At 43.4% G+C, this 56,645-nt stretch carries 65 protein-coding genes (2 of these 65 running past the window's edge); 52 read left to right on the top strand and 13 right to left on the bottom strand.

All coding sequences use genetic code 11. The features are described from left to right. The 21 genes from AC4JOV_RS03135 to AC4JOV_RS03235 form a co-directional block, all read left to right on the top strand. Positions 1-550: the 3' portion of a HesA/MoeB/ThiF family protein gene (locus tag AC4JOV_RS03135; protein ID WP_229936601.1), read on the top strand. 140 nt of this gene lie to the left of the window's left edge; 550 of the gene's 690 nt are visible here — the last part of the coding sequence; its start codon lies off the left edge, out of view; its stop codon occupies positions 548-550. 35 nt (positions 551-585) lie between these two features. Further along, positions 586-927, top strand: coding sequence for a hypothetical protein (locus AC4JOV_RS03140; RefSeq protein WP_229936600.1), 342 nt, complete (start codon positions 586-588; stop codon positions 925-927). 41 nt (positions 928-968) lie between these two features. Beyond that, positions 969-1,358: a RidA family protein gene (locus AC4JOV_RS03145; protein ID WP_229936599.1), complete on the top strand. Its 390-nt coding sequence runs from the start codon at positions 969-971 to the stop codon at positions 1,356-1,358. A gap of 86 nt (positions 1,359-1,444) precedes the next feature. Then, positions 1,445-1,750 carry a 50S ribosomal protein L21 gene (gene rplU / locus AC4JOV_RS03150; RefSeq protein WP_229936598.1) on the top strand — a complete coding sequence of 102 codons (306 nt, stop codon included), beginning with the start codon at positions 1,445-1,447 and terminating at the stop codon, positions 1,748-1,750. Between the two features lie 18 nt (positions 1,751-1,768). Then, positions 1,769-2,023: a 50S ribosomal protein L27 gene (gene rpmA, locus AC4JOV_RS03155; protein WP_229936597.1), complete on the top strand. Its 255-nt coding sequence runs from the start codon at positions 1,769-1,771 to the stop codon at positions 2,021-2,023. A gap of 237 nt (positions 2,024-2,260) precedes the next feature. After that, a complete protein-coding gene (gene obgE, locus AC4JOV_RS03160) occupies positions 2,261-3,379 on the top strand; it encodes a GTPase ObgE (RefSeq protein WP_229936596.1) in 1,119 nt (372 codons plus the stop codon). Then, positions 3,379-4,146 (top strand): glutamate 5-kinase, encoded by a 768-nt coding sequence (proB, locus tag AC4JOV_RS03165; protein WP_229936595.1) that lies wholly within the window; start codon positions 3,379-3,381, stop codon positions 4,144-4,146. The genes obgE and proB overlap by 1 nt, the downstream gene beginning before the upstream one ends. Before the next feature lie 8 nt (positions 4,147-4,154). Beyond that, entirely contained in the window at positions 4,155-5,069 is a 915-nt protein-coding gene (fmt, locus tag AC4JOV_RS03170) for a methionyl-tRNA formyltransferase (protein ID WP_229936594.1), read from the top strand. Beyond that, the gene (locus AC4JOV_RS03175; protein ID WP_229936593.1) at positions 5,050-5,685 is read left to right on the top strand and encodes a biotin--[acetyl-CoA-carboxylase] ligase; all 636 of its coding nucleotides are present in this window, start codon (positions 5,050-5,052) and stop codon (positions 5,683-5,685) included. The genes fmt and AC4JOV_RS03175 overlap by 20 nt, the downstream gene beginning before the upstream one ends. After that, positions 5,682-6,467: a ParA family protein gene (locus AC4JOV_RS03180; RefSeq protein WP_229936592.1), complete on the top strand. Its 786-nt coding sequence runs from the start codon at positions 5,682-5,684 to the stop codon at positions 6,465-6,467. Before AC4JOV_RS03175 ends, AC4JOV_RS03180 begins: the two co-directional genes overlap by 4 nt. A 2-nt stretch (positions 6,468-6,469) precedes the next feature. Then, a complete protein-coding gene (locus AC4JOV_RS03185; RefSeq protein WP_229936591.1) occupies positions 6,470-7,339 on the top strand; it encodes a ParB/RepB/Spo0J family partition protein in 870 nt (289 codons plus the stop codon). A 62-nt stretch (positions 7,340-7,401) separates the two neighbouring features. After that, on the top strand, positions 7,402-7,824 hold the full coding sequence (locus tag AC4JOV_RS03190; protein ID WP_229936590.1) for a FoF1 ATP synthase subunit B': 423 nt from the start codon (positions 7,402-7,404) through the stop codon (positions 7,822-7,824). Positions 7,825-7,838: 14 nt separating this feature from the next. Continuing rightward, positions 7,839-8,384, top strand: coding sequence for a F0F1 ATP synthase subunit B family protein (locus tag AC4JOV_RS03195; protein WP_229936589.1), 546 nt, complete (start codon positions 7,839-7,841; stop codon positions 8,382-8,384). Further along, complete coding sequence (locus tag AC4JOV_RS03200; RefSeq protein ID WP_229936588.1) at positions 8,384-8,911, top strand: F0F1 ATP synthase subunit delta; 528 nt, start codon at positions 8,384-8,386, stop codon at positions 8,909-8,911. Before AC4JOV_RS03195 ends, AC4JOV_RS03200 begins: the two co-directional genes overlap by 1 nt. 23 nt (positions 8,912-8,934) lie before the next feature. After that, positions 8,935-10,449 (top strand): F0F1 ATP synthase subunit alpha, encoded by a 1,515-nt coding sequence (gene atpA / locus AC4JOV_RS03205; protein ID WP_229936587.1) that lies wholly within the window; start codon positions 8,935-8,937, stop codon positions 10,447-10,449. 12 nt (positions 10,450-10,461) lie between these two features. After that, the gene (gene atpG / locus AC4JOV_RS03210; RefSeq protein ID WP_229936586.1) at positions 10,462-11,349 is read left to right on the top strand and encodes an ATP synthase F1 subunit gamma; all 888 of its coding nucleotides are present in this window, start codon (positions 10,462-10,464) and stop codon (positions 11,347-11,349) included. Between the two features lie 18 nt (positions 11,350-11,367). Continuing rightward, a complete protein-coding gene (atpD, locus tag AC4JOV_RS03215) occupies positions 11,368-12,768 on the top strand; it encodes a F0F1 ATP synthase subunit beta (protein WP_229936585.1) in 1,401 nt (466 codons plus the stop codon). Between the two features lie 30 nt (positions 12,769-12,798). After that, entirely contained in the window at positions 12,799-13,185 is a 387-nt protein-coding gene (atpC, locus tag AC4JOV_RS03220; RefSeq protein WP_229936584.1) for an ATP synthase F1 subunit epsilon, read from the top strand. Between the two features lie 116 nt (positions 13,186-13,301). Continuing rightward, positions 13,302-13,763: a MotA/TolQ/ExbB proton channel family protein gene (locus tag AC4JOV_RS03225; RefSeq protein ID WP_318532946.1), complete on the top strand. Its 462-nt coding sequence runs from the start codon at positions 13,302-13,304 to the stop codon at positions 13,761-13,763. A gap of 3 nt (positions 13,764-13,766) precedes the next feature. Beyond that, entirely contained in the window at positions 13,767-14,153 is a 387-nt protein-coding gene (locus tag AC4JOV_RS03230) for a biopolymer transporter ExbD (RefSeq protein WP_229936582.1), read from the top strand. Beyond that, entirely contained in the window at positions 14,150-14,980 is an 831-nt protein-coding gene (locus AC4JOV_RS03235) for a TonB C-terminal domain-containing protein (RefSeq protein ID WP_229936581.1), read from the top strand. The genes AC4JOV_RS03230 and AC4JOV_RS03235 overlap by 4 nt, the downstream gene beginning before the upstream one ends. Positions 14,981-15,007: 27 nt before the next feature. Here AC4JOV_RS03235 and ald read toward each other — a convergent pair whose 3' ends face one another. Genes ald through AC4JOV_RS03250 form a run of 3 tightly spaced genes read right to left on the bottom strand, consistent with a single transcriptional unit; the run spans position 15,008 to position 16,766 of the window. Further along, complete coding sequence (gene ald, locus AC4JOV_RS03240; RefSeq protein WP_229936580.1) at positions 15,008-16,147, bottom strand: alanine dehydrogenase; 1,140 nt, start codon at positions 16,145-16,147, stop codon at positions 15,008-15,010. 1 nt (position 16,148) lies between these two features. Next, positions 16,149-16,493 carry a TraR/DksA family transcriptional regulator gene (locus AC4JOV_RS03245; protein ID WP_229936579.1) on the bottom strand — a complete coding sequence of 115 codons (345 nt, stop codon included), beginning with the start codon at positions 16,491-16,493 and terminating at the stop codon, positions 16,149-16,151. 24 nt (positions 16,494-16,517) lie between these two features. Then, positions 16,518-16,766 carry a hypothetical protein gene (locus AC4JOV_RS03250; RefSeq protein WP_229936578.1) on the bottom strand — a complete coding sequence of 83 codons (249 nt, stop codon included), beginning with the start codon at positions 16,764-16,766 and terminating at the stop codon, positions 16,518-16,520. A gap of 182 nt (positions 16,767-16,948) precedes the next feature. Between AC4JOV_RS03250 and AC4JOV_RS03255 the strand changes: the two genes are divergently transcribed. The 6 genes from AC4JOV_RS03255 (at position 16,949) to AC4JOV_RS03280 (ending at position 21,837) form a co-directional block, all read left to right on the top strand. Next, positions 16,949-17,794: a prephenate dehydratase gene (locus AC4JOV_RS03255; protein WP_229936577.1), complete on the top strand. Its 846-nt coding sequence runs from the start codon at positions 16,949-16,951 to the stop codon at positions 17,792-17,794. 166 nt (positions 17,795-17,960) lie between these two features. Further along, positions 17,961-19,208, top strand: coding sequence for a Tol-Pal system protein TolB (tolB, locus tag AC4JOV_RS03260; RefSeq protein WP_229936576.1), 1,248 nt, complete (start codon positions 17,961-17,963; stop codon positions 19,206-19,208). A gap of 12 nt (positions 19,209-19,220) precedes the next feature. After that, the gene (locus tag AC4JOV_RS03265) at positions 19,221-19,733 is read left to right on the top strand and encodes an OmpA family protein (protein WP_229936575.1); all 513 of its coding nucleotides are present in this window, start codon (positions 19,221-19,223) and stop codon (positions 19,731-19,733) included. A gap of 3 nt (positions 19,734-19,736) precedes the next feature. After that, the gene (locus tag AC4JOV_RS03270; protein WP_229936574.1) at positions 19,737-20,603 is read left to right on the top strand and encodes a tetratricopeptide repeat protein; all 867 of its coding nucleotides are present in this window, start codon (positions 19,737-19,739) and stop codon (positions 20,601-20,603) included. A gap of 9 nt (positions 20,604-20,612) precedes the next feature. Beyond that, positions 20,613-21,218 (top strand): L,D-transpeptidase, encoded by a 606-nt coding sequence (locus tag AC4JOV_RS03275; protein ID WP_229936573.1) that lies wholly within the window; start codon positions 20,613-20,615, stop codon positions 21,216-21,218. Between the two features lie 103 nt (positions 21,219-21,321). Further along, positions 21,322-21,837 carry an FKBP-type peptidyl-prolyl cis-trans isomerase gene (locus AC4JOV_RS03280; protein ID WP_229936572.1) on the top strand — a complete coding sequence of 172 codons (516 nt, stop codon included), beginning with the start codon at positions 21,322-21,324 and terminating at the stop codon, positions 21,835-21,837. Positions 21,838-22,010: 173 nt separating this feature from the next. Here the strand turns inward: AC4JOV_RS03280 and AC4JOV_RS03285 are convergent, their stop codons facing one another. After that, positions 22,011-22,847 carry a hypothetical protein gene (locus AC4JOV_RS03285; RefSeq protein ID WP_229936571.1) on the bottom strand — a complete coding sequence of 279 codons (837 nt, stop codon included), beginning with the start codon at positions 22,845-22,847 and terminating at the stop codon, positions 22,011-22,013. A gap of 39 nt (positions 22,848-22,886) precedes the next feature. After that, positions 22,887-23,219: a hypothetical protein gene (locus AC4JOV_RS03290; protein ID WP_491522179.1), complete on the bottom strand. Its 333-nt coding sequence runs from the start codon at positions 23,217-23,219 to the stop codon at positions 22,887-22,889. Positions 23,220-23,290: 71 nt separating this feature from the next. Here AC4JOV_RS03290 and AC4JOV_RS03295 point away from each other — a divergent pair, with 71 nt between their 5' ends. Further along, positions 23,291-24,118, top strand: coding sequence for a damage-control phosphatase ARMT1 family protein (locus AC4JOV_RS03295; protein WP_229936569.1), 828 nt, complete (start codon positions 23,291-23,293; stop codon positions 24,116-24,118). 51 nt (positions 24,119-24,169) lie between these two features. On the opposite strand, the gene AC4JOV_RS03300 is transcribed toward AC4JOV_RS03295, so the two are convergent. Then, entirely contained in the window at positions 24,170-24,637 is a 468-nt protein-coding gene (locus tag AC4JOV_RS03300) for a rhodanese-like domain-containing protein (RefSeq protein ID WP_229936568.1), read from the bottom strand. A 169-nt stretch (positions 24,638-24,806) separates the two neighbouring features. Here AC4JOV_RS03300 and fabD point away from each other — a divergent pair, with 169 nt between their 5' ends. From fabD to AC4JOV_RS03380, 16 genes are all read left to right on the top strand, one after another. After that, a complete protein-coding gene (fabD, locus tag AC4JOV_RS03305) occupies positions 24,807-25,754 on the top strand; it encodes an ACP S-malonyltransferase (protein WP_229936567.1) in 948 nt (315 codons plus the stop codon). A 12-nt stretch (positions 25,755-25,766) separates the two neighbouring features. Next, the gene (locus tag AC4JOV_RS03310; RefSeq protein WP_229936566.1) at positions 25,767-26,504 is read left to right on the top strand and encodes a 5'-methylthioadenosine/adenosylhomocysteine nucleosidase; all 738 of its coding nucleotides are present in this window, start codon (positions 25,767-25,769) and stop codon (positions 26,502-26,504) included. A gap of 50 nt (positions 26,505-26,554) precedes the next feature. Next, positions 26,555-27,313 carry a tRNA 2-thiocytidine biosynthesis TtcA family protein gene (locus AC4JOV_RS03315; protein WP_229938377.1) on the top strand — a complete coding sequence of 253 codons (759 nt, stop codon included), beginning with the start codon at positions 26,555-26,557 and terminating at the stop codon, positions 27,311-27,313. A gap of 973 nt (positions 27,314-28,286) precedes the next feature. Beyond that, positions 28,287-29,240 carry an RluA family pseudouridine synthase gene (locus tag AC4JOV_RS03320; RefSeq protein ID WP_229936565.1) on the top strand — a complete coding sequence of 318 codons (954 nt, stop codon included), beginning with the start codon at positions 28,287-28,289 and terminating at the stop codon, positions 29,238-29,240. Next, complete coding sequence (locus AC4JOV_RS03325; RefSeq protein ID WP_229936564.1) at positions 29,191-29,847, top strand: fibronectin type III domain-containing protein; 657 nt, start codon at positions 29,191-29,193, stop codon at positions 29,845-29,847. Before AC4JOV_RS03320 ends, AC4JOV_RS03325 begins: the two co-directional genes overlap by 50 nt. A 12-nt stretch (positions 29,848-29,859) precedes the next feature. Then, a complete protein-coding gene (gene trmB, locus AC4JOV_RS03330) occupies positions 29,860-31,056 on the top strand; it encodes a tRNA (guanosine(46)-N7)-methyltransferase TrmB (protein ID WP_229936563.1) in 1,197 nt (398 codons plus the stop codon). Next, positions 31,049-31,723: a cell division ATP-binding protein FtsE gene (locus AC4JOV_RS03335; protein ID WP_229936562.1), complete on the top strand. Its 675-nt coding sequence runs from the start codon at positions 31,049-31,051 to the stop codon at positions 31,721-31,723. Before trmB ends, AC4JOV_RS03335 begins: the two co-directional genes overlap by 8 nt. Further along, positions 31,710-32,525 carry a cell division protein FtsX gene (locus tag AC4JOV_RS03340; protein WP_229936561.1) on the top strand — a complete coding sequence of 272 codons (816 nt, stop codon included), beginning with the start codon at positions 31,710-31,712 and terminating at the stop codon, positions 32,523-32,525. Before AC4JOV_RS03335 ends, AC4JOV_RS03340 begins: the two co-directional genes overlap by 14 nt. Beyond that, on the top strand, positions 32,522-33,877 hold the full coding sequence (locus tag AC4JOV_RS03345) for a murein hydrolase activator EnvC family protein (RefSeq protein WP_229936560.1): 1,356 nt from the start codon (positions 32,522-32,524) through the stop codon (positions 33,875-33,877). The genes AC4JOV_RS03340 and AC4JOV_RS03345 overlap by 4 nt, the downstream gene beginning before the upstream one ends. Positions 33,878-33,973: 96 nt before the next feature. Continuing rightward, positions 33,974-34,681 (top strand): UMP kinase, encoded by a 708-nt coding sequence (pyrH, locus tag AC4JOV_RS03350; RefSeq protein ID WP_229936559.1) that lies wholly within the window; start codon positions 33,974-33,976, stop codon positions 34,679-34,681. Positions 34,682-34,757: 76 nt separating this feature from the next. Further along, positions 34,758-34,964: a DNA-directed RNA polymerase subunit omega gene (locus tag AC4JOV_RS03355; RefSeq protein WP_229936558.1), complete on the top strand. Its 207-nt coding sequence runs from the start codon at positions 34,758-34,760 to the stop codon at positions 34,962-34,964. A gap of 5 nt (positions 34,965-34,969) precedes the next feature. After that, a complete protein-coding gene (locus tag AC4JOV_RS03360) occupies positions 34,970-37,123 on the top strand; it encodes a RelA/SpoT family protein (RefSeq protein ID WP_229936557.1) in 2,154 nt (717 codons plus the stop codon). 12 nt (positions 37,124-37,135) lie between these two features. Then, on the top strand, positions 37,136-38,335 hold the full coding sequence (tyrS, locus tag AC4JOV_RS03365) for a tyrosine--tRNA ligase (protein WP_229936556.1): 1,200 nt from the start codon (positions 37,136-37,138) through the stop codon (positions 38,333-38,335). Then, positions 38,336-39,445 carry a nitronate monooxygenase gene (locus AC4JOV_RS03370; RefSeq protein WP_256444088.1) on the top strand — a complete coding sequence of 370 codons (1,110 nt, stop codon included), beginning with the start codon at positions 38,336-38,338 and terminating at the stop codon, positions 39,443-39,445. Between the two features lie 87 nt (positions 39,446-39,532). Next, positions 39,533-40,597 carry an N-acetylmuramoyl-L-alanine amidase gene (locus AC4JOV_RS03375; protein WP_229936555.1) on the top strand — a complete coding sequence of 355 codons (1,065 nt, stop codon included), beginning with the start codon at positions 39,533-39,535 and terminating at the stop codon, positions 40,595-40,597. A gap of 38 nt (positions 40,598-40,635) precedes the next feature. Beyond that, positions 40,636-41,400 carry an N-acetylmuramoyl-L-alanine amidase family protein gene (locus tag AC4JOV_RS03380; RefSeq protein WP_229936554.1) on the top strand — a complete coding sequence of 255 codons (765 nt, stop codon included), beginning with the start codon at positions 40,636-40,638 and terminating at the stop codon, positions 41,398-41,400. A 5-nt stretch (positions 41,401-41,405) separates the two neighbouring features. On the opposite strand, the gene AC4JOV_RS03385 is transcribed toward AC4JOV_RS03380, so the two are convergent. The 6 genes from AC4JOV_RS03385 to AC4JOV_RS03410 form a co-directional block, all read right to left on the bottom strand. Then, a complete protein-coding gene (locus AC4JOV_RS03385; RefSeq protein ID WP_229936553.1) occupies positions 41,406-41,555 on the bottom strand; it encodes a hypothetical protein in 150 nt (49 codons plus the stop codon). Positions 41,556-41,800: 245 nt separating this feature from the next. Beyond that, the gene (locus AC4JOV_RS03390) at positions 41,801-44,935 is read right to left on the bottom strand and encodes a choice-of-anchor O protein (protein ID WP_229936552.1); all 3,135 of its coding nucleotides are present in this window, start codon (positions 44,933-44,935) and stop codon (positions 41,801-41,803) included. 80 nt (positions 44,936-45,015) lie between these two features. After that, the gene (locus tag AC4JOV_RS03395) at positions 45,016-45,705 is read right to left on the bottom strand and encodes a porin family protein (protein WP_229936551.1); all 690 of its coding nucleotides are present in this window, start codon (positions 45,703-45,705) and stop codon (positions 45,016-45,018) included. 136 nt (positions 45,706-45,841) lie between these two features. Then, a complete protein-coding gene (gene ppa / locus AC4JOV_RS03400) occupies positions 45,842-46,360 on the bottom strand; it encodes an inorganic diphosphatase (RefSeq protein WP_197549336.1) in 519 nt (172 codons plus the stop codon). A gap of 147 nt (positions 46,361-46,507) precedes the next feature. After that, positions 46,508-47,695 (bottom strand): MFS transporter, encoded by a 1,188-nt coding sequence (locus AC4JOV_RS03405; RefSeq protein ID WP_229936550.1) that lies wholly within the window; start codon positions 47,693-47,695, stop codon positions 46,508-46,510. Next, the gene (locus tag AC4JOV_RS03410; protein WP_229936549.1) at positions 47,696-48,451 is read right to left on the bottom strand and encodes a competence/damage-inducible protein A; all 756 of its coding nucleotides are present in this window, start codon (positions 48,449-48,451) and stop codon (positions 47,696-47,698) included. It lies immediately after the preceding gene. Between the two features lie 380 nt (positions 48,452-48,831). Between AC4JOV_RS03410 and AC4JOV_RS03415 the strand changes: the two genes are divergently transcribed. Beyond that, positions 48,832-49,047 (top strand): YMGG-like glycine zipper-containing protein, encoded by a 216-nt coding sequence (locus tag AC4JOV_RS03415; protein WP_229936548.1) that lies wholly within the window; start codon positions 48,832-48,834, stop codon positions 49,045-49,047. Positions 49,048-49,094: 47 nt separating this feature from the next. Here AC4JOV_RS03415 and rpoD read toward each other — a convergent pair whose 3' ends face one another. Further along, a complete protein-coding gene (gene rpoD, locus AC4JOV_RS03420) occupies positions 49,095-51,074 on the bottom strand; it encodes an RNA polymerase sigma factor RpoD (protein ID WP_256444124.1) in 1,980 nt (659 codons plus the stop codon). Positions 51,075-51,089: 15 nt separating this feature from the next. Between rpoD and AC4JOV_RS03425 the strand changes: the two genes are divergently transcribed. From AC4JOV_RS03425 to glyS, 7 genes are all read left to right on the top strand, one after another. Beyond that, on the top strand, positions 51,090-51,584 hold the full coding sequence (locus AC4JOV_RS03425; protein WP_229936546.1) for a 3-isopropylmalate dehydratase small subunit: 495 nt from the start codon (positions 51,090-51,092) through the stop codon (positions 51,582-51,584). A 15-nt stretch (positions 51,585-51,599) separates the two neighbouring features. Beyond that, positions 51,600-52,670: a 3-isopropylmalate dehydrogenase gene (gene leuB / locus AC4JOV_RS03430; RefSeq protein ID WP_229936545.1), complete on the top strand. Its 1,071-nt coding sequence runs from the start codon at positions 51,600-51,602 to the stop codon at positions 52,668-52,670. A gap of 139 nt (positions 52,671-52,809) precedes the next feature. Beyond that, on the top strand, positions 52,810-53,643 hold the full coding sequence (purU, locus tag AC4JOV_RS03435) for a formyltetrahydrofolate deformylase (RefSeq protein WP_229936544.1): 834 nt from the start codon (positions 52,810-52,812) through the stop codon (positions 53,641-53,643). Between the two features lie 2 nt (positions 53,644-53,645). Beyond that, the gene (locus AC4JOV_RS03440) at positions 53,646-54,140 is read left to right on the top strand and encodes a tRNA (cytidine(34)-2'-O)-methyltransferase (RefSeq protein WP_229936543.1); all 495 of its coding nucleotides are present in this window, start codon (positions 53,646-53,648) and stop codon (positions 54,138-54,140) included. A 112-nt stretch (positions 54,141-54,252) separates the two neighbouring features. Beyond that, positions 54,253-54,405: a hypothetical protein gene (locus tag AC4JOV_RS03445; RefSeq protein WP_229936542.1), complete on the top strand. Its 153-nt coding sequence runs from the start codon at positions 54,253-54,255 to the stop codon at positions 54,403-54,405. 28 nt (positions 54,406-54,433) lie between these two features. After that, positions 54,434-54,658 carry a DUF2798 domain-containing protein gene (locus AC4JOV_RS03450; RefSeq protein WP_229936541.1) on the top strand — a complete coding sequence of 75 codons (225 nt, stop codon included), beginning with the start codon at positions 54,434-54,436 and terminating at the stop codon, positions 54,656-54,658. 148 nt (positions 54,659-54,806) lie between these two features. Further along, on the top strand, positions 54,807-56,645 hold the 5' portion of the coding sequence (gene glyS, locus AC4JOV_RS03455) for a glycine--tRNA ligase subunit beta (RefSeq protein WP_229936540.1). It continues 210 nt past the right edge of the window; only the first 1,839 of its 2,049 coding nucleotides appear in the window; the start codon lies at positions 54,807-54,809; its stop codon lies beyond the right edge, outside the window.

Consider the following 56,645-nt stretch of genomic DNA (forward strand, 5'->3'; position numbering starts at 1 on the left):
ACTGGGAACTTCTGGGATCGGTGAGATCCATATGGTGGATTTCGATACGGTATCGGATCACAATATCCATCGTCAGATCGCCTTTACGCTTGAAGATGAAGGAAAGAACAAGGCTAAAACCGTAGCAGCGCTGATAGAGAAGAAAAATCCTTTTGTCAAAGCAGTCGCTTTTGACATGGACTTTGAAGCGTTTACAGCTATGGGAAACAGCTATGATCTGATCCTCGATGCGACGGATAATCTTCCTGCAAGGGGCCAAATAGATAACTTTGCCAAAAAGAATGAAATCCCCTGGATCTATGCCAGTGTAGAAGAGTTCAACGGTCAGGTCTGTTTCTTTGAAAACTCAAGCTTTCAGGTCTTTAACCTCTCTGATCATAAACCGGGAGGTATCGCAGCACCGATCGTGATGCATATCGCTTCCCTCCAGGCCAACCTGGCACTCAGATATCTGGCCGGCTTACCTGTAGTCAAAGATAAACTCTACTATCTTTACTTCAACGGTGAAGGGGAGTTGATCACACAGAAGTTTGGAATGCCAACAGCCTAAAGATGATAAAATAACGAAAAAAAGGAGCCAAGATAATGAAACTGAAGTTACTCTTTTTTACGATACTTTCACTCTTTTTTGTCAGTTGTACGCAGGAGACACAAAACTCTTTGAACCGTTCATTGCAGAACTGGACAGGAACGAACGGTGTACTGGATGTCTATGCGGGAGAAAAGCTGGTGCATCGTTTTATCAAAATTGATAAACTCTCTACAGCGTACGGTACAAATGACAGTGATATGAGACCATACCGTTATGGATACGGCATCGATGATCTTAATTTTAACTATAAAAAAGATGAAGGGGAAAAGAAAGTCTATTTCGAGTTTTCCGATTACTCGACCTCTTACATCTTTTATGAAAGAAATACAAAGTAGAAGATCATAACCAATCAAACACATTGAAAAGGATAGACAGAATGAAAGAAATAGCAACAAAAGAAGCACCGCAGGCAATAGGACCATACTCTCAAGCAATAGAAGCAAATGGTTTTATCTTTACCTCAGGACAGATCGCATTGACACCTGAAGGTACTCTTGTAGAAGGTGATGTGGTAACACAAGCGCATCAAGTGATGAAAAACCTCTACTATGTACTGGAAGCTGCAGGGGCACACTTTAATGATGTGGTGAAGACAACGATCTTTTTGGCAGATATGAATGATTTTGAAAAAGTGAATGAAGTCTATGCACACTATTTCGGTCTGCATAAACCTGCCAGAAGTACGGTTGCTGTAAAAACTTTGCCTAAGAATGTACTTGTAGAGATTGAGTGTATCGCGCTTGGCGGAGCGAATTATACCTTCTAACCGGAAAATAAGTTTAGTTTAAAATTAAATTAAAACTTGTTTGGGTATAATCACGAACTTTTAAAATTCGTAGTAAAGGGTTTGCAATGTACGCAATCATTAAAGCAAGTGGCCAACAGTTCAAAGTACAAGAGGGTGATATCATCGCTTTCGACAACATGAACCTTGAGCCAAAAGCAGCAGTAGAATTCAAAGAAGTTCTAGCAATCGACAATGGCGAACTAACTGTAGGAACTCCTTTTGTAGAGGGTGCTGTAGTTAAAGGTGAAGTGATCAACGAAGGTAGAGATAAAAAAGTGATCATTTACAAAAAAAGAAGAAGAAAAGATTCTAAGCTAAAAAGAGGTTTCAGAAGAGACTTCACTAGAGTAAGAATTACTTCAATCGCATAATTTAAAGAAGGAGAAGAGATGGCACATAAGAAAGGTCAAGGATCAACTCAGAATAACCGTGATTCGGCAGGACGTCGTTTAGGTGTTAAAAAAGCTGGTGGTGAAGCGGTAGTACCGGGAAATATCATCATTAGACAAAGAGGTACAAAAGTAAGACCAGGTAATGGTGTTGGTATGGGTAAAGACCACACAATCTTCGCAATGGTAGAAGGTGTAGTTAAATTTGAAAACCACACTGCAAAACAGAAAAAAGTTTCTGTAGTACCTGCATAATTCTTTATACTTCGGTCCGGCATTTTGCCGGACCTTCTTTTCATACATATTCAATTTTCAACTCAATTTTTCATTTTCATATAGTTCGCGGATAGTGCTATACAGTAATAGATAGCAGTTTATATGTTTTGATAGAGACTTCATTATAACTATTTTTTGATTTTCGATATAATTCTACAATTTATTGATCATCGTGATAGTGCGAGAGATTTTTCATATATTTAAAGGTTTTTATAGATGTTTGTAGATAGTGTAGAACTTACCGTAAGCTCGGGTAAGGGTGGTGCAGGGTGTGTTTCATTCTGGACAGAGAAGTTTGTTGTCAAAGGGGGACCTGACGGCGGTGATGGCGGCCGTGGAGGTTCCGTCTATTTTAAAGTAGATAACAACACTGATACGCTCTCCGCACTTCGTGGACGTAACCATATCAAAGCGGAGAACGGAAGACCCGGAGAGGGTCGTAAGAAGTACGGACGTAAAGGAAAAGATACGACGATTATCGTACCTCCCGGAACCACCGTGGTTGATGCAGAGACAGGAGAAGAGCTCTTTGACCTGCTGGAAGAGGGTGAAAAAGTACTCTTTTTGGAAGGTGGAAAAGGCGGTCTTGGAAATATGCACTTCAAAAATGCCAGCAATCAAAGACCGACCTACGCGCAGCCTGGTCTTCCCGGGATCACTAAAGAGATCCGACTTGAGATGAAAATGATCGCAGATGTAGGTCTGGTCGGCTATCCGAATGTAGGTAAGTCAACACTGATCTCTACACTTTCAAATGCCAAACCTCAAGTAGCCAACTATGAGTTTACGACATTGACACCGAAACTTGGTGTTGTCAATGTCGGTGACTTTGATTCATTTATGATGGCCGATATCCCGGGTATCATCGAGGGAGCAAGTGACGGTAGAGGATTGGGATTGGAGTTCTTACGTCATATCGAACGTACGAAAACACTGCTTTTGCTGATCGATGCGGCAAACTATAGAGAGATGCAATACCAATATGAATCACTCCTGGTGGAACTGGAACGCTACTCCGATAAATTGGCAAAACGAAAATATGCCATAGCGATCACGAAGACCGATGCCTTCAGCGTCGAAGAGGTGAATACGTTGACAGATAAGTTCCTGAATGATATCGGGCTCACTGCAAATGAGACACTTCATCAGTTCAAAGCAGACAAGAACTACACCTCTTACGGGTTTGAAAAAGACTTTGGGGTGAAGCTGCCTCAAGATAAACCTCTCTTTGTAATGCCGATCTCATCGGTCACACACTTTAATACAGAGGCGTTACGTTATGCGTTGAATGATATTGTCAAAGCAGTGAAAGAAGAGGAACAAGAGGAGGCTTGATGAGTCGCGTCGTTATCAAAGTAGGTTCTCATGTACTGACGGAGGATGGGATGATCGCTAAGCGCCGTATGCTGGCACTTGTGGAGATGATCTCACTTTTGAAAGCAGAGGGATATGAGGTGATATTGGTCAGTTCCGGTGCCGTAGCTGCAGGATATACAAAACTGCCGCTTGAGCGTAACAACGTAGCTAACAGACAGGCACTGGCTGCCATCGGTCAGCCTCTGTTACTGAAGATGTATCAAGAACAGTTTGAGATCTTTGAAGTGTTTTGTTCTCAGGTACTGCTGAGTGCAGATGTATTTGACTCGGAAAAGCCTATAGCTCATGCAAAAGTTGCGATTGATACACTCTTGGCAAATGGCGTAGTGCCAATCATCAATGAAAATGACACAGTAAGTATCGACGAGTTGGTCTTCGGAGACAACGATAGACTCTCTGCTCATGTTGCTCACTATTTTGATGCAGCGTTGCTGGTGATCCTTTCGGATATCGATGCATTCTATGATAAAGATCCAAATAGATATGATGATGCACAAAGAAGAATGGTGGTAAACCAGTTAAGTGAAGCAGAGCTTCAAGCAGAACATACACCGAATAACGAGTTTGCCACAGGCGGAATCGTCACGAAACTGCAGGCAGCAGATTTTCTGATGAAGCAGAACAGAGAGATGTACCTTGCCAGCGGATTTGATCTTAGCGATGTCAAGTCATTTCTGATAGACAAAGTTCACAACGGTGGAACACTTTTCACCACAACAAGATAAGAGAGGCTATGCGTTACAAAATAGTATATATGGGTACCCCACACTATGCCAAAGAGATATTGGCGACATTGATTGAAGCCGAGGATATGGATGTAAGTCTCGTACTTACACAGCCGGACAGACCGGTAGGTCGTAAGAAGGTATTGACCCCTCCGCCTGTGAAAGTGCTGGCAGAGGAACATAGTATAGAGGTACTACAACCAAACAGACTGAGTGAGGAAGGGATCGTTGAGGCTATCACGGCACATAAGCCTGACTTTATCGTCGTTGCGGCATTCGGACAGCTCTTGCCAAAATCTGTTCTGGATATTGCTCCGTGTATCAATCTGCATGCTTCACTCCTGCCACGATACAGAGGTGCAAGTCCGGTTCAACAGTCACTGCTTAACGGGGATAAGGTAACGGGTGTCACCTCCATGCTTATGGAAGAGGGATTGGATACCGGACCGATGCTCGAGAAGATAGAGTTTGAGATCCCTGAGGATATGAGACTGCATGCTCTGATGCAGCAGCTGACTGATGATGCCTGCGAACTGACACTCTCAACGATCAGAAAATTTAATGAAATTACGCCTGAAGAACAAAATGAGTCTGAAGCAACACTATGCAAGAAGATCAGGAAAGCCGATGGTGAAGTAGATTTCACAGATGCTGAACTCCTCTATAACAAATACCGTGCTTTTGAAGGATGGCCGGGGATATTTGCAGGTAACGGAACGAAGTTTGATGATCTGACATTGGTTGAGTGTGATAAAGAACATCAGGCCTTTGAACTCTTGGCTCTTGAAGAGGAGAGTGTCATTGTAGGATGCGGCAGAGGGTCAGTGAAGATCGGTACGATACAGCCGGCATCCAAAAAGGCAGTATCAGCAAAAGCATACTGTGTAGGAAGGGGGATCAAAGTTGGAGATCCTATCCTTTGATCTGCTTCCTTCAACGCAGACGTATCTTGTCGACGCGCTTCATTCCGGGAGAGTAAAACCTCCTTGTGCAGTGATCGCAGGCGAGCAGAGTGCCGGTATCGGCAGCCGCGACAATGAATGGCGTGGCGGAAAAGGCAATTTCTTTGCCTCTATCGCTATCTCTATGGATCAGCTTCCTTCTGATCTGCCTTTAAGTTCAGCCTCTATCTACTTTTCCTATATCATGAAACAGGTACTCTTGGAATATCATGAAAATATATGGTTGAAATGGCCCAATGATTTCTATCTAAATGATGAAAAAGTGGGTGGTACTATCACAAAAAAAGTAGATCAAACCTTAGTCTGCGGAATTGGAATAAATTTAAAAAATGAACAAAATGGTTACAAGGCCCTTGGTATCGATATCGAGCCAGAATTATTACTGGAAAAGTACATTTCTGCACTGAAAAAATTTCCCGAATGGAAGCAGATATTTAGAGAGTATCAGGTAGAATTTGAATTAAGTAGGAAGTTTTCTGTCCATATAGAAAACCTTAAGAAGAGCCTCTCAGACGCTACGTTGGAGGAAGACGGCTCACTATTAATTCATGGAATGAAGGTGTATAGTTTACGATGAGTGAAGTAATAAGTATTGCCAATCAAAAAGGTGGTGTTGGAAAAACTACCACTGCTGTAAATCTAGCAGCTTCGTTGGCAAAAAAAGGTAAAAAAGTCCTTCTTATCGATATTGATCCGCAGTCGAATGCAACAACCAGTTTGGGGTTTTCCAGAGGAGATTACGAATTCAATGTCTATCATGTATTGATCGGAAGTAAAAAGTTCTCAGAGGTGATCCTGAAAACTGAAATAAAAAAACTCCATATCGTACCTTCAAATATCGGTTTGGTCGGTATCGAAAAAGAGTTTTACTCTCCAAAGAAGAAGAACAGGGAATTGATCCTGAAAGAGAAGATCAAGGAGATCGCGGATAGATATGATTATATCATTATCGATTCACCGCCTGCACTTGGTCCTATCACGATCAATGCGCTCTCTGCATCAGATTCAGTGATCATTCCAATACAATGTGAATTTTTTGCACTGGAAGGGCTTGCTCAGTTGCTGAATACTGTGAGTCTATTGAAAAAAACGATCAATCCCAAGCTTAAGATCAAGGGATTCCTGCCAACGATGTTCTCCAGTCAGAATAATCTTTCAAAGCAGGTGCTGGCAGATCTATCGCATCATTTTAAAGACAAACTCTTCCATATCAAGAAGAGTAAAGAGTGTATCGTGATCCCTCGTAATGTCAAAGTGGCCGAATCACCGAGTTTTGGTCAACCGGTAACAGAATATGCTTCTAGTTCAAAGGGTTCAGTCGCTTATAGTGAATTGGCAAACGTTATTATCAGGAATTAATCATGGCATTAGGAAGAGGATTGGGGGATATACTCTCGGAAGTAGAGGAGGCATATGCCAAGGACTTGAGTTCAATTGACAGTTCAGAGCTTGAAGCGCAAGGTGCAAGAGTTGCAGAGATTGATGTCTCTTCTATCTCTCCAAACCCGTTTCAGCCCCGTAAACACTTCGATGAAAAAGCACTTCAGGAGTTAAGTGATTCTATCAGAGAACACGGATTGCTTCAGCCGATTGTTGTCATTGAAAAGGGTGATGACTATATGCTTATCGCCGGTGAACGGCGTCTACGTGCACATAAACTTGCTAATCTCTCTTCGGTTAAAGCAATTATCGCTGATGTGGATATCGATGAGATCAGGTTACGTGAACTTGCACTGATAGAAAATATTCAAAGAGAAAACCTCAATCCGATAGAACTGGCAAACTCTTATGCCGAGTTGATCGAAGTCCATGGTATCAGACATGAAGATTTGAGTGATATCGTACACAAAAGCCGTTCTCAGATCACCAATACAATGCGTCTTTTGACACTGAGCGAGTATGCAAAAGATCAGCTGGCAGAAGGCAATATCTCTCAAGGGCATGCTAAAGTACTGGTAGGTCTGGATGCACCAAAGCAAAAAGTCATTATAGACAGTATTGTCGGTCAGAAACTCTCAGTCAGAGAGGCTGAAAATATAGTAAAAAACTATAAAAATGATAATAGTTCCCAATCAAAAAAAGTACCCAAAATATCACTTTTGGACGAGTACAAAGAGGCGCTAAATGCCGTCCTGCCTTTTAAACACAAGGTCAAATCAAAAAGTGTAGAGATTAGTTTCACTTCAGCTGAAGAAATAGAAAACTTTTTATCAATCCTCAAAAAAGCATAATATTTAACCCTCTTCTCATGTGCTAAATGGTAAAATAGCGCGAAATTACATGAGGAGTTTGAATGCTTGACCTACATTTACCGTTAATGTTGTTTGTCCTGGTACTGTTCATCACCCTTCTTGTTCTTTTAAATAATATGCTATTTCAACCGCTGATTAAGTTCATGGATGATAGAGATGACTCGATAGCAAAAGATTTGGAAGCAGCAAAAGGTTTGAGCGGCAATACCGATGAACTTAACGCTAAAGCAAATGAGATTCTTAGCAATGCTAAAGCGGAAGCAGCGGCGATAAGACAGAAAGCAATCGATGATGAAAAGGCATTGGCTGCAAGTAAAGTTGAAACTAAACAGAGTGAGCTTGAACAAGAGTATGCAAGTTTTGTTGAAAAACTGGCTAGCAATAGAGAAGAGCTTAAGAACTCACTTCTATCACAGATGCCTCTTTTCAAAGAGAGCCTAAAAGCTAAGTTTAGCAAACTATAGGAGGAATGACAGAGATGAAAAAATTGGCACTATACGCTTTGTTTTTGGTTCCGGCTGTTGTTCTTGCATCAAGTGGGAATGCCGGTGAGAGTCATTATTTCCAGATCACTGGTAGAGAGACAGACTTTGTACCAAGATTGGTAAACTTTATTATTTTTGTAGGGTTGCTTTACTATCTATTGGCAAACCCTATCAAGAATTTCTTTAAGGGCAGACAAGCGGGGATCGAGTCTCAACTTAAAGAGATCGAAGAGAAGCTACAAGCAGCAAAAGATGAGAAAAAAGAGGCTGAAGAGCGTGTTGATGAAGCTGAAGCCAGAGCTCTTCAGATCATCGAAGATGCAAAAAAAGAAGCTGTGGTTCTTGCGGAAGGGATTGCTCGTGCCAACGAGACAGAACTTGCGGCAATAGAAAAGCAGTTTGAAGAGAAACTTACTTTAGAAGAGAAAAAATCTGCTAGAGAAGTGATCGATGAAGTTCTTGGTGAAAGCATCACAAACGACGAGATCATGATTGGTGAGTCCAAAGTGGTTGAAATCGTGAAGAAGAAGGTGGCATAATGGAAGAACTAATTGCTAGAAGATATGCACAGGCACTTACAGCAGTAAGTAAAGATGTAGCAGCAGATGCAGCTCTACTTAGTACTTTATCAGAAGCAATCAACAATAAAGAAGTGATGACAGCATTGACATCACCGATTATTACTTCTGAGAAGAAGACAGATATGGTGTTAAATGCAGTAGGCGAGAATGCGAATACAGCGATGAAAAACTTCATCAAGATTCTTGGCGAGAACAAAAGACTGGATCTGATTCCTGTAGTATCTAAAGTATTGAACAAAGAGCTTCAAAAAGAATCTAATCAGTATGAAGGTGTAGTAAAAAGTGCAAATCCTCTGGATGCTGCTGCTTTGGCTGACCTTGAAGAGACACTACAAAAGTATACAGGTGCTACAGTCAAATTGGCTCAAGAAAAGTCTGATTTGGACGGTATCCGTGTTGCAGTAGATGATTTGGGTATTGAGGTAAACTTCTCTAAGCAGAGAGTTAAAGAACAACTGATTGATTTCATCAAGAAATCATTGTAGTTATCAAATAGAAAGGAGTAGCAGTGGCAAACAAATTGCAAGCAGATGAGATTAGTTCGATCATCAAAGAGAGAATTGAGAACTTTGAGATTGATGTTGATATCAACGAAGTAGGTAAAGTAGTAGGTATCGCTGACGGTATCGCGACAGTATATGGTCTTAACAACTGTATGTCTGGTGAAGTAGTTGAATTTGAAAACGGTGCAAGAGGTCTTGTACTAAACCTTGAAGAGTCAAGTGTTGGTGTTGTTGTACTTGGTAAAAGTGCAGGGATCAAAGAGGGTATGAGCGTAAAAAGAGAAGGTCAACTTCTTAAAACTCCGGTAGGTGATGCACTTCTTGGTAGAGTAGTGAACCCACTTGGTGAAGCTATGGACGGTAAAGGTGCGATTGAAGCAGCTGAAGAGAGATTTATCGAAGAAAAAGCACCGGGGATCATGGCTAGAAAATCTGTACATGAGCCACTTCAAACTGGTATCAAATCAATCGATGCACTTGTACCGGTAGGTAGAGGACAGAGAGAGCTTATCATCGGTGACAGACAGACTGGTAAAACGACACTTGCGATCGATACAATCATCAATCAAAAAGGTCAAGATGTAGTATGTATCTATGTTGCGATCGGTCAAAAACAATCAACTGTTGCAGCAACTGTGAAAAAACTTGAAGAGCATGGTGCAATGGATTATACTATTGTAGTGAATGCTGGTGCAGCTGACTCTTCTGCATCTCAGTTCCTTGCACCTTACGCCGGTGTAACAATGGCTGAGTACTTCAGAGATAACGGTAGACATGCGGTAATTTTCTATGATGACCTTTCTAAGCATGCAGTTGCATACAGAGAGATGTCTTTGATCCTTAGAAGACCTCCGGGCCGTGAAGCATATCCAGGGGATGTTTTCTATCTACACTCAAGACTTCTTGAAAGAGCTGCAAAATTGAATGATGATCTTGGTGCGGGTTCAATCACTGCATTCCCAATCATTGAAACACAAGCGGGTGACGTTGCGGCATATATCCCAACAAACGTTATCTCTATCACAGATGGTCAGATCTTCCTTGAAACAGACCTCTTTAACTCTGGTATCAGACCGGCGATCAACGTAGGTCTTTCTGTATCAAGAGTTGGTGGTGCTGCACAGATCAAAGCGACTAAGCAGGTTTCAGGAACACTTAGACTTGACCTTGCTTCATTTAGAGAGCTTCAAGCATTTGCTCAGTTCGCTTCTGACCTTGATGACCACACAAGAGCACAGCTTGAGCGTGGACAAAGAATGGTAGAAGTTCTTAAGCAAGGGCCATATGCTCCAGTAGCGATCGAAAAACAAGTCGTAATCATCTTCGCAGGTGCTAACGGATTCTTGGATGATATTCCGGTATCTTCTGTTGTTAAATTCGAAGCTGAGTTGATGCCGTTTATGGATGCGAAGTACTCTAACATCCTTGAAAGCATTAGAAACGAAAAGAAAATCTCTGATGATGCTGATGCAGAGTTGAGAAAAGCGTTAGAAGATTTCAAAGCATCTTTTCAAGCGTAAGAAAGGCTAATTATGGCTAATTTAAAAGATATCAAGCGTAAGATTTCGAGTGTAAAGAACACTCAGAAAACGACTCGCGCGATGAAGCTTGTCTCTTCTGCTAAATTGAGAAGAACAGAAGAACTGGCAAAAAGATCTAGAGTCTATGCAAACAAACTGACTGAGCTTCTCAATGAGATCGCTCAGAAGTTGCAGAAGAACAATGTAGATGGTCTTGACAATGTTTACTTTAAAGATGCAAGTGATCCAAAAGTAGTCGACATTGTATTTATCTCTGCAGACAAAGGTCTTTGTGGCGGCTTCAACGCACAGACGTTAAAAAGAGTGAATCAACTTCTTTCTGACTACAAAGCTCAGAATGTAAAAGTACGTCTTAGAGGCGTGGGAAGAAAAGGGATTGATTACTTTAAGTTCAACAATGTTGATCTGTTGAATGAAGTGGTTGGTCTTAGTTCCGCACCTAACTATCAGGATGCAGCAGCGCTTATTAATGAGATTGCTGATTCTTATGTAAAAGGTGAAACTGACAAGATCGTTATGGTTCACAACGGATACGTGAATATGATCACTCAGGAAGTTAGACAGTCTCAGGTTCTACCTGTAGATCCTTCAACATTGAAGCTTGATCAAGTATCAACTTCTGAGCTTGAAGTAGAGCCTGATGAAGATGATACACTGCTTGAAGCATTGGTGAAGCGTTATGTAGAGTATACCATGTATTACTCACTGATCGATTCATTGGCGGCTGAACACTCTGCACGTATGCAGGCGATGGATGCAGCAACGAACAATGCAAAAGAGATGGTTAAGACTTTGAATGTTAAATACAACAAAGCTAGACAAGAAGCGATTACTACTGAGCTCATCGAGATCATCAGTGGTATGGAATCAATGAAATAAGAAATAAGAGGAGAAGTAATGACAGGTAAAATCGTACAGGTCTTGGGTCCGGTTATCGATGTGGATTTCACAGACTACCTACCAGAGATTAATGAAGCGTTAGAAACATACTTTATGCTTGACGGTAAAGAGCAAAAGTTGGTATTGGAAGTTGCAGCACAACTTGGTGATAACAGAGTTAGAACAATTGCAATGGACATGAGTGAAGGTTGTGTAAGAGGTCAGGAAGTTAAAGCTACCGGTGATGCGATTAAAGTACCGGTTGGTGAAGAAGTTCTTGGACGTATCTTCAACGTTGTCGGTGATGCAATCGATGATGCCGGTGATGTTGAAGCAAAACAATACTGGTCAATCCATAGAGATCCACCGGCATTTGAAGAGCAAAGTACAAAAACAGAAGTATTCGAAACTGGTATTAAAGTTGTTGACCTTCTCGCTCCATACTCAAAAGGTGGTAAAGTAGGTCTATTCGGTGGTGCGGGTGTTGGTAAAACAGTCATCATCATGGAGCTTATCAACAACGTTGCTATGAAACACAGCGGTTACTCTGTATTCGCAGGTGTTGGTGAAAGAACACGTGAAGGTAACGACCTTTACCATGAAATGAAAGAGTCAAACGTACTTGACAAAGTTGCACTGTGCTACGGTCAGATGAGTGAGCCTCCGGGAGCAAGAAACAGAATCGCATTGACTGGTCTTACAATGGCTGAGTACTTCAGAGATGAGATGGGTCTTGATGTACTTATGTTCATCGACAACATCTTTAGATTTGCTCAATCAGGTTCTGAGATGTCAGCACTTCTTGGACGTATCCCTTCAGCAGTTGGTTACCAACCGACTCTAAGTAGAGAGATGGGTGCACTTCAAGAGCGTATTACATCTACTACTAAAGGTTCTATTACTTCTGTACAGGCTGTATACGTACCGGCGGATGACCTTACTGACCCGGCTCCGGCTTCAGTATTTGCTCACCTTGATGCAACAACAGTACTTAACAGATCGATTGCTGAAAAAGGTATCTACCCGGCAGTTGACCCACTAGATTCAACTTCAAGAATGCTTGACCCGCAAATTATCGGTGAAGAGCACTATGCGGTTGCAACTGGTGTACAGCAGATCCTTCAAAAGTATAAAGATCTTCAAGATATCATCGCGATTCTTGGTATGGATGAGCTTTCTGAAGATGATAAACTTGTTGTACAAAGAGCAAGAAAGATCGAGAAGTACCTATCTCAGCCGTTCCACGTTGCTGAAGTATTTACTGGATCTCCTGGTGTTTATGTTACACTTGCAGATACTATCGAAGGGTTCAAAGGACTTATCGAAGGTAAATACGACGAGATGAACGAAGCTGCATTCTACATGGTAGGAAATATGGCAGAGGCGATCGAGAAAAACGACAAGATCAACGCTAAGTAATCCTTAGCGCTTGTCTACTAAAGGATTATCATGGAACTTATGAAGCTTGAGATCGTTACGCCAAACGGTGTAATCTTTGATGCTGAAGTAAAGCAAGTTACTTTACCTGGTAGTGAAGGTGAATTCGGTGTCTTGGCACACCATGCAACTTTGGTTTCACTACTGGAAGCAGGTGTAATCGTAATCGAAAAAGCAGATTCAAGTGAAGTAGCAGTAGCTATCAACTCTGGATATGTAAAAGTTGATGAAGAGAAAACTACATGTATCGTTGACGGTGCAGTGGCACTCTCAGGTGAAGACACTGATCTTGCAAAAGCACTTGAAGATGCGAAAGCGTTGCTCAAAAGTGCAGAGTCTTCTAATACGGCTATCGCTTCTGCGGTTAGCAAAGTTGAACAATTAGCGAAGACTTTATAACAGTGAGCTCTCTTCTTACTTATTTCTTAGAAAGCAGTGCAATTACAATCTTTGTACTGCTTTTGCTTTCAGCATATTTTATAGCAACATTTTGGGTCTTTTTGGACCGCTATTACATGTTGACCAAACGTATAGCTGTTGAGGGTAAATCTCTCAAAGCACTTTACACCGGACAATCAAACAGTGTACATGCTACATCACTTATCTATACCTATTTATCTCGTGTAAACAAACCTAACAAAGCGATACTTGAAGCGGCATCATCCGATGCAGTACGTGTTTCAACAAAGGGCTTGACCATTCTTTCGATCATTGCATCGACTTCACCGTTTATCGGTCTGTTTGGTACAGTAGTCGGTATTCTTGAAACATTCACAAACCTTGGCAGTCAAAACAGTGCCTCTTTAAGTGTTGTTGCTCCCGCTATCTCGGAAGCATTGATCGCTACTGCTGCGGGAATTGCTGTAGCTATTTTTGCTTATACATTTCATCTTATTTTGAAGCGTAAAGCGTATGAACTCTCATCTCTTCTCTCCTCTCAGGCGGAAGTGATACTCTCACAGGTCAGCGGGGAGTAGAAAATGTTTCAATGGGATGAAGATCCGGACTTGAACATTACTCCTTTGGTTGATGTGATGCTGGTACTGATGGCTATTTTGATGGTGACCGCACCTACGATCACCTTCCAGGAACAGATCACTCTTCCTCAAGGCTCTAAAACTGTAAAGGTAGAAAAACCAAAAACATTGACTATCCGTATGGATAGAGATCAAAAGATCTATCTTGGGAAGGACACCTACAAGCTGGATACCTTTGCTGATGATTTTGTCAACCAGTCGGCTAAGATGGATAAAAACTCTGAAGTCTATATCCGTGCCGATGAACGCTTAACATATAAAAATGTGATGTATCTGCTTAAGACAGTGAAAGCTGCTGGATTTGAGAAGGTATCTTTAATTACCCTATGAATGAGAACAGACTACCCAAGTATTTGACCGGTTCAATCGCCTTTGGGATTTACTTTATTGTGATCGGTCTGTTGATCTACTATTTCAATACCAAAACCCGGCAAGAGAGTAAACACTTCGTTAAGAAAAATGAAGCACGTATCCAGGTGGCCCTCTCCAACCCTGAAAAAAAGAAAAGCAACAAACCAAAACCTAAAAACCAGTCAAGTGAAAAGCCAAAACCTAAACCTAAGCCTGTTCCCAAACCAAAGCCTAAAGCTACGCCCAAAGAGTCGGTAAAAAAACCTCAAGAGCAAAAGAGAGTGATCAAAGAGAAGGTGGTTAAAGAGGTTAAGAAGGCGCCGAAGAAAAAAGAGGTGAAGCCTACTCCGCCCAAAAAGGTCAATAAGCCAAAAAGTCTTTTTGCCAATGTCAGCTCCAGTAAGCCTAAAGTTCCGTCTAAGGAAAAAGTGAAGCCTGCACCGGTCAAGCCTAAAATGGATATCGTCAAGGTCAAAGAGAAAAGCAGTGCAGCAGAACTTGTTTCCAGTTCATTGAAAAATCAGAAAACACTTGATAGGGGAGTGGAGAATGCCTATCTTGCCAAGATCGAAGAGAAACTGAAAGGCTGGCCTGCACAGAGTGACTATGTCGGGGAGAAGGCAAGAGTGATGATAGAAGTAGAACCTTCGGGAAGATTTACATTTAAAGTGATCTCCGCTTCGAACATTCCGGAGTTCAATGAGGGACTAGATGCCTATCTGAAACAGCTTCAACTTTTTGGCTTTGGACCACATAAAGGAAATAGGGCCTATAAACTCGATGTTGAGTTTATCGCTACGGAATAGTGATTTGATTGTAGAAGTGAGAGTATTTCAGCTATGCACTTCGTAGAGAGGACATTGGTCGATAATATCCCTTAACTCATGATAGGCTATCCCATGGGTTTTGGCGACCGGTGCATTGGTGACAAATCCTCCTGCGACATTGACTCCGCTATAGATAGCATCATCCTGTTTAACCGCTTCACGCCATCCCAGATCGGCAATGCGTTTGGCATACTTGACCGTTGCATTGGCGAGTGCCTGTGTAGAGGTCAGGGGGTAGCTTCCGGGGATGTTGGCTACACAGTAGTGCAGTACGCCATCCATTTCAAATACCGGCTCCTCATGCGTGGTCGGTCTTGAGGTTTCGATGCATCCGCCCTGATCGATGGAGACATCTACTATGATAGATCCTTTTTTAAACAAAGAGAGCATCTCTTTTGTGATGAGTTTGGGAGCACGTTCACCCGTGATGTAGACAGCCCCTATGACGATGTCGACGGTAGGCAGTATCTTTTCAAGAGTGTAGCGGTTGGAGTAGATCGTAGAGATGTTTTCAGGGAGTGTCTCTTCCAGGTTGGACATGGCACTTCTGTTCCTTCCCATGATCAGGACATCGGCACCCATGCCTGCAGCCACTTTGGCTGCACTTTTGGCTACTGTACCGCTGCCGATGATGAGTACTTTTGCCGGTGCAACTCCGGTAGCTCCGCTGATGAGTACGCCGCTTCCTTGGGTATGTGCAGAGAGAAAGTAACTTGCCACAAGAGGGGCTACCTCTCCTGCGATCTGACTCATCGGGTCTAGTAGGGGGAGCCTGTTTTCTTCCTGGAGTGTTTCATAAGCGATGGCGATGACCTGCTTCTCCTGCAGTACTCTGGTAAGGTCAGGTACCGGTGCAAGATGGAGATAGGTAAAGAGTATCTGCGCGGGCCTTAAAAGATCATACTCCTCAGGCTGGGGTTCTTTGACCTTGATGATCATTTCACACTGATCATAGATCTCTTTGGCACTTTCGAGAACTATCGCGCCGGCTTCCCTGTAGTCAGCGTCATCAAAACCGCTTTTTTCTCCTGCACCCTTTTGGATATAGACCTCATGGCCGCTCGCTCTCAGCTGCTCGACCCCCGAAGGGATCATCCCTACGCGATACTCTCGGGTCTTGACCTCTCTGGGTATCCCGATCTTCATCTTATTTGGCTTCAGTTACGAGAGTTCTGGCGATAGGATTGGCTCTTAGACGCTCAACGGGGATCGGCTTGGCACTCTCTTCACAGATGCCGTAGGTTTCGTCTTTGATCTTTGAAAGGGCATGATAGATCTCTCTGAGCTCGGTAGTTTGCTTTTCCAGGAGCAGACGGTCATTGTCATTGAGTGTCTCCAGTGAAGCCAGGTCTTCCATATCATTGATCGTATCATCACTGCTGACATCGATTAACTCCTCTTTAAGCTCCTCGATATTCTTCTGGACATGTTGCAATCTCTCATTGAGCAGTGTTTCAAATTCTTTAAAGTTCAGATCTTCTCTTTTTTTCATGCGGTACTCCTTTCTTTTTTTAGATCAATCTCTAGGGGATTCCTCTTTTACTTCTGTCCACTCATCAAGTGCTGAGGGGAAGTTCTCCAATTCATTTTCGAAACGGTCCCACGCAATATAATCCGTGTCAAAGGTTGCAACATCAGTCGCTGCTGTCTCGGCACTCTCATACTCTCCGAGCCTCTCCTCTTCTATCCAGAGCTCATATCTTAAATGTCCGACCTGTCTGATCTCAAATATTCCGATGGGTGAGTTATAACGATAAGCATGCATCTTTTTCTCCTTCTATACTCTTATGATATCATAAGAAGAGCCAAAAAAGTAATAAAGATAAAATCTTTGAGTCCTCTCATTTATGCAATTTTCTGAAGCCCGCAGATGCTATAATAAAAATAATAAGGTATCCTTAAAAAACGTGAAATCAGAGGATACTGAAATCTTCTAAAAGAGAGTGCATGAGTAAAACTATAGCGTATCAGGGAGTAGCGGGTGCCTATTCGGAACAAGCTTGCAAAAATGCCTATCCTGAGTATAAGACAATCGCATGTGATACCTTTCAAGAAGCGATGTGGATGGTGGAAGAGGGGGATGCCGATCTTGCAATGATCCCGCTTGAGAACTCAACTGCGGGAAGGGTGGAAGAGATCTACAGATTGATCCCAAAGATCTCCCTGCATGTTATAGGAGAGCATTTCGAACCGGTCGTACATTGTCTTTTGGCGCTGAAGGGAGCAAAGGCTGATGCGCTGAAGTCTGTTGCTTCCCATCCACAGGCATTGGCACAGTGTCACAATCACATTCTGGAGCTTGGACTGAGAGCAGAAGCTAAATTTGATACTGCAGGTTCAGCCAAGGAGCTTTCTCTCTCAGGGAATAAGCAGAGTGCGGCTATTGCATCGAAGTTGGCGGCCAAGATTTATGATCTTCAGATCATCAAAGAACACTTTGAAGATATGCACGGCAACACGACACGTTTTTTCATCCTTTCACGGGATAAACAGATACCGCACTATGATCCGTCAAAACGCTACATCACTTCGCTCCTCTTCCAGGTCAAAAACATTCCTGCTGCACTCTATAAAGTACTGGGAGGATTTGCGACTAACGGTATCAATCTTCTCAAGATCGAGAGTTATATGGGGGCGCAACAGGTAAAGGGAAGCCAGTTCCATATCGATATCGATGGACATAGTGATGCGGAGGCCATGAAGTTGGCACTCAGTGAGTTGGCCTTTTTTGCTGAAGATGTACGTATCCTTGGAGTCTATGAGAGTCATCGAAAAGGAGACCGGGTCAGCTAACGTAAGAGAGATCATTTTGCAACACGAAACCGGTCGTCTCAAAGGTCTGAAAAGAGAGGTTTCTCTTTCCTTCACAGGAGTAAGATTTTCACTCTGATTTTTTAATGCGTATATTAACCTTTGCTTGATACAATATCTGCACGATATTAAAACTCAAGGGACGTTCGTGAGACAATGGTTACTTCTATTGACAGTACTGTTTACTACAAACCTTTTGGCTGTGGATGCGACACTCAAGATCGAGAAAGATGTTGAGCAGCGTGCACGCATTGCATTGGTAGACGGGTCACAACAACACAACAAGCAATTTTCTGATATCTTACTCTCTGATCTGAAGATATCAGGACACTTTCTAGCCGACGGCAAAATAGATCAGGGTAGTTTCAGTGGTGGGTTTATTGATCCGAAGCTTAAAGGTCAGGACTATGTACTTAAATACAAGTTACTGACAGGGGGCGGAACAAAACTCTATATCCGTCTGCTTAGAGCGTCTGACGGGATGCAGCTCTATAAAAAATCTTATGCTATTCCGGGTACGGCAAAGATGCCGTTTGTCGCGCATAAAGCGGTGAGTGATATCAACAGGTACCTCAAGTACCCTGATATCTCATGGATCAACCGTTATGTCGTCTTTACCCGTTACACGGGGGCACAAAAGAGTGAGATCGTACTGGCGGACTATACGTTTAACTATCAAAAACCTATTATACGAGGAGGATTGAATGTCTTTCCAAAGTGGGCAGACAGTAAACAGAGAAGCCTTTACTATACCTCATACAAAGGGATGTTGCCTACGCTGTACAAAATCAACATCTATACAGGGCAAAAGAGCAAAATCTTAACGTCAGAAGGGATGCTTGTCTGTTCGGATGTCAGTAAAGACTACTCGAAACTTCTTCTTACGATGGCCCCGCATGGACATGCTGATATCTATGAACTGGATCTCTCTTCGGGTGCTAAAAAGAGGGTGACGAAGTTTAACGGGATCGATGTAAGCGGGAAATATGTGGATGATGAGAAGAGTATTGTGTTTGTCTCCAACAGATTGGGGTATGCGAATGTCTTCAGGAAGTCTATCGGTACCGCTGCGGTCTCTCCTGTCGTCTATCATGGACGCAACAACAATGCATGCGATACGTTTGATGGGAAGGTGGTTTATTCAAGCAGAGAATCATCGAATAGTTTCGGACGGAACAAGTTCAATCTCTACCTGACCTCTTCACATGGAGGAGATACCAGACCTTTGACAACGACAGGAACCAACCAGTTCCCGAGATTTTCAGAGGATGGTTCGGTCGTGCTTTATATCAAACAGAGTGAGAGGGGGAGTGCCGTAGGTTATATCAACCTTGCCAGCTCTCAAAGTTTGTTATTTCCAATAAGTATTAATAAAATACAATCAATCGATTGGTAAAAAGGATAAATAATGGTTAAAAAAATAGGTTTTACTGTGGTTTCTCTACTGCTTTTTGCAGGATGTGCGCAAAACACTCCGGATATAGGAGGCAATGTGTCAGACTCCAATGAGATCGCCCCGGATACAGTGACAATCGATGAGAGTAATATGGTAGAGGATGGGTCCGGTATACGTTATAACAGCAGTAGTGACGGTTTTGTGAGTATCTACTTTGACTTTGACGGGTATAACATCGTACCATCTATGGAGAACAGGATGGCACATAATGCCGCTAAAGTAGAAAACAGCGGCGGGAGCAAAGTGAAATTGGAAGGTAACTGTGATGAGTTCGGTACAGATGAGTACAATTATGCGCTTGGACTAAAGCGTGCCAAAGCAGTAAAGGATGCACTTGCAGACAAAGGTGTGAATACCTCCAATGTGGTCATGGTAAGCTTTGGAGAGAGCAGTCCTGTATGTAGTAACTCATCAGATGAGTGCTATGCACAAAATAGAAGAGTTGATCTCAGATTGGTGAAATAGTAAATGTTAAAGCGTTTGATACCTTTTTGCATCTTTATGGTTGTAGGCGGCACCGTCGTCTATGCAGAGCCATCTGTATATGGAACAGACAGTGAAGAATTTCAGCGAATGTATGAGGCGGATGTCTCTGCGGATGTCTCTGCGGATGTCTCTGCACCTGTTTCTACCTCTCCCCTGACAGCCGCACCGCAGCAGCCGGCAACCCTTGCCTCTCTAAGGCGTCAGGTAGAAAGACAAAATGAGAGAATCGATGGTCTTACTACACTGGTAGAAGGTTTGAGTGCACAGCTTTTTGAACTTCAGCAACAAAGAGGGGGTGTCTCCTCTGCATCAGGTACAGACAATAGTGAACTGCTCCAAAAGCTTGCAGCTATGATCGATAAGATCAATCGCAACTATGTCAGTAAAGAGGAGCTGGAGCAGATACTTGCCGGGATGAACGGGAAGAGCGCTCCAAAGAGCAAGAAAGCGAAAGCATCAACCGATCAGAAAGTATCGCTTGAGGGCAAAGAGAATGCATCACTCTATACAGAAGGTGTCAGACTTTTTGGTAAAAAGCAGTATAATGAAGCAAAAGAGAGATTTGTGATCACTGACCAGAAAGGATATAAGCCTGCAGCATCCAACTACTATCTGGGTGAGATCGCTTACTATACCAAAGCGTATGAGGATGCGATCTTCTACTATAAAAAGAGTGCAGGATTGTATGATAAGGCAAGTTATATCGATGTATTGTTGCTCCATACAGGTATCTCACTGGAAAAGACAGGCCAAAAAGATCAAGCAAAACTTTTTTATCAGAATATCGTCGAGAACTACAGCGGACACAGATCTGCACAAATTGCGAAAGATAAACTGAAAAAACTCTAGGAGGAGAGGATGAGGTATAGTATACTGATCGTTATATCTCTCTGTACTCTTCTTTCTGCGGAGCATACGCCACCCCGTGGTAATGCGACATTCCCCATATCCAAAACTTCATTTAAACTTATGACTAAAGACGGTTTCAAAATAGTTGATCTGAAAGGAGAGAAAATCGTCGTTGTTTCTGTTAGAGAGCCTGGAAGTGACGGACGTTTTTATGCCATTAATGAAGAGGGGAATATATGGAAGACAGGTCCTGTTACTTCAGGGGCTGAGAAGTACCGAAGCCCCTCAGGGATATTTACGATCTTTCAAAAAAAGAGATTTCATATGTCTAATGCCTATCCTGATCCCAGCGGCGTGAACAATATGGATTATATGATGAAGTTTACCCGTTTTGGACATGCGTTGCATAAAGGGAGTGTCGACTGGATGTCTCATGGCTGTATCCATATCGATCCCAAAGATGTTGTAGAACTGTTTGACTGGACAGATTACCGCACCAAAGTAGTCGTCACCAGACACAGTTATATCCCTTTTGCCGTAAAAGATCTGCAGGCGACAGACAAGGCTGCTATATTTCCTTTCAATATTCTGGATGAATTTTTCTCTGCAAACTAGCCGTCTATAAGATCTCTGGCGTATTTTTAGGGGGTATTTTCCATTAAGCCTCAGTAAAGTTTGCTTAGTTACAATACAACAAAATTTAATTTTAGGAATTTTTATGACAATTACAAATGAAAATTGCGTCGTAGGTATCGAATACGAAGTAAAAGAAGCAGGTACAACAGAAGTTGTAGACAGTAACAAAGGTGGACAGCCACTAGAGTTCATCATTGGTAAGGGACAGATCATTCCTGGTCTTGAAAATGCACTTGTCGGTATGAAAAAAGATGAGAGCGGAGATATCTTGGTAAAAGCTGCAGATGCGTATGGTGAAGTAAACCCTGAAGCACAGCAGACACTACCAAGAGATCAGTTTGAAGGTATCGATCTTGCTGAAGGTATGACGCTTTACGGTCAAGGTGAAGGCGGACAGACAGTACAGGTAACTGTAAAGTCTTTCAATGACAATGAAGTAAACATCGACTTCAACCACCCACTTGCAGGAAAAGATCTTATGTTCTCAGTAAAAGTATTGAGTGCAAGAGAAGCGACTGAAGATGAGCAGGCTACAGGTGTTGTAGGCGGTCACTCACACGGTAACGGAAGCTGTGGATCAGGATGTGGTTGTCACTAAGATCAACCTCTCTACACCTGCCGAACGGTAGGTGTACCTCTCTTCCCTCATATATTTATAAATCCCCTTTTTCACCTTATCGCATATAATACCGCACTCTGTATTCTGGCCATGTGATCTGCTGGATTAAGATGAGCAGTACGATCTATAGATAGATTTTTGGTACCAGAGTATCAGAAGTGATACCCTAGTTGAAAGATAATATTGTCGACTTTGACGTCAGGGTTGTTGATAGGAATCTCATTCGCTTCCTGGTAGATATACTTGAGGTGGAGATCGATCTTTTCAAAATGTCTGCCGATACCGACCATATAGGTCTTGTCAAACTCCATGGCATGGTGCTGGATACGCATCCCCTCATCCATAACGGCAAAGACCCTTTTCCCGAAAAATGCACCTGCACCGATATGGTAGTCCTGGTAATGCACGTGCATTTTAACTCCCGGTGTCAAGTAATCGCTTTTTGCATTGGTGCTGAAAGCGTTACTCTCTTTATCCTGCAGATGTTGGTATTTAGCGATGATTGTAGCATCCGCCTTGATATCTTCCCACGCATGTTTAAAGGTATACTTGATATCGGTCTGATAGACATTGAAGTGCTTGTAGTCACTGAAGTACTGTGTGAGTCCGAAGGCACGGTATCGGTACCCCAGACCGTAAATCCTTCCGCCATCTGTCTCTTTCATCAGGTTGTCATCGATGTTGAGGAAGCTTGCACTTACAGACTGAGCCTGATCATAGCGGTGTGTATATTTCAGCGCATATTTATTGACCTTCAGGTCTTCTGTAAGTGGCGGCTGGAAGGTTTCGGTATGGGTTCTCTCTGCTCTTAGCTGGTAGGTATCATTGTTATGGTTGTGCTTGACGCAGATGCCGTAGCGTTTCCCTTCATCTTTCTTTTTTGAGTTTTCAAAGTCAAGCAGTTCGTAGCTTAGGGTCAGTGTCGTCTCCTCTGCTGAACTCAGCATAGGTAAAAGCATAGCAAGCAGTAGTATAATTTTTTGTTTCATAGTGTGTTCCTTATGTGTCGTTCTTGTGATATAAAAGTGTTAAAAAATAAAAAATGATCGACAGAGAGGGGGTGCTGTTGCGTTAAATCCTTTACTGACAGGGGTTGAGAGGTACTGTTGATCCTGCTCCTCTTCAGGCATATAGGGCGCAACAGCGGGAAGTTGCAGGTCCGATTTTGGAAGATCACTGCTTGGAAAGTGCTTTACAAGGAGGCAGACGTCACATTCGTGGTCGTGTCCCGGCTCTTCAACATGCATATGTGTTGCATTAAGATAAGCAGAAGTCAGATAGATAAAGAGTAGAATTTTAAGCAGTAACGATCTGATCTTTTGCCTCCCAAAGTGAATTCGCGTCGAATCATAGCACTTCAAATCTTTTTTTTCTATAAATTTGACTTGATTATAGTAAATATAATAAGATAAAATAGCCGCAAGGAGTAAATATGAATATAAAGCCCGACTGTATCGTCTGTCTAATGAATCAAGGATTGAAGGTATCCAGGCTTCTGGCGCTTGATGATGAGCAGAGCAAAGAGGTCCTTGATGCCACGGCGAAAATACTTTTAGCACATGATCTGGATATCACACCGCCGCAGATCGCGGAGGTGATCTACCGCAAGATAGGAGAGATCACGGGGGAGAGTGATCCCGTCTCACTGTCCAAGGCGCATGCTGCGAAAATGGCTCTCTCTGTAGATAAAACACAGGTCAAGAGTATCGATGATGCGATCAAATTTTCTGTGATTGGAAACGTGATCGATTTTGGTGCTCAGGAACAGTTTGATCTCAATGAGATGATAGAAGAACATTTTCATCACCCATTTGCGATCAACGACAGTGATGCTTTCAAGCAGGAGCTGGAAAATGCCAAAGAGATAGTGATCATCGGGGACAATGTCGGTGAGCATATTTTTGACAAATGGTTGATCGAGAAGATCAAAGAGAGGTATGATATTCATGTGCACTACTTTGTAAGAGGAAAACCCATTATCAATGATGTTACGCTTAAGGACGCGGAGATACTTCAGGAGTGTGCTACGGTGATAGATACAGGGGTCCATACTCCCGGTTATGATCTTTCACAGGCCAATAAGGCATCGCTTGAGATCTTTGAAAAGGCTGATATCGTCATCTCTAAAGGTATGGGAAACTTTGAAAGTCTCTATGGTGAGACGGAACGCACTATCTACTATCTTTTTATGGTGAAATGTAATGTCGTCTCCGAACAGATCGGGCAACCGGTAAAATCAATGATCTTTAAAAGAGTGTAAAGAAAAGGATGCAAAGCGTATCACTACGCTTTGTATCTTGGAGGGATTGAATTATTTCAGTGGTGCATTCTTTGGATTGTTTGCTTCAGCAAGTGCTACCAGGCCGCCTTTGAGTACATGCACCTGTTTAAAACCGATCTGTTTTAGCCCCATCGTTACCATGACTGCACGTGTACCCGAGTGACACACGACGATGATCGGCTGGTCTGTCGGGAGTTTGTCTAGGTTGGCTTTTTCGAACAGGTTCTTGACCGGGATATGCATTGCATTCTCTGAGGAGAGCGATACGATCGCATTTTCACCTGTAGTTCTTACATCCAGGAGTGTAAATTTTGCTTTGTCCCTGAACATTTTCATTACATCTTCACCTGTAGTAAAGAGTTTTGAGTCAGCACAAGCCTGCTGCGTCAAATGCGAATAGAAATGGTTCATATTTTCTGCTTTTGCCGTATCATAGGCACTGGCACTTACCGCAAGAACTGCTGTAGCAAGAGAAGAGAAGAGATATTTTTTAATCATATGTTATCCTTATAATATTTATTTTGTGAGATTATATATTCTAAACCTTAATAGACCATTAAATAAAAATCAATATCAAAAAGGTTGATTTAAAAGAGAGAAATGTGTGCGTCATCACTACATAATCTAAACATGGTAAAATTACAGCATATTATTTATAAGGATATTCATGTCAGTAAAATGTGCATTTTTATTTCCGGGACAGGGGTCTCAGGCTGTCGGTATGGGACAGGACTTTTTTAACAACTCTGAACTAGCAAAACAGATGGTAGCTGATGCAAGTGAACGTACAGGTATCGACTTTGAAGCGCTTCTCTTTACAGAGAATGACAAATTGGAGAAAACAGAGTATACACAACCTGCGATTCTTTTGGTCTCTGCGATCGCACATAGACTGTTTGAGAATGAGATGTCGATCAAGCCTCACTATGCGATGGGACACTCCCTGGGCGAATTTTCTGCACTTGTAAGTGTCGGCGCGATCGATGCGATCGATGCGGTAGAGCTGGTAAACCTTCGTGGTAAATTGATGGCTGAAGCATGTGCCGGTCAGGATGTAGGGATGATGGTCTCTCTTGGACTCTCTGATGAGGTAGTCGAGGGTATCTGTGCGGTGCAGAGAGATGCCGGGATGAAAGTATGGCCGGTAAACTACAATGCCGAAGGACAGATCGTGATCGCGGGTGTGAAGTCTGATCTTCAAAAGCTCGAACCGATCCTTAAAGAGGCAAAAGCAAGAAGAGCAATGCTGCTCAATATGTCCGTAGCGAGCCACTGCCCGCTTTTGGAAGCTGCGACTGCACCGCTGGCTGAAAAACTGACAGAAGTGCTTAGAGACGAGTTCAATGCACCGGTAGTTTCCAATGTTACCGCAGACTACTACAGCTCTAAAGCAGAAGCGCTTGACCTTCTTCCAAAACAGCTGACTTCACCGGTACGCTATAAGCAGGCGATCGCCAAGTTTGATGATGAAGTAGATTGTTATGTGGAGTTCGGTCACGGCGGTGTACTCAAAGGACTCAACAGAAAGGCAACGAAAAAGCCTCACTTTGTAGTCTCTGACATGGAGTCACTGCAATTGGCAATCGATGAGATCAGTAAACTAAACGAACAATAGTCAAGGAGAGTTATGCCTAAGAAGATTGCTATCATGGGTGCGATGCCTGAAGAGATCGCACCGCTTTTGGAAAAACTTGATCATGTCACGACTAGTGTCTATGCAGCCAACACCTATTATGAGGGAACCTATAAAGGGAAAGAGGTGGTTGTAGCCTACTCGAAGATCGGTAAGGTTTTCGCTACACTGACAGCAACCATGCTGATAGAGAAATTCGGATGTGACATTTTGCTTTTCAGCGGTGTGGCCGGAGCGATCAGCGAGGAACTGGCTATCGGTGATCTGATCATCGCTGACGGGCTTTGCCAGCATGACCTGGATATCACGGCATTTGGCCACCCGCACGGGTTTGTCCCTGAGGGGGAAGTCTGTATCCCTACAGACCCGGCACTTCGGGATATCGCAAAAGAGGTAGCAAGCGAAAAAGGCTTGGTTCTCAAAGAAGGGGTCATCGCTACAGGAGATCAGTTCGTAGCAAACCCTGAACGTAAAGAGTGGATCGGTGAGACCTTTAAGGCACATGCCCTGGAGATGGAAGGTGCATCGGTAGCCGTGGTATGTAGTTCACTTCAGGTACCGTTCTTTATCATGCGTGCGATCAGTGACAGCGCGGATATGGATGCGGGATTTGACTTTGATGCATTCCTGGAGAGTTCGGCAAAAGTCTCAGCGGATTTTGTGATCAGTATGGTTGAGAAGATAGATCCGGATGAGTTATGCAGACACTCTGCATGTAACCACGATGATTAAAAATATAAAGGCGTAAGTTGGGTAGAAGAGACGATTTTCCGATCATACCGATGAGCAAGAAACTGCTCAAGGTGATAGGCAAAACCAATGCCGAGTTCAGACTCATCGGTGAAGGTGACAAGGTACTGGTGGGACTAAGCGGAGGGAAGGACTCCCTCTCACTGATACATGCGCTTAAACATATGCAGCGCAATGCACCGTTTGATTTCGAGTTTGAAGCGTGTACCGTGAAGTACGGGATGCCTGACGAGCACTACGACTTCCTCTCCGCACACTGTGCGAAGTACGGTATCAAACATACGGTCTACGATACCAATATCTTCGATGTCAGCCAGGACGCGATCCGTGAGAACTCCTCTTTCTGTTCTTACTTCTCCCGTATGCGCAGGGGCGCACTCTACAGCTTTGCTGAGGAGGGTGGTTTCAACAAGGTAGCCCTGGGGCACCACTTCGACGATACCGTAGAGAGCTTCTTTATGAACATGTTCTACAACGGTACGATGAGAGCACTTGCCCCGATCTACAAAACAGGCAAAGGCTTCCACCTGATCCGGCCGCTGATCCAGGTGCGTGAGTCACAGCTGCGAGGCTTTGCTCAGGACAATGACCTGCAGGTGATCGGTGATGAAGCCTGCCCGGCGATGCTCAAAGATGTCAAGATGCCGCATGCCAGAGCCTCTACCAAAGCATGGCTGGCAGGCATGGAAGAGAAGAACGGTGATCTTTTCAAGATGATCAAAGCCTCCTTCAAACATATCCATGATGATACCTTCCTTGACCCGGAGCGTTGGGATAGAGACGATATTTAGGTTTGATGTCATTCCCGGTTCGATCGGGAATCTAAATGTTAAACTTCTAGACTACTGTCATCCTCGGGCTTGTACCCTAGGGTATTTCCTACGGGGACCCGGGGATCCACACGTTATATAACAGAGAACTTTGAATCTCTCAGTATCCATACCTCTAGATTCCCGATCGGGGTCGGGAATGACTGGAACCAGCCTTTTTAAATACTAAATAAAATCCGTTATAATTTATCTACTATATTTAGGATAGAGAGGTTTACGTCTGAGAGGAACAGGTAAACTGTTATGAAACTCATCAAAGATATGAGTATGGCGGAGTGTAATAGGGTGATGATATTTTGTTGGTGGATTGCATCCACCCTACGAAAAAAATCGAAACTTGTAGGGTGGGAGAATCCCACCAGAAGGTTGGTCTATGCCAAACTATAAAAGAGTTTTCTTGGTTATAGACTGTTTTATGAAGTGAAAGAGCATGCAATCGTATTTGTTGCTGTAATTCACGGGAAAAGATTGATAGGATAGAACCCAAAATGCATAGCCATGAAGGCATGAACCTTTGCCGCCGTCATTCCCGGCTCCGATCGGGAATCCAAATGTTAAACCTATAGACTACTGTCATCCTCGGGCTTGCACCCTAGTGCATTTCCTACGGGCACCCGGGGATCCACACGTTACATTACAGAGAACTTTGTATCTCTCAGTATTCATACCTCTAGATTCCTGATCGAGCCGGGAATGACGGGAACCTGTCCTTTTTCTTACTGCTAAATAAAATCCGTTATAATTTATATACTACAATATAAGGGAATGACGGTGGAATTGGTTTATCTGTTCCTCGTCTTTCAAAGTAGAATAGATATTTACCTCTTCAGCTATTAATATACACTTAACATAGGCATTAATAGAAAAATAGCAGATAATGAAAGCTTTTGGTAAAATACGTTTCAGATAAACCATTTAAATTGATTTGAGAGAAATGAACAGATTCACAGCAGAAACCAAAAACCGCCTGGACAAAACATTAGCAAACGAGCTGGACGTCAGCCGTAACCAGATCGAAAAGCTGATCAAAGACGGGCTTGTCTCTGTCAACGGTAAGAGCATCACTAAAACCAGCTTCAAGGTAGAAGAGGGGGATGAGATCGCTTACGAGTTCAAAGAGGCTGAGAAGCGTGAAGTGGCACCTGTGGACTTTGATGTTGAGGTGATCTATGAGGATGACTACCTGATGGTCATCAACAAGCCTTCTGGGCTTGTAGTGCATCCGGCACCTTCAGTGAAAGAGCCGACTTTGGTGGACTGGCTGATACAGCGCGGGATATCACTCTCCACAATCAGCGGAGAGGAGCGTCATGGGATCGTACACCGTATCGACAAGGAGACGACCGGGGCTCTGGTGATCGCCAAGGACAACAAGACCCATGAGAAGCTGAGCGAACAGCTGCAGGACAAGAGTATGGGGCGCTACTACCTGGCACTCGTCGACTATCCGCTCAAAGAAGATACCATCGTAGAGAAGCCTATCGGACGCAACCCCAACAACCGTCTGAAGATGGATGTCGTACCGCATGGCAAAGAGGCAAAAACGGCTTTTGTCAAACTGGCACAAAGCAGCCGTGATACCGAGCTGATCGCTGCGAAGCTTTTCACGGGCCGTACGCACCAGATACGTGTGCATCTGGCAACGCTGGGACGCCATATACTGGGGGATCATTTATACGGCTTTAAGAGCAAACGGGATAAAATTTCACGTGTGAAGCTGCATGCGTATCTGCTTTATCTGACGCATCCTGCCACAGGAGAAAAGATGGAGTTTGTAGCCCCTCTTTTTGAGGATATGCAGGCGTATCTGGCAAAATATTTTGATGAAAGTGAAATGAATGAAAAGATCGATCCTCGCACTCTTGGCGACCGCTTTAGTTGGGTTTAACGGTTGCGGCGGTGTCGTACAGAGTATGACCGTCTATGAGATTGATCCCTCATTGGCCAGACTGCAAAACCTCAAAGCCCTTCCTCAGAGAAACGCTATAGGATTTGAGTGGGCCAGGATCACAGACCGAAAAGTACGCGGGATCAATGTCTATCGAAGCTCCGGCGGAGAAGAGACGCATATCGCCACGATCTCCAATGCCTATGCAACCCATTTTGTCGATACGCAGGTCAAGCCCGGCCGAAGTTACCGCTATACCTTCAAGACACTGCGTTTTGGAAAAGAGGCTGCCCTGGGAAGCCGGATCAAAGTGCGTGCTTTAGCACCCCTTCCGAGTGTACCTTTCCTCAAAGCCTATAAGGTAGGAGCAGGCACGGTAAAACTGCTCTGGGCACCGCACAGCAATGAGAGTATTGATGCCTATATCATCGAGCGTTCGGTAAACGGAGGCGAGTGGCGGTATATCGCTCAGGTCAAAGGACGCATCATGGTAGAGTATATCGATACCTTTGTCAGACCGGAGAGAAACTACCGTTACCGTATCATCGCAAAGAGTTATGACGATACAACATCACGGCCAAGTCAGCCAACACATATCAGACTGTAAACAAGGAAAAAAATGCCACATATTAAAGTCAAACCATTTGACAGTTCTATCGTAGAGGAGAAGATCCCTCAAAGTTCTCTGCTCACTTTTCGTGCACAAGCGATAGGAGCCGATGAGGAGTTATGGGGAGTAGAGTACGGGGGAGAAGAGTTTTTACTGCAGTACAAACCGGACAGTAACGGTGCAGGACAGCTCAAATACGACAAGGTCAGCAGACCGCTCAAGGTCAATCTTCTCAAAGAGGCATTGGCAAAGACAGCAGAAGAGTTGAACCTTGAGATACAGAGCTCCAACATCGCTATCTCTCATACCAAAGCCCCGCTCTCTTCAGCGTATTTCAAAAAGATCGAGGATTTTGCAACAGTGGTGTACCCCAAAGAGAAGATCTCTGTTGAGGTAGGATTCGGCAGCGGAAAGCATCTGCTCTACCAAGCGCAGAAAAATCCTGATACGCTCTTTATCGGGCTTGAGATCCATACCCCTTCTGCACAGCAGGTACTCAAACAGATTGAACTGCAGGGACTGGATAATATCTGGGTAGTTAACTATGATGCGAGACTTTTCCTGGAGATGCTGCCTTCCAACAGCTGTGAACAGATATTTGTCCACTTCCCTGTACCGTGGGATAAAAAGCCTCACAGGAGAGTGATCAGTCCGAGTTTTCTTGAGGAGTCGATGAGGGTACTGCGTAAAGAGGGGAGGCTTGAGCTCCGTACGGACAGCGATAACTACTTTTGGTATGCACTGGAGACCTTCTTCGGGGAAGATGTACCAAAAACACATGTTGAAATACGTAAGAATGAAGCACTGGAAGTAACCAGTAAATATGAGGCAAGATGGCTGAGACAGGAAAAAGATATCTATGATGTCTATGTAAGATGCCTGACAGAGTCTGAGCCGAAAACATTAGAGATAGATTTTAATTTTAATGCAGTAAAATATAAAGAAGGTATAGAGGAAAGACTTACAAAAAAACCGATGGTATTTGACGGGTTCTTTATACATTTTGAACGTCTTTTCAAGATCGGGAAAGACCAACTGCTGATCAAATGTGCTTTTGGAAGTTTTGACAGACCGGAACACAAGTATATACTCATTGGGAAGGAGGAGTGTAGATACTTTGCCTCCGTACCTGTGAAAACGATGGTAAATTTCAAGGCACATCAAAAAATGAAAGAGATCTTTTTAGAAGGAGACTTAAGTGTCTAACGTTATCAATGCCTCAAACCTGACATTGGCTTATGACAATGGCAGAAATGAAGTGATCAAAGATGCCAACTTTACGGTGAAAAAAGGGGAGTTTGTTTTTATCACGGGTCCGAGTGGATCAGGTAAATCAACACTGCTTAAATCTTTGTACGGCAGGATCAAGCCCACTTCAGGGAACCTTGTGGTCGGAGGTGTGGATCTGGCAAACGTAAAGGCTTCGAAACTCCAGGAACTTCGTACCCATATGGGGATCATCTTTCAGGATTTTAAACTTGTCAATGAGTGGAGTGTTGCAAAAAATGTCGTTTTGCCCTTGATGATCGCGGGTTACTCCATCGATGTACAGAATACACAGGCACACAGACTGCTAAAACATGTCAAACTGACCGAACATGCAGACAAATATCCTCTGGAGCTGAGCGGTGGAGAACAGCAGCGTGTAGGTGTAGCCAGAGCCTTGGCAAAAAACCCGGTGCTGATCCTGGCGGATGAACCGACAGGAAACCTTGATGACTACTCATCAAACGTGATATGGGACCTGATGGAGAATGCCTGTCAGCAGCTTGAAACCACCGTACTGGTCGTGACACACAAAATACCTCAGGTCTTCTCATTGCCGTACAGACACTTTATTATCGAAGGCAAGGGTGTATATGAAGTACATTAAGAATCATTTGATGTTTATCTTGCCTTTGATGGCAATACTACTCGGTATCGAGTTCTATCTGGTCTTTGACCGGGCCACTGACAGGTATGAAAAAGGGCTTCAGGAAGGTTATGCAATGCTTGTTGTAAGCGAGAAACCTATGAAGATCGATGCATTTAAGGCACTCAACAGACATATCAGCAAAAGTGAAAATATAGAACGGGACAGGATCGTCTCAAAGATCGCCAAAGGTGTGACAAAAGAGGGTGAAGCGAAGATCCTCAAATCTCTGCCCTATTTTTACAATGTACGTCTGGATGAGTATATCAGTATGGAAGAGCTGATAGCGCTTAAAAAAGACCTTGAGCGAAGTCCGCTTATCAAAAAGGTCGAGACGTTTGGAAGCAACTATGAGTCGAACTACAGGCTGTTCACTTTTATCAAGTTTACGCTGAAGATCTTTATATCATTTATGACAGTGGTGAGCCTCTTTTTGATCATGAAGCAGATGGAGATCTGGAAGTATGCGCATAAAGAGCGTATGCAGATCATGGAAATCTTCGGGGCGCCATTGATGCTCAGAAGCGGCGTGCTGTTTAAGATCGCGATCATAGATGCGATCGCTGCTACATTGATCGTCAGCAGTATCTTCCTCTACCTGAAGTTTCATTGGGCCGTAAACAGCGGGATAGAGATGATGGTTCAAAATAGAGATTATCTCTTCAGGATCATGGATATAGGTGTTTTGCTGGCTGCTGCCCTATTGATCGTGATCATTTCAGTCTATTCGGTCGTCTATAGTGCCAAGGGAGTAGAGGAGTGAGACTGCTTATCCTCTGGTGCTTCGTGGCACTCTCCCTGCTTTTTTCTGCCTCTACCGTAGAGAAGATCAAAGACTCCAAACAGGGATTGAGAGCCACTACTAGCGAAAAGAAAAAAACAAGCAGAAAGCTTGAAAAGATTGCTGAGGATATCAAGAAAGCCGAAAAAGATATCGCATTTCTGGAAAAAAAGATCGATCTTCTAAAAGCGGATGAGGATAAAACGGAAAAAGCCTATATACAGTTGAAGCAAGAGTTAGGTGATGCGGAGAAGGAGCTCGGGGAGATCAACAGTGAGATCAAAAAAAAGCGTGAAGCATTTTTGTCATTGGCTACGGAGCAGTTTTCTGTGATTTTTGCACTACAGCAGATAAAGACACAGACCCGTGAATCTGTTATCTCTTATGAAGTCTACAAGGCGTATGAAAAACATAATAATCAAGAACTCGAATCTCTAAAAAAGGAGATTGTTACGTTGGAAGAGACGCAGAAAAGTAAGCGTTCTCTGCGTGATAAAACGCAAAAGTCTCTCTCCGGGATCATCACAAAACGGAAAGATTATGTCGAGAAGAAGAGAAAGAAAGAGGCCTATGTCAAAGGGTTGATGGATGATGAAGAGAAATATCAAAAGAAATTTAACCAGATCGTCGATCGACAAAGCATGCTGAGTCAGACACTGGCTCAGCTCAATATTTTACATAAAAAAGAGGTAGAAGAGGCAAGACGTGCTGCTGAAGCCCGCAAAGAAGCGATACGCCTGGAAAAAGAGCGTAAAAGAAAGATAAGAATTGCCCAGGAGAAAGAGCGGGCGGCACAGCTTGCTTTGATGAAAGCACAGACCAAAGAGGCGAAACAGGCAGCACAGCTTGCAGCGAAAGAAGCGCAAAACAACCGTGTAGCTGCAGAGAAGCAGAGTGAAAAGGTAAGAAAAGTACACTCTTCCTACCAAAAGCCTAAAACCTATGCCTACAGAGGAAGTAAGACGATCTCTCCTATCAGCGGTGCCAAAGTGATCAAGAGGTTCGGGACCTATGTTGATCCTATCTATAAGATCAAGATCTATAATGAATCAGTGACGCTGCAGGCCCCGCACAATGATGCAAAAGTACAAAACGTCATGAACGGTAAAATCGTTTATGCGGGTAGCAGCAGTATGCTCGGGAAGGTAGTGGTCGTTGCACACAGCGGAAAGCTGCATACGGTCTATGCCGGACTCTCCAAGATCGCGCCGAACATCAAAAAAGGGCGTAAGATAAAAAAGGGGTATGTGGTGGGTAAAGTGAACCGTAAACTGATCTTTCAGGCGACGAAAAACTCTAAACATATCAACCCTTTAAGACTTATCAGTATCTGATAGTCAGCAGGTGAGAGGGGGATTGGTTAAGCTCTGGTTTAAACCCAACCTAAACCTCTTTTGGATATAATCGCGAAATTCTATAAAGGGCTACAAGTGGCAAAAAGAGTATTGGTAAAGTTTTCTGGTGAGGCATTGGCTGGTGAAGAAGGGTATGGTATTGATACTCAGATACTTAATTTTATTGCAGGTGAGATCAAATCATTAATTGATGCAGGTATCCAGGTCGGTGTTGTAGTCGGTGGCGGAAATATCATTCGTGGTGTGTCTGCTGCAGCTGACGGTATCATCACACGTACAAGCGGTGACTATATGGGTATGTTGGCAACGGTGATCAATGGTGTAGCCATTCAGGAAGCACTTGAGCATATCGGTGTAGAGAGCAGGCTTCAGACGGCTATTGATATGCAGGAGATCGGTGAAGCATTTATCGTAAGACGTGCAAGACGTCATCTTGAAAAAGGCAGAGTGGTTGTCTTCGCCGGAGGTACGGGGAACCCTTACTTTACGACAGATACCGCAGCAACATTAAGAGCATCCGAGATCGGTGCGGACATACTTATCAAAGCAACCAAGGTCGACGGTGTCTATGACAAAGATCCTAAAAAGTATCCGGATGCAGTAAAACTTGATACTATCACGTATGACAGGGCACTTGAAGATCACATCAAAGTGATGGATGATACGGCAATCGCACAGGCAAAAGATAACAAGTTACCTATCATTGTATGTAATATGTTTGAAAAGGGCAACCTTCTTGCGATTATTGAGGGAGATACAACTCTCTGCTCAGTTGTAAAGTAGGAAGAGAAGTAATTTGAGATTGACAGGCTTTTCAGCGCTGTTAGAAATGAACGTGATAAAGAGTTAAAGGATAACAATGAGAACAGAAATATTGACAGCGAAAGCAATGGAAAAAGTAAACCATGATAAATACCTTTTGGCAAATGCAGTAGGTAAAAGAGCTGAAGCAATTTCCAACGGAGCTACACCACTGGTAGATGCAGATGTAAAGACAATGAAAGCTACGGATATCGCACTTTTGGAGATTGCTGAAGGTAAAATTGACGTAAACCTAGAGGAGTAGGCCTCTTGAACGCTTTTTTGGAAAAAGCCAAACATATCAACACGATTGAAGAGGCAGAGTCTCTTCTGTGGGAATATGTCCCCTCTCCTAAGCCCAGTACCAAAAAAGCATTGGAACTCTCTCATAAAGCACATGAGGGACAGTTTCGCAAAAGCGGTGAACCTTACATCGTTCACCCGATCCTCGTAGCAGCGATTACTGCTGCATTCTCCAATGATGAAGTGATGGTACAGGCTGCACTGTTGCATGATGTGGTTGAAGATACACATTATGAGATAGAGGACCTTGTGGATGCATTCGGTGATGATGTTGCACACCTTGTGGCAGGCTTGACCAAGATCGTACAGATCCGTGATGAAAAGCTGGTCTCTTCCGCTTCAGATGAACGTCTGATCAACTCGGCACTCAGTTTTAGAAAAATGCTCATTGCATCGATCAAAGATATCCGTGTACTGGTCATCAAACTCTGTGACAGACTCCATAATATGCTCACACTGGATGCCCTCCCTCCGCACAAACAGAAACGTATCGCAGAAGAGACTTTGGTGGTATATGCCCCGATCGCACACCGCCTGGGGATCTCACGCATGAAGAACCACCTGGAGGATCTGAGTTTTTACTACATCTATCCGGATGATTATAAGCATATAGATGACTTTATCAAATCCAATGCACAAAACCTTCAACTCAAACTGAATGCATTTATCCAGACAGTCACAGAGATGATGATGAAAGATGGTTTTGAGGAAGGCGATTTCGATATTCTGGGACGTGTGAAACACTACTACTCCACGTATCTGAAAATGCACAGAAAAGGTGTGAGTATAGAAGAGGTACTTGACCTTTTGGCAATCCGTATCATCGTTAAAAAACCGATAGAGTGCTATCAGGTACTTGGTATGCTTCACCTTGGATATACACCGCTCATTTCCCGTTTTAAGGACTATATCGCTGTGCCTAAAGAGAATGGGTATCAAACGATCCATACGACACTCTTTGATGAAGAGGGGATCGTAGAGGCACAGATCAGAACCGAAGAGATGCATCAGCTTGCAGAGTACGGTGTCGCGGCACACTGGAAATACAAATCCGGTGGTGACGGTATCAACCTGGAGTGGCTGGAAGGATTGAACTATACCAATGAGTCGGTAGAAGAGTTCTATGAACTTGCCAAATGTGATCTCTTCTCAGAAGATATCACGGTATTTTCTCCTAAAGGGGACTACTATACGTTACCGAAAGGCTCAGTAGCACTGGATTTTGCTTATCTGATCCACTCTGAAGTCGGGGCCAATGCCGTTTCGGCAATGATCAACAAGCGTGAAGCTCCTCTTTTGACTGTATTGAAAAACGGGGATATCATCAACATCATTAAAGATGATACTCCGCATCTGCACTGTACCTGGCTTGATACGGTGAAGACATCCAGAGCCCAGGAGGGGATCAGAAGTCTCTGTCGTGCGAGGATCAAAGAGGCCAATACACTAAGTGCCTACAACATTCTGGGGAACCTTTTCAAACAGCCGAGTGCACAGATGAAAGCGTTGGTAAAAGAGATAGGATTGCAGGAGACGATCTATAAACTGCCGTTGCAGATAGATTACTATAAGGAGACGATCCGCCAGGTTGCTGACTTTTTAGGTGAGAAAGAGCTGCGTTTCTGGGAAGTGATGAGAAAAGGGTACAGAAAACCTGTTCTCAAAGAGATCGAACATCTTAAGTTCTTTACCAATAAGACGGTCGAAGGGGTAGAGTTTGATTACTGCTGCCACCCGAAGGTAGGTGATCAGATCGTTGCTTTCTATAGGGACAATAAAGCGATTGTCCACCATAAGTTATGTAAAAAGGCATATGCACTGATGAAAGAGGGCCATCCGATGCTGCATGTAAGCTGGTCGACATCGAAACTTTCGCGTTATCGTTTGATACTCAGCTTACAAAACCAGAAGGGGGTTCTTGCAGAACTGCTTCAAAAACTTTCGGATCTTGGTCTGAATGTCGTCAGTATAGAACTTGGGATACAAAGTTCTGATACTGCGGAGTATTGTCAGATCGAAGTAGAGAGTGATCAGTCAAACAAAACGGTATTGGCAGAAAAAATTTCAAAACAGTTCAAACTTATCGAGATTATCAGTTTGGATGACGCATATAACAAATAAGGATAGAGAGAGATGATAACTAAAGCACTTGAAGAGATACAAAGAGGTACAGCCGAGATCATAGATATGGAAGCCATTGAAAAATTGGTGACACGTTACTATGAGACAGGAGAGACCTATACTGTAAAAGCAGGGTTTGACCCTACGGGGGCCGATCTGCACCTGGGACATACAGTATTGCTTCAAAAGCTTAAAGTATTTCAGCAACATGGTGGAAGAATACAGATGCTTATCGGGGATTTTACTGCAACGATCGGTGATCCGACGGGTAAAAGCGAGACAAGAAAAATACTGGATCGTGCAACCATCATGGCCAATGCAAAGACCTACCAGGATCAGGTATTCAATGTACTTGACGAGAGTAAAACAACAGTGGTTTTCAACTCAAAGTGGCTTGATGAACTGGGAGCAGCCGGTATGGTGGGGTTGACGACACTCTTTAACGTAGCAAGAATGCTTGAGCGTGATGATTTTGAAAAACGCTATAAATCCGGGCAGAGTATCTCTATCTCCGAATTTCTCTACCCTTTGCTTCAGGGATATGACTCTGTAGAGCTGAAATCAGATATCGAGATCGGAGGAACGGATCAAAAGTTCAATCTTCTGATGGGAAGACATCTGCAAAGAGCATACGATATCGGAAAAGAACAGGCTGTAATGATGATGCCTATCCTTGAAGGGTTGGACGGTGTTCAGAAAATGAGTAAATCTCTGAACAACTATATCGGTATTACAGAGAGCCCTAAAGATATCTACGGGAAAACACTCTCTATCTCAGATGATCTGATGTGGCGTTACTATGAACTACTCAGTGAAAAACCCCTTGACGAGGTAGCTCAGTTGAGAGAAGATGTCAAGAATGGTACCGTTCACCCTAAAACAGCGAAAGAAAATCTCGCTCTTGAGATAACTGCTAGGTTCCATAATGAAGAATTGGCTACACTTGCTAAAGAAGAGTTTAACTCTGTATTTAAAGCAAATAAAATTCCAACAGATATGGATGAGTTTGATATGGAAGATGGTATCTGGATATGTCAGGCACTTGTGAATGCAGGTTTAGAGCCTTCAACATCACAGGCGAGAAGAGATATCAAGCAGAATGCAGTAAGTATCGACCAGGAGAAGATCAGTGATGATAAACTCAATCTTAGTTGCGGTGAGTATATCCTGCAGGTAGGAAAAAGAAGGTTTGCGAAAGTGAAGGTAAAATAAGTGACATTTAAATCGTTTAAGATCGGTAAATATACGATCGAAAAGCCTATTGTTCAGGGAGGAATGGGGGTCGGAATCTCTTGGGACCAGCTTGCCGGCAATGTATCCAAAGAGGGAGGTCTGGGAGTGATCTCCGCCGTAGGTACCGGTGTCTATAAAAAGAGAAAATTCCTCAGTGACAAAGAGATGGTCGGTAAAGAACACCGCCCGAAAGAAGCGATCAACTTCTACTCTTATAAGGCACTCAAACAAATCTTTGATAATGCAAGAGAGATCTGTGGAGACAAACCGCTTGCAGCCAATATCCTTTATGCTCAAACAGATTACGACCGTGTGGTACAGGATGCGTGTAAGGCAGGGGCAAATATCATTATCACAGGTGCAGGACTGCCGTTGACGATGCCTGAAGCAGCGAAAGACTATCCTGATGTAGCATTGGTACCGATCGTATCAACTGCAAAAGCATTGAAAATTCTTTGCCGCAGATGGCAAAAGACGCATAACAGACTGCCGGATGCAGTGATCGTAGAGGGACCGCTCAGTGGAGGACACCAGGGATTTAAGTATGAAGAGTGTTTCCTCCCTGAGAACCAGCTCGAAGAGATCCTTCCTCCGGTAGTAGAAGAGGCAAAGAACTGGGGTGATATGCCTATCATCGCAGCAGGCGGTATATGGGATCATGACGATATCGTTAAAATGATGGAACTGGGGGCTTCAGCGGTTCAGATGGGTACACGTTTTATAGGTACGGTAGAGTGTGATACCAGTGATGAAATGAAAGAGATCCTTTTACAGGCAAAAGAAGAGGATATCAAGCTTTTCAAATCACCTGTAGGGTATCCTGCCCGTGGGGTTAAAACGCAGCTTCAGGCTTCTATAGAAACCGGAACAGCGCCAAAAGTTGCTTGTATCTCTAACTGTGTAGCACCATGTCATAGAGGTGAAGAGGCTCGAGCCGTAGGATATTGTATCGCAGACAGATTGACTGATGCATATGACGGTATCGTAGAAACAGGGCTTTTCTTTACGGGCTCGAACGGTTATCGTCTCAATGAGATCATTACCGTCAAAGAGCTGATGGACAAACTCATGAATGGAGAAGAGAAGTAAACCATGATAAGGCGGAGTTATCTTCTACTCTTTTTTACCATGATCTCTTTTCTCTTTTCCCCTTCTCTGTTTGGAGGAGGGAACAGTATGACCAAAGCGCTCGTGAAAAAAGGTGAATTGAGGCTTTTTTTTGCGAAGCCGCTTGATAAACAAAAGATCAAACACTTTACCCTTCCAAATCCTCACCGTGAGATCTATGACTTCAAAGATATGAAAATCGCACATAAACGTGTTCCTCTTGGACTTGGAAATAGTGTTCGTATCGCCCAATATAACTCAAAGACCGTACGTGTTGTGATAGAGAGCCGGACACCTTTTAAGCCTACAGCTTACCAACCCCTGTTTTCTAAAGATACCTATCATATCTCTCTACCAAAGGGAAGTGCCTATATACAAAAAGGAAATGCTCGCCAGGCCTATATAAAACCACAGATCACAAAGCAAATACGTAAACGACATACAGAAGTGATCGTGATCGATGCGGGACATGGAGGACATGATAGCGGGGCTATCGGCGGGGGGAAAAAAGAGAAGGACCTTGTACTTCAAATTTCCAAGAGGGTGATCAAGCAGCTGAAAAAAAGAGGCTATCCGGTCTATCTGACAAGAGCTAGTGACCGTTTTCTCAAACTGAACCAGAGAACACGTATTGCAGATAAAAAAGATGCAAAGGTATTTATCTCTATCCATGCCAACTCCGTAGTAAAAAGCAAACGCCATAAAATGCAGGGGATTGAGACATTCTTCCTGCAGAATACAAGAGATGAACGTTCTCAGCGTATTGCAGCGAGAGAAAATAATGCGGTGCTCAAGGGAACAGACAGGGTGAGTAAGCATGTGATCCTGGATTCCGTCCTGAGCGGGCCGAAGATAGTTGAGTCTAACAAACTGGCGATCGATATCCATAAGCGTATGATGACAAATGCAAGAAGCCTTTATAGGGATGTCAAGGATGGTGGTGTACGTCATGCACCTTTTTATGTACTTGTCGGTGCAAGCAGGCCTTCCGTGTTGATAGAAGTGGGATATATCTCACACCCTAAAGAGCGAAAACGGCTCTTCTCCTCAAACTATCAAAATCTTTTGGCAAAAGGTATCGTTGAGGGGATTGAGAATTATCTGCAGAATAGAAGAAGAGAGATCGATTTTTAAAGAGAATTATAGGTAGTATTTAAAATAGGGAGGAAAGTATGAGAACGGTTTTACTTTTTCTTAGTATTTTATTTACGCTGACCGGATGTGTCTCTCCTGACAGATCCAAAGCAGTTGTCGTGATCGATGCGGGGCATGGAGGTCACGACTCCGGGGCGATATCAGGGGAAAAACTTGAAAAGAATCTTGTTCTCAGTATCGCAAAGAAGGTGAGAAAAGCACTCCGCAGGAATGGCCATCCTGTCTACCTTACCCGCAGCGGCGATAGCTTTTTAAAGCTCGGGCAGCGTACGCGTATCGCAGACAGAAAAGAGGCTATGATCTTTCTCTCTATCCATGCCAATGCCTCTCCGAACCCTAAGAAAAATGAACTATTATCCGGGGTAGAAACCTATTACCTGCAAAAAAGCCGTGATGCAAGATCACAACGTATCGCAGAGCGTGAGAATGCAGCGGTATTGATGGGGACAGATGAACTCAGTAAGGATGTCATTATCGATTCTGTTCTTAATGGACCGAAGATCGTCGAGTCTCATAAACTGGCTATCGATATACAAAGAGAGATGCTAAAGAGGATGAAAGGCGAGTATCATGATGTGAAGGATGGTGGGGTAAGACCGGGACCCTTTTATGTACTTGTAGGCGCCAGCAGACCTTCCATCCTTGTAGAAGTCGGTTATCTTTCCAATACCAAAGAACGTCAGAGACTCTTTGAGTCAGATTACCAGAATGCTATTGCAAAAGGTATCGCCTCAGGTATCGGAAGATATCTGGACAACCGCAAGAAAGAGATTGATATTTAATTACGCTACATACCGATCAGAAGCGTATGGATCCCGTCGATAGTTTCATGGATGGTTTCCGGAAATCTTGCAAGCTCTTTTCCCGTTTCATAATCTATCGTTTTACCTGGTGAGCTATGATAAGCCGGTGAATAGAGTATCACGTCTACTGGCATACTCCTTAGGCTTAACTACAATGTTTCTTTCCTCTATCTCCTTCCGTAAAAGTGATCTTGAAGTATTTGGATCTAAAATAAAAATGCAATAAGTTGTGAATAAACATAAAGGTATAACAAATACCAATGATCTATTTGTTTCATGGGAGGTGTTGAAGTCTGGAATAGGATGTTTATTTGTAGGAGTGGCCGGAGATTTTATAGACAATGAAAGAAGAGAGACAAGCTCTCTTCTTTAGAGAAGATTATTCTACTGCTGCTGTAGTGTTAGCATCGTATGTAATCTTTCTGAACCATATATCACTACCTTTAAAGTGATCAGCAGTTTCTGTATCGTTCATATCAAGATCTTGGATCCAGCTCGCATAGAACACATTACCATCCGGTGTCATACGTAACTGTACTTCACCCTCTTCGGCATTTGAGTGTGCCAACCAATCCATTACCTGAACTGTTGTTCCAGTCAGGTTACTGTCTTCTGAAGTAATATTCTTATCAACCAACTCATAGGTTTCGCCTCTATCTGTTGTTCTTGCATAGAAGAGATCAAGCGGTGCACCACCTTCTATCACTTCATCAGGGTCAAGGCTTCCAATGACATTTGCCACATTCTCTGCTGTCCCGTAAGAGACGAAGAAGATGTCTTTATTTTGCTTATCCATAGGTGTATCAGCCTGTCCGTCACCATCGAGGTCAATTGATCCCGGTGTACCAACGATACGTGGTTCGATGACCGTCATTTTGTTATTTCTAAGATTTGACAAGTTTTGCGGACCTTCATGGCTTGTGCCATTTGTATCTGTCCATGGTACCCATGTCGCACCACCATCAAATGATCTTCTGATATAGAAGTCATATTTATCATGTGCCTGTCTTGCAGCGGCCCAGTTCGGTGTATAGCTGTATCCAACAATCAACATGTCACCACGGATGATACCTCTGTGCGCTCTTGTGTCATCATACGGGTTGGTATCCGATGCATCTGCAAGGTTCGCCGGCGTCCATTCCCACTCTAGGACTTTTGTTGTATTATAATCCTCATCTGTAAGCGTAGGTGTGACACTACTGATATTTACCGTATCAACATAGTTGCTGAATGCATATCCATCTTTAAATCTTGCAAGCATGATGTCTGATGGACGTCCTTGCCCTTCCATTCCCTGCTTATAAACTGCAGCTAGAACTACTCCTGATGCTCCTTTCCCTTTTATTCCCTGAGGGATAAAGCGGATTCTTCTTGCATTTTCATAGATGCCTTCTGCATTTTTTTCGTTCAGGATATGACCACCGCTGATAACGAGATCCTCATCCGGTGTAAGTAGTTCCGGCTCGTCAAACTTGAAACTCTCATAGATCACGTATTTACCGGTATCCGTCCAGTTGGTATCATCTTCACCTTCGTTCGGTGTACCACTGTCTTCCGGTTGACCGTCACCCAATCCCTTTGTCTCTTCATATCCGAAGATCGTAACTGTTCCCCGAGCACCTTGCGGCTGGATAAAGATATTCGGTCTTGATGCACCTGTATCACCGTTGAGCAGTGATCTCTCTCCTGTTGCCGGGTCAATACCAGGTCCAAAACATTTACCAAGATCGGTAGCGACATATTCCGGATCAGCCTGATCTGCTTCAGCATCAATCATAGCCTGTGTTACCCATCCGTATCTATCACATACGATATGACAATATTTTGCTTTTTGTTTCACTGTATCATTTTCATCTACCGAACATACATCATTATCCGAGATACGTACAGGCAGTGCAAATTTATTGAGTGCATGTGGTCTCGTACTCTGGTTTTCATCTTCACCCGATGTCATATTCTGATCACCTTGTGGAACATAATCAGGATCTGTTGCCTGGAAATTCTCACCGTTAAGTCCTAGTGTAATATACGAATACCAGATATCAGTTTTATGGTTGGTTGTCGCACCACCCCATCCAGTTCCTGGCCCTTTACCGCTACCCGGTCTAAGACCTTCAGGATCTTCCTGCCAAGTAAATCCAAAACCGGCACCGTTTGGTGCTTTTGCCAAAAAGATCTGAAGTGCATCTCTTCTCGCAGAGGTGATCTGTTCTGCAACGTAAGGAACGATTACATTTTTCGGATCTTCTGCATCAGCATCGATTACGATACGTGCAGCCATGACACAACTGTATGGTACTTCACCTACCTCTACGAAAGGGTATACACCATTTACCAACATATCAGCATAGTCAACAGAACCCTGGCTACCGTTTACCAGATACATATCATCAGGGTAGGTTACATCCCCCTCATATTCACTTGGATTAACGATAGTACCGTTCTCATCAACTGCATCAAGTCCTAAGGGATTACCGCTTCTACAGAACTTGTCATCCCATACTACAAGGATACTGTTTCTGTAACTTTGAACAACTGGTTTATGTGAGTGTCCCGGATATGGTCTTCTTACTTCTGTCCCATTTTCATCTAACACTACATTACCACCCGCATCTCTTACTTTTATATCAAAAGATGAACGTGTTGCTGTTCGAGAGAGGTTCAGACGTTTCCATGTTGCCCCGTCATCAAGTGAGATCGCTGCAAACGTATCATGTGCAGGTGTTCCATCATGGATCAGCCCTGCACCTTCTACAGCATCGGTATATGTTGTTACAAGAGGATGAACCTGCTTTCTTGTGGTATTTGTCTCATCTTCATAGACCGGTGTTCCGTCTGCTTTTTGCGCATCGACATAGATCTCCATAAAGTTCAACTTTGGTTTACTCGAAGCAAGTTCAGGCGTTTTGGAGATATTTTTTCTAAACATCGTTCCGTTAGCATCACCGCTTACTGCAATATCCAAATGATTGACTGCTGTCTCTTCGGAGATCACTCTGTCATCTGTCGCAGTAGCCTCTACTACACTCGTGAGTAGTGTAGTAAGGTCCTCTTCACCCATAGCGGCAAGATCAGCATCACAACCTACCTCTGCTACCAGTGCATCTACAGAAGCTGCAGGAATACGTATACCGTTTCCTGACTGTCCATCCTCGTCAAGTGATTGAAGTGTTCTTGCTATATTGACTACTCTCTGATCACTTGTGTTCGCACCATCAAAGAGATCAACGGGTGTAACGGCACCTGTTGAACCTAAAGCTGAACCCAGTGGGATACAACCGAGTGAGAATGTAACAGTATCACCTTCTTTAAAGTCATATTTCCCATCTGCATCCGTTTGACCTCTTAGTCTACTTGGTTCAGCACTATAGTCCAAACCTTCTACTTCCGAGTCTACAAATGTACCTGATAGTACAGCAGCGTCCGATGAACTACTGCTTCCACTACCACATCCATTGAGAATCATACCACCCGTTGCAGCTAGCACAGATAGTAACATTATTTTTGATTTCATGTGATTAAATCCTTTCCCTGTTTTAATATTGTGGATAATACCCAATTTAACATCTTGTGTCATCACCCTTTGGGGTTATCTTAGAACTTATACGTTACTCCGAAGTTCCATGAATAAAATTTATCATTCCAACCATTGACACGCGAATCAAATTCTTCATCATCAAAAAAGAGCGTATAGTCAGCAAAAGCAGAGAAGTTGTCACTAATATCATAGCTTAAACCTGCACCCCATTGGAAACTGGAATCTGAAAGTTCATCTCCATCTTTAAGCTCAAACGATGTTTGCCCATAACCGAGAAGTGCGTAGAGTGTCACCTTGTCGATAGAATAAGAAGGTTTTGCATAAATTGCAAGATTGCTTACAGAGATATCTTCATCATATTTGTTTCCGTTAAGTTCAACGGAAGCATCACCTATACTAAAAGTATATCTTCCTTCAATAGCTAGATAAGGAAGAAGTTGATACCCGGCAAGTATTGTTGCCCCTGTCCAGCTCTCCTCTCTGTCTGTATCTCTTGAATATGCATTTCCGTTTACCTGGCCATTCACCTGTGTGTCATCATGCTGTATAGCAGATACTCCGGCGCCTATATAAAACCCTTCAAGTAGATTACTTTCAGGTATTTCAACATATGGTTCAACACTTGGTTGTACACGTTTAGTGTCACCTCCCGCACTGGCAATGCTGGAAACAACAAAAAGTCCGATTAGAGAATTTTTAATGATTTTCAATTTCTCCCCTTTTTCTGATTTAAGATAGTAATCCATCTAAGAATTACTTAAGTTTAAATTATAACGGATGGATAATAAAAAAGTGTAGATTTGAAGAGTAATTGAATGAGAAAGTTAAAAAAAAATTATATTTTTGTTTAACTATCACCCTACAGGGTGATAGTTAGGAGGGTTACTTATAGTTCTTGATCGCTTTTTCAAGGATCTCTGCAGCAGCAGCTTTATCTTTGAAGCCAGATACTTTTACCCATTTGTTCGGCTCAAGCATTTTGTAGGTTTCAAAGAAGTTTTTGATACGGTTAAGTGTGTGCTCCGGTACATCTGCAAGATCTTGAATCTTTGCATAGGTAGGATCGATCTTTTCAGTCGGTACTGCAAGCAGTTTCTCATCCCCGCCGCTTTCATCTTCTGTCATCAATACACCTACAAGTCTACATTTGATGTAAGAACCTGCTTGAAGCGGGTAGTCACAAAGTACAAGTACATCAGCAGGATCACCATCATCAGAGAGTGTATTTGCTACAAAACCGTAGTTTGCAGGGTAGTGCATCGCCGAGTAGAGTACTCTATCCACTTCTACAGCGCCTGAATCTTTGTCAATTTCGTATTTGATATTTGAGTTTAACGGTACTTCGATGATCGCTTTTACAGCATCTGGGCATTCACCCGGTCCGATTTTAGTAATATCCATTTGAATATCTCCCGTGAAAAATTTTTGTGATGATACCATAACTATTTTAAATATGGTAAATGGTGTCGATTTTGATATCATGTATGATTAGATCCGTCTGAAAATCGATATCAAAATATTGAGACAATTATATAGGGAAGGATATCCTTAACTGTAGGTTTTTCTATACCATAGATAGTAAAATGCAGTCAGGATAAATCCGAGGCCCAGAACCATGGTGATCATCTCCAGTTTCATTCCCCACTTTGAAGCATAACCGATAAACATTGCCGTAAGTACATTGGAGATCATAAAGAACATATCATTATAGGAGATCACACGTCCAAGGTATCTCTTCTCCGTATACTCCTGTATCATCGAGTAGGTATATGCCCAGAGCGTGGTAGTAAAGAGCCCTACAACGAAGATCGCTATCAGTGAGCTGTAGAACGCCTCCTGCAGTTGGCTCCAGGTAAAGATAGCGATCCCCTGAAAAATGAAAAACCAGTGCAGGTTATCCTGGTTGACCAGTTTTGAAAAGAGTATCGATCCGAATAGAAGCGCGATAGCACGCACCGCATTCATCCATCCTATGGCTAAAGCAACAGCGATCACCTCCTTATATTTAAAATCGGCAAGGAGGGTCACCAGTGCATCAAAACTTGTAAGGCCGATACTGGCATGCAGCAGGATCAGGTGCAGGATCCTTGGGCTTTTTCTGAGATAGTTAAACCCATCTTTGAACATTTTCCAGTTCGAGTCGGTATGTTCTGTCTGTTCCATATGTACTTTGAGCCCCAGCAGCAGGATGACTGCCAGTCCATAGAGCAGTGCATCGAGGATAAAGGCAGCATCGTATCCCATATAGTGTGTGGCAAGCCCGCCTACGGCCATTCCCGATGCATAACAGAGTGACCAGATGACCGAGTGTATCTCATTGGTCCGTTGGAGCATCTTCCCTTTCAGTATTTTTGGGAAGAGGGTCATCTCTGCAGAAAAGAGCATCGAAGCTGCACCGGAGCGTATGAATATCAGAAGCATGAGTATCCATACCTGGTTCAAGGAATCGATCCAGATAAAACCCAATGTCATCACTATCTCTATCAAGAGCAGGATAAACATCAGTTTTTTAAACTCGGTGCGGTCTACTACGATTCCCGTGATCGGTGCGAGGATGACTGCCGGCAGCATTCCCATCGCAGCAGTAAGGGCGATCGTGATCTCACTCGCCCCGTAAGAGACAAGCATCGAAAATATCGCCACCTGTGAGAACCATGTCCCAAAATAACTGATGAGTTGTATCAGAGAGAGCCGTCTGACAACAGGATGCTTCAGTGCTTCTATATAGTCTTTCATTTAGAGATTACTCTCATCATGGAGACCGTAGTGTATCCCTTTTTGATCAAGAAGATCGGTATACATTTTAAAGGCCTGATCGGCCAAGGTTTTATCATAGGAAGCGACGGAGAGAGAAACCCTCCATCCGTCACTGTAGAGTTTTGGCAGAGAGGAGAACTCTACACCGGTGGGCATCTGCTCCATGATATCAATAAAGAGATTCTCTTTACAAAGTGCGGTGAGTGTATGGCGGTAATAGGTCTGGCCCTTGGGAATAAGCCTGGCTAAAATCTCTTCAACCATCGGATGGCTCATTTCAGGAAATCCCGGCATAAAGAAAAAGCGTTCATCCAGGCTGAACGCAGGCATCTTGTTGACGGGATTGTCCAGGAGTTTTGCACCTTTGGGAAGTTCTGCCATACGTACAGAGTAGGGGTAGGCCTTTTCTCCAAGCTGATCCACTATGATCTGTTTTGCTTCATCATGAACGGGGAGGGTACCGTCTCTGAGTGCGATAGAAGCACATTTTCTTGTGTGGTCATCCGGAGTTGACCCGATACCGCCAAAACTGAAAAGTACAGGATTGGGTTGTGAAGCGATAAATTTGATCGTCTGTACGATCAGTGCAGGGTCATCCTCAATAATAAATGAACCTGTCAGTTTATAGCCTTTTTTTGCCAAAGCGGTGGCAACAAAGTCAAAGTGTTTGTCTTTTCTTCTTTGATTGAGTATTTCTGTACCGATTATCAACGCAAAAAAATTCGGAAGAGTCATGGCATTCCCTTTAGAAGATGGTTTTGTAGCGTATTATAGCCAACTAGATGGAATTTTTTGATTGATTAAAAATTAATCATAAAGGTGGTAATTCAAACGCTATATCTAAGCTATACTTTTGTCAGGAGGAAGAGAAATAACGTCGATAGTTTATCGGCTTTATTTGTATTTACAAGTGCCTGAAGATCCTCCTTATTTCATGATCAGTTTCATTTTTTCTATTATTGTCCACTTCAGGTACTTGTAAATACAAAGGGTATCTTTCCTTTATCTCTCACTTTTACTCTCTCAAGAAGAAAATAACAATGGGTTAAAACTCTATATTGTGACACGCTGTATTATGTTATAATGAAACAAGATTACAGATCAAAGGAGTTGAAATGCAAAGCGTAGATATCAAAAAAATGTTTTTGGCATTTGCTTTAATGTTAGTGATGATCGGATGTGCACAACCTAGCCCGAATACCAAAAAAGGTGCGCTTGTGGGTGCAGCGAGTGGTGCTGTTGTATCAGGTGTTACTGGCGGAAATGTCTTAAAAGGTGCAGCAGTCGGTACTGTGGTTGGTGGGACAGTAGGATATATTTCAGACCAGTAAGCGTAACGGCTGAGTACTGAAATATCAAACAGTAGAGAGGAGTTTGATTACTCCTCTATATAGTTCTTGAGTTTTCTACCGACTTTCGGGTGTTTGAGTTTTTTGATCGCTGAACTTTCGATCTGGCGTACACGTTCACGTGTTACATTGAGCTCTTTACCGATCTCTTCGAGCGTTCTGTCACTCTCATCTTCGAGCAGTCCGAATCTCATACGGATGACTGCTTTCTCTCTCTCGTTCAGTTGATCAAGAACATCATCGATCTGGAGGTTCAGGTCATCCTTAAGGACGGCATCGGTAGGACTGAGTGTGTCTTTATCTTCAATAAAGTCCCCGAATCTACCATCATCTTCATCCCCTACAGGCGTCTCAAGACTCACCGGCTCTTTTGTGATCTTAATGACATTTTTCACCTTATCTACAGAGAGCCCTACCTCTTCTGCGATCGTCTCAAGATCAGGTTCACGACCTGTCTCCTGAAGATGTTTACGAATGATCTTATTGATACGGTTGATCGTCTCGATCATGTGGATCGGAATACGGATCGTACGTGCCTGGTCTGCGATCGCACGGCTGATAGCCTGACGGATCCACCATGTCGCATAGGTAGAGAATTTGTACCCCTTCTCATACTCAAATTTATCAACGGCTTTCATCAGCCCGATATTCCCCTCCTGGATCAGGTCAAGGAACGGAAGTCCGCGGTTCGTATAACGTTTAGCGATCGATACAACCAATCTCAGGTTTGACTTTGCCATACGCGTTTTTGCTTTTTCGCTTTTGTTTTTACCCTGACGGATCTGGTTGAGTACCTCTTGAAGCTTCTCTTCGCTCAGGTCAAATCCGCCTTTACTTGCTTCACGTGTCTCAAAGAGTTTTTTGATCTCCACGTACGTACTTACCATTGTGGTTTCCGGTACGGCATCAATGATATCGTCTTTATCCATATCAACAATATTATCAAGAATCTTTTGGTGATTCTTTCTCAAAATATCATTAAAGAGCGGGAGTTTGTACTCAAGACGCTTCAGCTCTTTCTCAAAACTGTCATCGCTTGTGAGCGCTGTCTCCATCGCTTTCACCAATTCATTGATCAGTTTCGATGTCGGTCCGAGATTGATCAGGGCACGCTTAAGCAGCTCTTTTTTGAAAGCTACTTTAAGACGTTCATGAAGTACTTTCTCTTCATCCCCGCCGTCGTCGATGACCTTATGCATTTCGTCACGGGATTTCATCCACTCTTTTTTTGCTTTTTCCAACTGTTTAAAGCTGTCTACAACCTGTTTGACCCTGCTGTCATCTTTTGGTGAACCTTCATTCTCATCTTCATCCTCTTTGTCACTGCTTTTCTCATCTTCAAAGCTCTTAAAGAGTTCTTTTACCCGTCTTTCACGATTTAAAAGAGGGCCTTTATAGTTAAGAATATAGTCGATCAGATAAGGGACAGAACAGATGGCATCAAGGATAATATTCTCCCCTTCCTCAATTCTTTGAGAAAGTTCAACCTCCTCTTCTTTTGTGAGTAGAGGGATTTTACCCATTTCACGGAGGTACATACGTACAGGGGAGTCAGACCGGCTCCATTCAAGCAGCTCTTTTTCCTTATGCAGGTCAAATTCATCTACCTCTTCGCCTGCTGCAAGCTTTTTTCTCGCCTCTTCCATTTTTTCAGCTTGCTTTGTTGTGAGAAGTTTGGCATATTCAGATGAACTTACGATATCTATTTTATTATCAAGAGATAATTTAAGAATTTTTTTGGTTTGTGCAGCGGTGATCTGTTTATTAAACTCTTTGGCGATGTTCTCAAGTGTAATCACATCACCCTTTTTTTTGGATGCAAATAGTGCCTCTACGCTTTTCATACTGTCTTTTGCTGCCATTATGTTCCTTGTTTGTGCGAGTGTGTTCAACTCAGTGAATATTAAGGATGGATTATACCGAAATTTTGTTATAAATGATAGGGGTGATTTGGTGATTTCTGTTTTTTTGGCTATAATCGCGAAAATATTTTTGGGGCAGAGCCTCATTCTAAGGAATAGATTTTGCAAGGTAAAGTTTGGAAATTTGGTGACAACATCGATACAGATTTGATCATCGCAGCAAGATATCTTAATACTTCTGAGGCATCGGAATTGGCAAAACACGTGATGGAGGATGCAGATCCGTCATTCGTGAACAATATGAGTGAAGGTGATATCATCGTGGCAGGTGAAAATTTCGGTTGTGGTTCAAGTAGAGAACACGCACCTATCGCACTGAAAGCAGCAGGTGTTGCGGCGGTTGTTGCACCTACATTTGCTCGTATCTTCTACAGAAATGCCTTTAATATGGGACTACCTATTTTTGAACTTCCGGAGGCTGAAGAGATCAATGAAGGCGATACGATCCGTATCGATATGGATGCAGGAGAGATTATCAATGTAACACAGGCAAAGACCTATAAGTTTACACCTATTCCTGAGTTTATGCAAGAGCTCGTTGATGCAGGCGGATTGATCAATTATGCAAAACAAGAAATCGCAAAACAACAAGTGTAAAAAGGGTTATATAGTATGAGTAACAGTTATAAAATCGGCGTGATTAAAGGTGATGGGATCGGTCCTGAGATCATTGATGAGGCGATCAAAGTATTGGATGCTGTATCAGTAAGAGAAGGATTTACTCTAAGATATGAAGAGATGCTTCTTGGGGGAGCAGCGATTGATGAGACCGGTGTACCGCTTCCGGATGAGACGATCCAAGGAGTAAAGAAGTGTGATGCCGTACTTTTTGGTGCAATCGGCGGACCGAAATGGGATAACCTGGAGAGACATCTCCGTCCTGAAACAGGTCTTCTCGGTCTTCGTAAAGAGATGGGAACCTTTGCAAACCTTCGCCCGGCGATGGTGTATGATGAGCTTGTCAATGCATCCAGCCTTAAGCCGGATGTGATCAAGGGTGTCGATATTATGGTTGTACGTGAGCTTACCGGGGGTATCTATTTTGGTCAGCCAAGAGAGCTTCATGAAGACAAAGCGTTCAATACGATGATCTATACGCGTGAAGAGGTAGAGCGTATCGCCGTGGTTGCATTTGAAATCGCAATGAAGCGTAACAAACGTATCTGTTCTGTAGATAAAGCAAACGTACTTGAAGTAAGCCAGTTCTGGAGAGATATCGTTGAAGAGGTAGCAAAAGATTATCCGGAAGTGGAACTTTCCCATATGTATGTGGACAATGCCGCAATGCAGCTGATCCGTGACCCGAAACAGTTTGATGTCATCCTGACAGGAAATATCTTCGGTGATATCCTTTCGGATGCAGCAAGTATGCTGAGCGGTTCGATCGGTCTTCTTCCAAGTGCAAGTACGGGAAAAGGTGTAGGTCTTTATGAACCGATCCACGGTTCAGCACCGGATATCGCAGGTCAGGGGATCGCCAACCCGCTTGCGACCATCTCAAGTGCAAGTATGATGTTGCGTTATGCACTCGGTGAAGAGAAAGCTGCAGATAGAATCGATGATGCGATCAAAAAGGCACTGGCTGAAGGTTACCGTACAGGCGACCTTGGTGACTATGATGCAAAAGAGATCTGTTCATGTAGTGAGATCGGTGATATTATCGCTGATTATGCATCGAAATAGAACGTAAAACGAACAGAGTCCATTTTACTCTGTTAATATCGGGTTTCCCTCAGCGGGAGGCTCACACGACGTGTCGTGTTTGAGAAGCACTGCTTCTCCTTTTCTTCTTTTAATTTATCTTCACTCCTAAAGGGAAACAATGGAAACAAGAGCAAGGGTTCTGATCGACTGTGATGATGCTAAAGGTTTGGTCTATAAGATATCAAAAGTTTTTTTTGAAAAAGAACTGAATATTGACTCCAACCGTGAATTTGTAGATAAAGAGACGGGTAGATTCTTTATGCGTACGGTAGTAACGGGAATCTTTGAACCTGATGAACTCTCAAGCGAGCTGAAGGGTATTGCTCCGGAAGCAGATATCAGAGTGATCGTACCTAAGCCAAAAAAGATTGTGCTGATGGCAACCAAAGAGTCTCATGCCCTCGGTGACATCCTGATACGCCATGCTGACGGTGAGCTGGATGCAAAGATCGAGTGTGTTATTGCCAACCATGATACTCTTGAAACACTGGTCCGACGTTTCGATATCCCGTTCTTTTGTATCCCTGCAGACGGAATGGACAGGGAGGAACATGAAGAGAAGGTGATGGAGCTGATCGATACATTTGAGTTTGACTTCATCGTTCTTGCCAAATATATGCGTATTCTAACATCAAAATTTGTCAAAGCGTATGAGAAGAAGATCATCAATATACACCACTCATTCCTTCCTGCATTTATCGGTGCCAACCCTTACAAACAGGCCCATGAAAGAGGGGTTAAGATCATTGGTGCTACGGCACACTTTGTGACGGATGATCTTGATGAAGGGCCGATCATTGCTCAGGATGTGATCCCCGTCAATCACCGTATGGAGTGGAGGGATATGCAGCGTGCCGGGAGAGATGTGGAAAAAGTAGTACTCTCCCGTGCGCTCTCTTATGTGCTTAATGACCGTGTGTTTGTCCACGGAAATAAAACGATCGTGTTTTAATCATGTTTAATATTGTACTTGTAGAACCGATGATCCCTCAAAATACGGGGACGATCGGACGTCTCTGTGTCAACCTTGGTGCCACGCTGCACCTGATCAAGCCGATCGGTTTTGATATCGATGACAAGGCAGTGAAACGTGCCGGGCTTGATTACTGGAAGCATCTTAATCTGGTAGTCTGGGAGAGTTTTGAAGCGTTCCTGAAAGCGCATCCCATAGATGAGCATACCCATATGGCCACGACCAAAACAGACAAGCTCTACTTTGAGGCAAGCTTCCAAAAGGGTGACTATATTCTCTTTGGTTCTGAAAGCAAGGGGATCGATGAGAGGGTACTGCTTGAACACCCCGAAAACTGTATCACCATCCCGATGGGAGGAGCAGGCAGAAGCCTGAACCTGGGGGTCAGTGTAGGTATCGTCACCTATGAAGCACTGCGCCAGAATTATGAGGGATTTGAAAAAATCACAATCCCTAATACATTAGAGTGCGACTAGTCGCATGAGCCGTCCGCTTAGGACAATTGCGTGCTTAGGGGCTTTGCCTCTGAGCAAATGAGCATAAGTGGTTTGAAAAGATCACCATTCCCAATACATTAAAGGAGAGCTGATGCCTTTTGGAGATATCGTCTATATTTTTGCCTTTGTACTGTTTGCCTTTATGACCTTTGTGATTATCAGAAACTATTTTAGAAACAAGTTTGATAATGAGGGAAGACGAAAGGATATGAAGAACACGAAAGATGAGAATAAGTCGTCATAGTTGTTATATCAAAAATTAAGGATTCCCGATGATCTCTGCTAAATATCTTCATTATGTGCAAGCATTTTTGCTTTCCGGGTTTATGAGTTTTATCATGTCCGGGGCTATTTCGTTTATCAATCTTGGTATTGTGGAGCAGTTTGTAGCTGTTTGGATGCGTGCATGGATTGTGGCCTGGGCGATTGCATTTCCTTCGGTGCTCTTAGTCTTCCCTTTTGCACGAAAGTTGGCTCTGAAGATCGCTTCAAAGTAGACGGATATGTTCTTCCGGTACTTAGGATATACTCTAACTCCGGAGTGAAAACTCCGCAGGTACTTCTATGCTGCTACTATGACTAACCCCCTATTTACCAACATTTAGGTAAAATCACATATCATTTATCTGAATAGGAATCTAAAAGATGGCACAACCACTTCTTATCGAAATCGGTGTTGAAGAACTACCGGCGATACCGTTACTGAAGATCGTAAAAAATATCGAAAAATCTTGGCAAAATCTACTTGATGAGTATAAGCTCAGCTGTGAGTTCGAGTTTATCTATACCCCTAGAAGATTGGTGCTGAAGCATGCAGCGATGCCGGAGAAACAGGAAGATCAGACGATCGAGTTGATGGGACCTCCTGTGGCTGCAGCGTTCAAAGAGGGTGAACCGACCAAAGCTGCTGAAGGGTTTGCAAGAAAGTGCGGTGTGACTGTGGATGAACTGGGACGTGCAGATAACAATGGCCGTGAAGTACTTTTCTTTAAAAAAGAGGAGAAGGGTGCCCAGACCGCTACCTTGTTACAGGAGATGCTTGAGAAGTGGATCGCATCCATGGCATTTGGTAAAATGATGAGATGGGGCTCAAGAAGTGATGAGTTTATCCGTCCTATCAGATGGCTGCAGGTAAGAATGGGTGATGAGTCTGTATCTGCAGAACTCTTTGGTGTGCAAAGCGATACGAAGACGTATGTTCACCGTATGGTCAACTATGATGCCGTTGAAGTTCCGACTATCGATGCCTATGAACAAGTATTGGCTGACGGTGCGGTCACACTCTACCCCAAAGAGAGGGAAGCGGCTATCCTTGAACAGTTCGATGCACTTGAATCAAATGAAGGGATCTTTATCGAAAGAGATGCTGATCTGCTCGCAGAAGTCGTTGCGATCACGGAAAACCCGAAAGCACTGGTAGGAAAGTTCGATGAGATGTTCCTTGAGCTTCCGCCCGAAGTGATCATCACCTCGATGAAAGAGCATCAGCGCTACTTCCCGGTATTTGAAAATGGCAAGATCACCAACAAGTTCGTAGTAGTAAGCAACGCCTATACTGAAGACTACAGCAAAGTGGTTGCCGGGAATGAGCGTGTATTGAAACCGAGACTCGCTGATGGTCTTTTCTTCTACCGAAACGATCTCAAAAATGGTTTGAGTACAGAGGGACTGGAAAAAGTTCAGTTCATCGACGGTCTTGGAACGCTTACAGACAAGATCAGAAGAGAAAAACGTATCGCAATGCGTCTCCTTGGTCTCTATATGGAGAGAGTGGAAGCCCAAAGCGGTAAAGAGAATGCCGCACTTGAAAAAGCGATGGACAGAGCTGTAGAGCTTGCAAAAGCGGACCTGATGAGCGAGATGGTGTATGAGTTTACTGAGCTTCAGGGACTCATGGGATACTACTATGCCAAAGCACTCGGTGAAGAGGAAGTCGTCTACAATGCGATCAAAGAGCAGTATATGCCTGTAGGTGAGGGTGCGGAGCTTCCAAGCAGCATCTTCTCGGGTATTGTAGCGATGGCGATCAAACTGGATACGCTGATCGGTCTCTTTAGTGTAGGGATGATCCCGACAGGTTCAAAAGATCCATTTGCACTTCGCCGTGCGGTCAACGGTATCGTACGTATCGTCACAGCGTATGACTTGGCATTTAATATCGAAGATATCATCACACTGCTCAAAGATGAGTATGCAGCGTTCGATACGCAGCTTCTAAGCGACTTCATCATCGAGCGTATCAACAAATCGCTTGATGCCAACCCGTCAGTGATCGCAGCCGTTTTCGCATCAGGTGAAAGAGATATCAATGAGATTTCCAAAAAGGTTGCAGCACTCAATGAGATCGTAAGCAGTGATGTCTTTAAAGAGCAGTTCTCTACCTTCAAGCGTGTGGCGAATATCTCCAAAGATGTCGATCTGGATGCAGCGATGAAAATCGATACGACGCTTTTTGCAGAAGATGCGGAAGTAAGTCTCTATACT

It is taken from the genome of Sulfurovum sp. MH2-6 (assembly GCF_058374785.1).

Excerpts from the sequence above, each read along its gene's own strand:
- AC4JOV_RS03140 (WP_229936600.1), top strand. The coding sequence starts at position 586 with ATGAAACTGAAGTTACTCTTTTTTACGATACTTTCACTCTTTTTTGTC.
- AC4JOV_RS03145 (WP_229936599.1), top strand. The coding sequence starts at position 969 with ATGAAAGAAATAGCAACAAAAGAAGCACCGCAGGCAATAGGACCATAC.
- rplU (WP_229936598.1), top strand. The coding sequence starts at position 1,445 with ATGTACGCAATCATTAAAGCAAGTGGCCAACAGTTCAAAGTACAAGAG.
- rpmA (WP_229936597.1), top strand. The coding sequence starts at position 1,769 with ATGGCACATAAGAAAGGTCAAGGATCAACTCAGAATAACCGTGATTCG.
- obgE (WP_229936596.1), top strand. The coding sequence starts at position 2,261 with ATGTTTGTAGATAGTGTAGAACTTACCGTAAGCTCGGGTAAGGGTGGT.
- proB (WP_229936595.1), top strand. The coding sequence starts at position 3,379 with ATGAGTCGCGTCGTTATCAAAGTAGGTTCTCATGTACTGACGGAGGAT.
- fmt (WP_229936594.1), top strand. The coding sequence starts at position 4,155 with ATGCGTTACAAAATAGTATATATGGGTACCCCACACTATGCCAAAGAG.
- AC4JOV_RS03180 (WP_229936592.1), top strand. The coding sequence starts at position 5,682 with ATGAGTGAAGTAATAAGTATTGCCAATCAAAAAGGTGGTGTTGGAAAA.
- AC4JOV_RS03185 (WP_229936591.1), top strand. The coding sequence starts at position 6,470 with ATGGCATTAGGAAGAGGATTGGGGGATATACTCTCGGAAGTAGAGGAG.
- AC4JOV_RS03190 (WP_229936590.1), top strand. The coding sequence starts at position 7,402 with ATGCTTGACCTACATTTACCGTTAATGTTGTTTGTCCTGGTACTGTTC.
- AC4JOV_RS03195 (WP_229936589.1), top strand. The coding sequence starts at position 7,839 with ATGAAAAAATTGGCACTATACGCTTTGTTTTTGGTTCCGGCTGTTGTT.
- AC4JOV_RS03200 (WP_229936588.1), top strand. The coding sequence starts at position 8,384 with ATGGAAGAACTAATTGCTAGAAGATATGCACAGGCACTTACAGCAGTA.
- atpG (WP_229936586.1), top strand. The coding sequence starts at position 10,462 with ATGGCTAATTTAAAAGATATCAAGCGTAAGATTTCGAGTGTAAAGAAC.
- atpD (WP_229936585.1), top strand. The coding sequence starts at position 11,368 with ATGACAGGTAAAATCGTACAGGTCTTGGGTCCGGTTATCGATGTGGAT.
- atpC (WP_229936584.1), top strand. The coding sequence starts at position 12,799 with ATGGAACTTATGAAGCTTGAGATCGTTACGCCAAACGGTGTAATCTTT.
- AC4JOV_RS03225 (WP_318532946.1), top strand. The coding sequence starts at position 13,302 with ATGTTGACCAAACGTATAGCTGTTGAGGGTAAATCTCTCAAAGCACTT.
- AC4JOV_RS03230 (WP_229936582.1), top strand. The coding sequence starts at position 13,767 with ATGTTTCAATGGGATGAAGATCCGGACTTGAACATTACTCCTTTGGTT.
- AC4JOV_RS03235 (WP_229936581.1), top strand. The coding sequence starts at position 14,150 with ATGAATGAGAACAGACTACCCAAGTATTTGACCGGTTCAATCGCCTTT.
- ald (WP_229936580.1), bottom strand. The coding sequence starts at position 16,147 with ATGAAGATCGGGATACCCAGAGAGGTCAAGACCCGAGAGTATCGCGTA.
- AC4JOV_RS03245 (WP_229936579.1), bottom strand. The coding sequence starts at position 16,493 with ATGAAAAAAAGAGAAGATCTGAACTTTAAAGAATTTGAAACACTGCTC.
- AC4JOV_RS03250 (WP_229936578.1), bottom strand. The coding sequence starts at position 16,766 with ATGCATGCTTATCGTTATAACTCACCCATCGGAATATTTGAGATCAGA.
- AC4JOV_RS03255 (WP_229936577.1), top strand. The coding sequence starts at position 16,949 with ATGAGTAAAACTATAGCGTATCAGGGAGTAGCGGGTGCCTATTCGGAA.
- AC4JOV_RS03265 (WP_229936575.1), top strand. The coding sequence starts at position 19,221 with ATGGTTAAAAAAATAGGTTTTACTGTGGTTTCTCTACTGCTTTTTGCA.
- AC4JOV_RS03270 (WP_229936574.1), top strand. The coding sequence starts at position 19,737 with ATGTTAAAGCGTTTGATACCTTTTTGCATCTTTATGGTTGTAGGCGGC.
- AC4JOV_RS03275 (WP_229936573.1), top strand. The coding sequence starts at position 20,613 with ATGAGGTATAGTATACTGATCGTTATATCTCTCTGTACTCTTCTTTCT.
- AC4JOV_RS03280 (WP_229936572.1), top strand. The coding sequence starts at position 21,322 with ATGACAATTACAAATGAAAATTGCGTCGTAGGTATCGAATACGAAGTA.
- AC4JOV_RS03285 (WP_229936571.1), bottom strand. The coding sequence starts at position 22,847 with ATGAAACAAAAAATTATACTACTGCTTGCTATGCTTTTACCTATGCTG.
- AC4JOV_RS03295 (WP_229936569.1), top strand. The coding sequence starts at position 23,291 with ATGAATATAAAGCCCGACTGTATCGTCTGTCTAATGAATCAAGGATTG.
- AC4JOV_RS03300 (WP_229936568.1), bottom strand. The coding sequence starts at position 24,637 with ATGATTAAAAAATATCTCTTCTCTTCTCTTGCTACAGCAGTTCTTGCG.
- fabD (WP_229936567.1), top strand. The coding sequence starts at position 24,807 with ATGTCAGTAAAATGTGCATTTTTATTTCCGGGACAGGGGTCTCAGGCT.
- AC4JOV_RS03310 (WP_229936566.1), top strand. The coding sequence starts at position 25,767 with ATGCCTAAGAAGATTGCTATCATGGGTGCGATGCCTGAAGAGATCGCA.
- AC4JOV_RS03315 (WP_229938377.1), top strand. The coding sequence starts at position 26,555 with ATGAGCAAGAAACTGCTCAAGGTGATAGGCAAAACCAATGCCGAGTTC.
- AC4JOV_RS03320 (WP_229936565.1), top strand. The coding sequence starts at position 28,287 with ATGAACAGATTCACAGCAGAAACCAAAAACCGCCTGGACAAAACATTA.
- AC4JOV_RS03325 (WP_229936564.1), top strand. The coding sequence starts at position 29,191 with ATGAAAAGATCGATCCTCGCACTCTTGGCGACCGCTTTAGTTGGGTTT.
- trmB (WP_229936563.1), top strand. The coding sequence starts at position 29,860 with ATGCCACATATTAAAGTCAAACCATTTGACAGTTCTATCGTAGAGGAG.
- AC4JOV_RS03340 (WP_229936561.1), top strand. The coding sequence starts at position 31,710 with ATGAAGTACATTAAGAATCATTTGATGTTTATCTTGCCTTTGATGGCA.
- AC4JOV_RS03355 (WP_229936558.1), top strand. The coding sequence starts at position 34,758 with ATGAGAACAGAAATATTGACAGCGAAAGCAATGGAAAAAGTAAACCAT.
- tyrS (WP_229936556.1), top strand. The coding sequence starts at position 37,136 with ATGATAACTAAAGCACTTGAAGAGATACAAAGAGGTACAGCCGAGATC.
- AC4JOV_RS03375 (WP_229936555.1), top strand. The coding sequence starts at position 39,533 with ATGACCAAAGCGCTCGTGAAAAAAGGTGAATTGAGGCTTTTTTTTGCG.
- AC4JOV_RS03380 (WP_229936554.1), top strand. The coding sequence starts at position 40,636 with ATGAGAACGGTTTTACTTTTTCTTAGTATTTTATTTACGCTGACCGGA.
- AC4JOV_RS03385 (WP_229936553.1), bottom strand. The coding sequence starts at position 41,555 with ATGCCAGTAGACGTGATACTCTATTCACCGGCTTATCATAGCTCACCA.
- AC4JOV_RS03390 (WP_229936552.1), bottom strand. The coding sequence starts at position 44,935 with ATGAAATCAAAAATAATGTTACTATCTGTGCTAGCTGCAACGGGTGGT.
- AC4JOV_RS03395 (WP_229936551.1), bottom strand. The coding sequence starts at position 45,705 with ATGGATTACTATCTTAAATCAGAAAAAGGGGAGAAATTGAAAATCATT.
- ppa (WP_197549336.1), bottom strand. The coding sequence starts at position 46,360 with ATGGATATTACTAAAATCGGACCGGGTGAATGCCCAGATGCTGTAAAA.
- AC4JOV_RS03405 (WP_229936550.1), bottom strand. The coding sequence starts at position 47,695 with ATGAAAGACTATATAGAAGCACTGAAGCATCCTGTTGTCAGACGGCTC.
- AC4JOV_RS03410 (WP_229936549.1), bottom strand. The coding sequence starts at position 48,451 with ATGACTCTTCCGAATTTTTTTGCGTTGATAATCGGTACAGAAATACTC.
- AC4JOV_RS03415 (WP_229936548.1), top strand. The coding sequence starts at position 48,832 with ATGCAAAGCGTAGATATCAAAAAAATGTTTTTGGCATTTGCTTTAATG.
- rpoD (WP_256444124.1), bottom strand. The coding sequence starts at position 51,074 with ATGAGGCTCTGCCCCAAAAATATTTTCGCGATTATAGCCAAAAAAACA.
- leuB (WP_229936545.1), top strand. The coding sequence starts at position 51,600 with ATGAGTAACAGTTATAAAATCGGCGTGATTAAAGGTGATGGGATCGGT.
- purU (WP_229936544.1), top strand. The coding sequence starts at position 52,810 with ATGGAAACAAGAGCAAGGGTTCTGATCGACTGTGATGATGCTAAAGGT.
- AC4JOV_RS03440 (WP_229936543.1), top strand. The coding sequence starts at position 53,646 with ATGTTTAATATTGTACTTGTAGAACCGATGATCCCTCAAAATACGGGG.
- AC4JOV_RS03445 (WP_229936542.1), top strand. The coding sequence starts at position 54,253 with ATGCCTTTTGGAGATATCGTCTATATTTTTGCCTTTGTACTGTTTGCC.
- AC4JOV_RS03450 (WP_229936541.1), top strand. The coding sequence starts at position 54,434 with ATGATCTCTGCTAAATATCTTCATTATGTGCAAGCATTTTTGCTTTCC.